Origin of the sequence: Amycolatopsis pittospori (assembly GCF_013870525.1) — a bacterium.
Taxonomy (GTDB): Bacteria; Actinomycetota; Actinomycetes; order Mycobacteriales; family Pseudonocardiaceae; genus Amycolatopsis; species Amycolatopsis pittospori.
On the sequence record NZ_JACBXD010000024.1, the window covers coordinates 1 to 54968 of the forward strand.

Below are 54968 nucleotides of genomic sequence, written 5' to 3' on the forward strand. Positions count from 1 at the left end.
CGGGCCAGACCCTGCCAAGCCTCCATCCATACACATCATCATCACTGTGGCTTTCACAACACGTACCGCTCACGACCTGTTCTGCCGGCGTCGCCAGGTGCGATACGACCACTCCAGGAACCGCTCCACCCCGCGGACCACGTGTGCGCTGCGGATCGAGGGGAAGACGTCGAAGGCGTGCTGCGCGCCGGAGATCTCCGCGTAGGCGACTTCGCGCTTCGACTTCTCCCGGAGTCGCTGCACGAACTCGCGGGCTTCGCCGACCGGCACCAGCGAATCGTGGACGCCGTGGATGACGAAGAACGGCGGCGCGTCCTCGGTGATCCGGTCCAGGGGCGAGGCGGCGATGTAGTCGTCGAGGAAGTGGTCCGGGTCCTTGTCGGGTGCGAAGACATGCTTCGCGATCAGCGTCTTCAGGCGTGTCTTGCTGGAGCGCCTGCCGCTGGTCGCGGCGAAGTCGTACACGCCGTAGTGCGGGGCGCACGCCTGGATGCTCGTGTCGGCTTCGGTGAAGCCTGGCTGCAGTGTCGGGTCGTTCGCCGTGAGCGCCAGGAGCGCAGCGAGATGCCCGCCCGCCGAGCCGCCGGTCACGGCGACGAACGACGGGTCGCCGCCGTAGCTCTCGGCGTTGTCCCGGATCCAGGCCAGGGCCCGTTTCGCCGCGACGATATGCGCGGGCCAGCGGGCGGCGGGGGAGAGCGGGTAGTTGATCGCGACACAGACCCAGCCGCGTTTGGCCATATGCAGCATCAGCGGCAGGCCCTGCTGGTCCTTGTTGCCGATCACCCAGGCGCCGCCGTGCACCTGCAGCAGGATCGGCGCGCCGGTCACCGGTTCGCGCGGGGAGTAGACGTCCAGCAGGAACCGCTTCCCGCCGGGCGCGTAGGCGATGTTGCGTTCGCGGCGGACCTCCGGGTCGCGCATGCGGAACGGCATGGCCAGCTGGCCCCACGGCGTCGCGAGGTCGGTCGGGCTCGGCGGATGGTCGAGTTCGTCGGTGTAGGCCTTGCCGATGCCCTCGGTCAGGGCGGTCTCGATCTCGCCGCGGGCCCGCTGGGACTGCGCGACCAGTGTGCCGAGACCGGCCGCGGACGCCGCGGCCAGCGCCAGTCCCGCCTTGCTCGACCCACTCCGGTGCCGCGCGACGTGCGCCGCCGCGTCGGCCGCGGTCAGCGCGAGCAGATGCGGCGCGAGTTCCCCGGTGAGCCAGCCCGCGAAGAACGCCGGAACCGCCGTCCGGGCGCCTCTCGGCGGCTTGAGCGCGTTCGCGGTGAGCGCGAGCTGGAGTGCCTGGCGAAGGACGAAACTCGGCTGCATGAGCACCGATCCTACCGCCGGGGACCGGCTAGAACCGGTTGCAGAGTTCGCCTACTGTGACTCTTATGCAGAGATTGAGCGGTCTGGACGCGAGTTTCCTCTACTTGGAGACACCGACCCAGGTCCTGCATGTGTGCGGGCTGCTCACCTTGGACGGTTCGACCATGCCCGGCGGCTACGATTTCGAGCGCTTCAAGGAGAAACTGGCCGAACGGGTGCGGCTGATCCCGGCATTCCGGCGCAAGCTGCACAATCCACTCTGGAATCTGACCCATCCGGTATGGGTCGAGGACGAGGATTTCGACCTCGAAGCCCATGTTCACCGGATCGGCGTACCCGCGCCCGGTGACCGGCGGGAACTGGCCGAGCTCTGCGCCCACATCGCGGGACAGCGGCTGGACCGCGCGCAGCCGCTCTGGCAGTTGCACGTCATCGAAGGCCTGGCGGACGGCGAGATCGCGGTCCTGCTGAAGATGCATCACGCCAGTGTGGACGGCGTCAGCGGCGCCAGCCTGATCACCTATCTCGCCGGTCTCGAACCGGACGCCCCGCCGCCGGAGATCGCCAAGGACGAACGTCGCAACGCGGGAATCCCGGGTGCGCGGGCGTTGCTCGGCGCGGGGCTGACGTCGTTCGTGAAGCGTCCGGCCGAGCTGGTCAAACTGCTGCCCGACCTGCTGGAACTCGTCCCGAAGTGGCTCGGGAAGGCGTTGCGGGGCAAGGGGATGCCGGTTCCGTTCACCGCGCCGCGTACCTCGTTCAACGGGACGATCACCGCACATCGCAGCGTCGCGTACGCCTCTCTGGACCTCGACGAGGTCAAGCAGGTGAAGAACGCCTTCGGGGTGACGGTGAACGACGTCGTCCTCGCCGTCGTTTCCGGTGCCCTGCGGCAGTTCCTGCGGGACCGGGGTGAACTGCCGCAGGATCCGCTGGTGGCGACCGTGCCGGTGTCGGTGCACGAACGGACCGAACGTGACCACGGCAGCAACAAGGTCTCGGCGTTCTTCGCGTCGCTGCCCACCCATCTGGACGATCCCGCCGCGCGTGTGTTCATGCTCGCGGAGTCGAACCGGTTGTCCAAGGATCATCATCACGACATCGACGCCGACATGCTCCAGGACTGGGCGCAGTTCTCGGCGGCGACCATGTTCGGCCTCGCGGTGCGCGCGTATTCGGCGTTGCGCCTGGCCGAACGGCATCCGGTGGTGCACAACCTGGTGGTGTCCAATGTGCCCGGTCCGCCGATGCCGTTGTACCTGCTGGGCTGCCGGATCACCGGGCTCTATCCGCTCGGGCCGGTGTTCCACGGCGCGGGTCTCAACGTGACCGTGCTGTCCAACGCGGGCCGTGTCGACGTCGGCCTGCTCGGCGCGCGCGAACTCACCGGTGACCTGTGGCCGCTGGCCGACCTGTTCCCGGACGCGCTCGCGGAACTGCTCAAAGCCGCGCGTGCACCGAAGTGACCGCCGCGAGCAGTGCGGGGACGAATTCGCTCGCCCGGAGTACGCAGGCCGCGTGCCCGGCCGGGATCTCGTAGGTCGCCGCGCCGGGGATCCGCGCGGCCAGTGAGCGCTGGTGTGCGGGCGCGATGAACCGGTCCCGCGCCGTCACCACCACCGAAACCGGCAGCCGGAGCCGGTAGAGCCAGGCCGTCGAGTCGAACCGGCCGATGGCGTCGACGGCGACGGCGATCGCCCAAGGGCTGGTCGCGCGGAACTCGGCCAGCGCCCATTGGTGATCCCGAAGCCGGCGTCCGGAGGCGCGAGCGGGCCGGTCGGCGAAGCGCGCTTCTTCGCGTAGCCGCCGCATGGCGTGGCCGAAGACGTCGAGCGCGACCCGCTGGCGGAGCCCGCGCCGGAAGTTGCCGGCCGTCGAGCACAGCACCAGTCCGGCGACCCGCTCGGGATACTCGTGCGCCACGAGTTGCCCGACCATGCCGCCCATCGAATACCCGGCGAGTGTGAACCGGCCGATGCCGAGCGCGTCGGCCACCGCGATCACGTCGTCGCGGCAGTCTTCGAGGCCGAACTCCTGCGATCGGATGCCTTGCCCGTGCCAGCGCTGGTCGAACACCACGACGCGGTAGCGCTCGGCGAGCCGCTCCAGCACCGGGTACCAGGTCAGCAAACCCGTACAGGCCACCGAATGCAGCAGGAGGATCGCGGGCGCGTCGCGTGGTCCGGTGTCGACCACGACGGTCTGCCCGCGGCCGGGCAGGGACAAGGGCTCGGGGCGCGGCAGGCCCGCGGTCGGGGGCACGGTGACCAGCCGCCGCGTGGCGTGCCAGCCCGCGCCGCTCAGCGGGGTCCTGGCCATGCGCTGCCGCCGTTTCTCGTGGGGGTTGCCGTCCGGGCGCCTTCCGGTTAAGACTAGAACAGGTTTCAGTATTGTGCCCGTCCGGCCCGGTGAGGAGCCAGTGTGGACTTCCAGTTCGACGAGACGCAGACCGAGGTCACCGCGCTGACCGCGCGCGTGCTCGGCAAGGAGCGCGAGCCTGCCGAGACGTGGCGCGCGCTCGCCGACGCCGGTCTGCTCGCCCTGGCGCTGCCCGCCGAACTCGGCGGTGACGGTCTCGGTGTCGCCGAAGTCGCCTTGGTCCTGACCGAACTCGGTCGCGTGGCCTCGCCGACGCCCGCGCTGGCGTCGCTGGCCTTCGGTGTCCTGCCGGTCGGGGCGCTGGGAGGCCCGGATCAGCGCGCGGCCCTGCTGCCCCCGGTCGCGGCGGGGGAGTCGGTGCTCACGGCCGCGTTGCACGAACCCTCCGCGCCGTTCACCACCCGGCCGGTGACGGCGGCGGAATCGGCGGGTGACTGGCGGCTGAGCGGGGTCAAGGTCGGCGTCCCGTTCGCGGCGGAGGCCACCCGGATCCTCACACCGGCGTCCCTGCCCGGCGGCAGCGGCGTGTTCCTGATCGACCCCCACGCGGACGGCGTCACGCTGACGCCGACGAGAACTTCTTCCGGCACACCGGATTACACGATGACGCTGGATTCCGTGACGGTCACCGACGCCGATCTGCTCAACGGCCACGGTCCGGGTGAGTCGATCGCGACGCTGCATCGGTTCGCGCTCGCGGGCACGGTGGCGTTCGGTGACGGGCTGCTCGCCGGTGCCCTCGCGCTGACTACCAAGCACATCGGCGACCGCGAGCAGTTCGGCCGTCCGCTGGCCGCGTTCCAGGCGGTGGCGCAGCAGATCGCGGACGTCTACGTGGCGTCGCGAACCGTCCAGCTCGCCGCGCGTTCGGCGGTCTGGCGGCTCGCGGCGGGGCTCGACGCCGAGGCGGAACTCGACATCGCGGCGTACTGGCTGGCGGAGGAGGCGCCTGAGGCGCTGGCCGTCTGCCATCACCTGCACGGAGGGGTCGGGGTGGACGAAACCTATCCGCTGCACCGGTTCTCCTCGGCGGTCAAGGATCTCGGACGGACGCTCGGCGGTGCCTCGCATCGGCTGGCCGAGCTGGGCGAACTGGTGGCGGGGTGAAACGATGCTGATCGAATTGACCGCGGCGCAGGAACAGTTGCGCGCGGAACTGCGAGAGTACTTCGCCGGCCTGGTGAGCGCCGACGAACGGCGCGCGATGCTGCGTGAGCGGCACGGCCCGGTGTACCGCGAGATCGTGCGGCGGATGGGCCGCGACGGCCGGCTCGGTGTCGGCTGGCCGGAGGAATACGGCGGCCGTGGTTTCGGCGAGATCGAGCAGCATCTCTTCGTCGACGAGGCCGCCCGCGCCGATGTCCAGCTGCCGTCGGTGACGTTGCAGACCGTCGGGCCCACCTTGCAGGCTTTCGGCACCGAGGCCCAGAAGTCCTTCTTCCTGCCCAAGATCCTGGCCGGAGAGGTGCATTTCGCCATCGGGTACACCGAACCCGACGCCGGGACCGACCTCGCGTCGCTGCGGACGACGGCCGTGCGCGAGGGCGACGAATACGTCGTCAACGGCCAGAAGATCTTCACCACCGGCGGGCACGACGCCGACTACATCTGGCTCGCCGTGCGGACGGCGCCGGACGCGCCGAAGCACAAGGGCATCTCGATCCTCATCATGGACACCCGCGATCCCGGCTATTCGTGGACACCGATCATCACCTGCGACGGCGCACACCACGTCAACGCCACCTACTACTCGGACGTCCGGGTTCCGGCGGACATGCTGGTGGGCAAGGAGAACGAGGGCTGGCGGCTGATCACCACCCAGCTCAACCACGAACGCGTCATGCTCGGCCCGGCCGGGCGGATCGGCGGACTCCACGACCGCGTCCGCGACTGGGCGGCGTCCCGGAAGACACCGGCCGGAACGCCACTGCTGCAGTTACCCGACGTGCGCGACGTGCTCGCGGAAGCGATCGCGACCGCGAGGGTCAACGAATTGCTGAACTGGCAGGTAGCCGCCTCCTCGGCGACCGGACCGGTGGCGGTGGCCGACGCGTCGGCCACCAAGATCATCGGCTCCGAACGTATCCAGCGGCTGGCCAGGAGACTGGAGGAGATCGTGGCTCGACACGGCGATCAGGCCGACGCCGAAACCGCGGAACTGGCGCTGTGGCTGGACGTGGTGGCCAAACGCAATCTGGTGCTGACCTTCGGCGGCGGCGTCAACGAGATCCAGCGTGAGCTGATCGCCACCGCCGGACTCGGTCTGCCGAGGGTGCCGCGATGAGCATCCAAGAAGCGGCCGAACGTATCGCCGCACAAGGCGAATCCGCGCCGAGGGCCGCCCGTGACGCGGTCAACCAGGCGATGGTGAACAACTGGGTCGAGGCCATCGGCGACCGCAATCCCGTCTACGTCGACGAGGAGTTCGCCGCCGAGAGCGTCCACAAGGGACTGGTCGCGCCGCCCGCGATGGCGCAGGTGTGGACGATGGGTGGTCTGCACTGGACACGCGCGTCGGACGATCCGCTCGGCGCGATGATGGAGGTGCTCGACGAAGCCGGGTTCACCTCGGTCGTCGCGACCAACTCCGAGCAGAACTATTTCCGTTACCTCAGGCACGGCGAACGGGTCGAGGCGACCGCGAAGCTCGAAAGTGTCGTCGGGCCGAAACGCACCGCGCTGGGCGAAGGCTGGTTCGTGACGACGAAGACCACTTGGTACGTCGGCGAGGAAGCCGTCGCCGACATGGTGTTCCGGGTGCTGAAGTTCCGTCCGCCGGGCGCCGAACCCGCCCAGGCGGCCGCTCCCGTGCTGCGGCCGGTGATCAGCAAGGACACCGAGTTCTTCTGGGCCGGTCTGCGCGAAGGGGAACTGAGGATCCAGCGGTGGGGTGAAACCCTGCGGCATCCGCCCGGCCCGATGCCGCCGGACGGCGACCTCGACGCGAAGCCGGACCACGTCGTCGCGTCCGGGCGCGGAACGGTCTACAGCTACGTGGTGCACCACCATCCGAAGGTTCCGGGCAAGGAGCTGCCGTTCGTGGTCGCGCTCGTCGAACTGGAGGAAGGCGTCCGGGTGATGGGCGAACTGCTCGACGCCGATCCCGATTCCGTCCATATCGGACTTCCGGTGAAAGCCGCTTTCGTGAAGGTCGACGAGGAACTGACCTTGCCCGCTTGGAGGGTCGCGCGATGAAGGACTGTTCGGCGGGCACCGAATTGCCGCCGCTGACGATCGAAGCCACCCCGACGTTCGTGGTCGGCACCGCGCTGGCGACTCGGGATTTCCAGGACGTCCACCACGACCGCGACGCCGCCGTGCGGCGCGGATCGAATGACATCTTCCTCAACATCCTCACCGACACCGGCCTGGTGCAGCGGTTCGTGACCGACTGGGCGGGGCCGGAGGCGTTCGTGCGGTCGATCAAGATCCGGCTCGGCGTGCCCTGCTACGCCTACGACACCTTGACCTTCACCGGGCGGGTCCTGGCACGCGACGGCGACGACGTGACGATCTCGGTGTCCGGTGTGGACAGTCTCGGCGAGCATGTGACCGGGACCGTGGAACTCACGCTGGGAGGCGAATGATGACGTTGTCCGGGCGGGCCGCGATCGCCGGTATCGGCGCGACGGAGTTCTCGAAGGATTCCGGACGCAGCGAACTGCGGTTGGCGGCGGAGGCCGTTTCGGCCGCGCTGGCCGACGCGGGGCTTTCGCCGTCCGATGTGGACGGCCTGGTCTCGTTCACCATGGACGGCAACAGCGAGATCTCGGTGGCGCGGGAGCTCGGCATCCCCGAGCTCAAGTTCTTCAGCCGGATCCACTACGGCGGCGGGGCGGCCGCCGCGACCGTGCAGCAGGCCGCGATGGCCGTGGCCACCGGCGTCGCGGACGTCGTCGTGGCGTACCGGGCCTTCAACGAGCGGTCCGGGATGCGGTTCGGTCAGGTGTCCTCGGCCGCGGCGGGGCAGGTGAACTCCTCCGGCGTCGACAACGCGTTCCACTACCCGATGGGGATCGCGACGCCGGCCGCGACCGTGGCCATGCTCGCCCGGCGCTACATGCACGAGTACGGGGCGACCAGCGAGGACTTCGGCCGGGTGGCCGTCGTCGACCGCGCTCGCGCCGCGACCAACCCGAAGGCCTGGTTCTACGGCAAGCCGATCACCCTCGAAGACCATCAGGCGTCCCGCTGGGTCGCCGAACCGCTGCACCTGCTCGACTGCTGCCAGGAGAGCGACGGCGGGGTCGCCCTCGTGGTCGTCAGCACCGAGCGGGCGCGCGATCTGCGGCACCGGCCCGCCGTGATCGCGGCGGCCGCGCAGGGGAGTGGTCCGGACCAGTACGTGATGACCAGCTATTACCGTGACGATCTGCCCGCGCTGCCCGAGATGGGCGTCGTCGGACGGCAGTTGTGGGCGCAGTCCGGCCTGGGACCCGGCGACATGGACCTCGCGGTGCTGTACGACCACTTCACCCCTTATGTCCTGATGCAGCTGGAAGAACTCGGCTTCTGCGGGAAGGGCGAGGCCAAGGACTTCATCGGCGGCGGCACCCTGGAACTCGACGGGAAACTCCCGCTCAACCCGCACGGCGGGCAGCTGGGGGAGGCCTACATCCACGGGATGAACGGCATCGCCGAGGGCGTCCGGCAGCTGCGAGGGAGCGCCGTCAACCAGGTCGAGGGTGCTTCACGGGTACTGGTGACCGCCGGTACCGGCGTACCTACGAGCGGGCTGGTCCTGACCGCGGGCTGAGATCACCCCGATGCCCGCTGGTGTACTAGTGCAGTTCCTGCGACGGTGAGAGGAAACCGGCCAGGAGGTGACATGTCTGGACCACTCGTCATCACGTGGACCCTGACCGCGCTGTTCGCGGTACTGGTCCTGCCGTGCGTGCTGCGACTCGTCCGGTTGGACTACGGACGCCTGGGCTCGGCGGTCCGCAACGGCGACCTGGCCGAGCTCCTTCTCGTCGTCGCGATGGTCGCGATGCTGTCCCCGGTCGGCGGCCCCATCCCCGCCGCAGGCTGGCAGGCGGTACTGGCGCTGACCGCGGGCTGGTTCGCGGTCTCATGGTGGCGTGGGCGGCGGTCCGGGCACAGTGCGTGCGGGCACCACGCGGTGGCGTGCGCGGCGATGCTGTTCATGGTGACGTTCATGCCGCACAGCGAGGTCTCGCACGGGCCGTGGCTGGTGATGTCCGGCCCCGAAGCGGCGCCCGCGCTGTGGCTTTCGCTGGCTTTCGGCGTCGCGGCGGCGTATTTCGCGGTGGACGCCGTGCGGGCCGGAGTGTCCGCGGCGCGCGGGGGTTCCAGCGGGGCCGGACAGGTGTCACGGTGGGTGTGCCGGGTCGTCATGGGGCTGGGGATGGGCTACATGCTGCTGGGCGCCGCTGTCTGACGTCTCGTGCCGCGATTCGCCGCCTGCTCGCGCCGGTGGTGTTGCGAAAGCCACTTTCGCAACACTGAACGTTGCGAAAGTGGCTTTCGCAACACCACCCGGGCTCTCGGCCGGACACCTTCGCCTACCGCCGAGGGAACCCGAATCACCAGTCACGAGCCCTGTACGCGCCGGACTACACCTTCTTCGGCCGGTTCAGCGGTGGGCAGCCCTTCGGCCGGGTTGTCCGCGGCCCATTTCGCGGCGTTGGCGATGTCCTTGTCGAGCGCGGCGATCAGTGCCTCCGACGACGGGTACTTCTCCTGCTCACGCAGGTGGTGGCCCAGCCAGACGGTCAGCGTCTCGCCGTAGAGGTCGCCGCCGAAGTCCAGCAGATGTGCCTCGACGAGCCGGTAGCCGTCCGCGCCGTAGTACGTCGGACGCCTGCCGACCGAGACCGCGGCCGCGATCCGGGTGCCGTCGGCACGTTCGGCCCAGCCCGCCCACACTCCGTCGCCGACCTGGCCGTCCTGGTCGCGCAGCGCGATGTTCGCGGTCGGGAAACCCAGTTCCCGCCCCCGCTGATCGCCCTTCTCCACCTGGCCACGGACCACGAAGAACTCCGCCGTCATGCCGCTCCCGTCCCTGACGTCACGAAAGCCATGAATACCACGAGCCGCATTCCAGGTCGACCGCCGTCCACGGCACGAGAGTGCCCGAAGTGTCCACTGTGTACTCGGTCACGTCGTGACGAGGCGGTATCCGAGGTCGAGCTCGGTCCGGCCCAGCAGGCCGACGTGATGCCGGTGCCAGTGCCCGTCGGCGAGGTCGGCGCGCAGCCTGCCGACCGCCGCCGCGACGACGTTCTGATCCAGCAGCGCCACGCCGGACATCCCGGCGCGCACGCGGTCCGACAGGTAGGCCTCCGGCCTGCGCCAGTACGCGCCGAGGAAGCCGTCGACGCAGTCCGAGGGCACCGGCAGCGGCTCCACCTTCGGCGTCTCGCCCGCCGCTGTCAGCTCTTCGACGACCCTGTCGAGACAGGCCAGCCGGCTCTCGTGTTCGGCGATCTCCGGCAGGTAGTCCCGCACCAGCCAGAACCGGGCGAACACCGCCTGATCCCAGGTCACGATCACCTGGCGACGGGACACGCGGCGCAGTTCGGCCAGTCCGGCGGTCACGTCCGTCCAGTGGTGCACGGTGAGCACCGCGAGGCCGGCGTCGAAGGCGCCGTCGGGGAAAGGCAGTTCTTCGGCACACGCTTGGACCGAGGGGGCCGCGTCGGCTGGACGCTGCCCGATCATCCGCGACGACGGCTCGACGGCGACGACGCGGCGGTCTCCGGGTTCGTAGGAACCGGCACCGGCGCCGACGTTGACCACCGAGCCGGCGTCGCCGAGGGCGGAGGTCACGGCGGCCGCGATCCGGGGATCCGGACGCCTCGATCGCGCGTAGTCCCGGCCGAGAACGGCATACGGGTCGGTGATCAGGGAGCGCACCCGAGCCAGTTTAGCCAGAGCCCTTACCTGCGGCGATAAGGATTCAGTCTGTCGTGGTCATTAAAGTGTCCGAAAGAACAGGAGCGTCGTCCCGCTCGGGTGCCGTGGTCGTGATCAGCAGCCCGGCGGGCTCCCGCCAGACCCGGGTCCGCAGCGGCTCGCCGGGGAAGACGACGCCGGCGAACTTCGCCGAGAACGACGCGACGCGGGAAGTGTCGCCGTCGAGGAGTTCGTCGGTGACGGCCTTCGCGACGACGCCGTAGGTGCACAGGCCGTGCAGGATCGGCTTGTCGAAGCCGGCCGCCGCGGCGAACGCGGGATCGGCGTGGAGCGGGTTCCGGTCGCCGCAGAGCCGGTAGAGCAGCGCCTGCTGCGGCAGTGTCGGGGTGTCGATGACCACGTCCGGTTCCCGGGACGGGGGCTCGACCTTGTCGGACGGTCCGCGTTCGCCGCCGAAACCCCCCTCGCCACGGGCGAAGATGCTCGACCGCAACGTCCACAGTGGAGTCCCGTCGGAGTCGGTGGCGACCGTCTCGTTCACGATCACCGCGGCCTTCCCCTTGTCGAAGACGTCGACGATCCGGGTCCGCGCCACCGCCTTGCCCGACGCCGGGATCGGCCGGTGCGCGATCACCTCCTGCTTGCCGTGCAGCACCTTCCCGAGGTCGACCTCGACGCCGGGGAACGACACGGCGGGCGGCTCGAACACGCGCAGGTTGGCCGCCACCGTCGCGAACGTCGGCAGGACCTGGAGCCCGTCCTCGTAGGTGTACCGCAGTTCACGCGGGCTCATCGGATCCGAGCCCGCGCCCAGCGCCAGGTGGTACAGCTGCACGTCCGACGCCGTCCAGGCGAAGCTCACCTCGCCGAGGTCGGCGCCGATCGCGACCGAAGGATCGATGGGCACGAAGAACTCCTACTCGTAGGTGACGACGACCTCGTCGGTCAGCGGCAGGGACTGGCACGCCAGCACGATGCCTTCGGCGATGTCGTCGCCGTCGAGGACCTCGTTGTTGAGCATCTTCACCTCGCCGGAGGTGATCCGGCAAGCGCAGGCGCTGCACTGGCCCTCGCGGCATGAATACGGTGCGTCGAAACCCTTTTCCAGCAACAGGTCCAGCAGCTTCGTCCGGCGCGGCCAGTCCAGTTTCCTGGTCTCGCCGTCGAGGGTGACCTCGACTCCGGCCGGCGCCTCGGCCTCTTCGACGGCGACCGGTTCGGCCACCTCGAACGGATTCCCGCCGAGGGAAAGGAACCGCTCCAGGTGGATCCGCTTGCGCGGCAGGCCGAGGTCCTTGAGCACCGTACGCGCGGCGTCCATGAACGGCCCGGGCCCGCAGATGAACGCCTCGTGCGCCGTGTACGGCGTCACCAGTGCGCGCAGCCGAGCCTCGGTCGGCAGGCCCTGCAGGCTTTCCAGCCAGTGCACGACGACCAGCCTGTCCTGGTGGCGAGCGGCGAGGTCCGCCAGTTCCCGCGCGAAGATCACCGACTGTTCGTCGCGATTCGCGTAGAGCAGCACCACCTTGCCGGTTCCGTGCTCCAGCGCGGACTTCAGGATCGACATCACCGGCGTGATCCCGCTCCCGCCCGCGAGCAGCAGGAAGTCCTCGTTCAGCGAACCGGGGCTGAACACCCCGGCCGGCGGGAGGACCTGGACCTCCTGGCCCGCGCGGAGGTTGTCGCAGAGCCAGTTCGACCCATAGCCGTCGGCCGTGCGTTTCACCGTGACCTGGACGCGGTCCTCGTGCGGCGCGCTGGAAAGCGAATAGCAGCGGGCGACCGATCCGGTCCGGTCGCTCGGCACCCGCACGGTGAGGAACTGGCCTGGGGTGTAAGCGAACAGCGAGGCGTGCTCGGCCGGGATGTCGAACACGATCGAGGAGGCATCGGCCGTTTCGGTGATCACCTCGGCCACGGTCACGGTGACGGGGCCGCTCATTCGGGCACCTCCAGCAGACCGTCCTTCAACGCGGCGTCGATACTGTCGCTGAGGTTGCCGCAGGTGTCGAGCAACGCCGTCTGCGCCCCGGAGGCCGCCTGCGCGGCGAACACCGGGCAACTGCGGGCGGCGTCGGTCGTCCACTGGATGCTGGTGTGCTGCATGCTGTTCTTCTTGACCAGCACACAGGTCCCGCACGCCCGGCAGTTCAGCGGCCGCAGCCCGGCGGTCAGGAACTCGACGGTCTCGGGCTTCACACCCCGGCCTCTTCCGACTGCTGACGCGCGAGGTTCTCGGCCACCTCCGCCGACCAGACCTCGTTTGCGCGGCTGGTGTCCACCTCGAACTCGAACCGCCGCGTCATGTCCTCGGTGACGTCGGCGGCGTCCACATAGAACTGGTCGTACCAGCGGCGCAACTGGTACACCGGCCCGTCTTCCTCGCACAGCAAGGGGTTGTCGATCCGCGTCTTGTTGCGCCAGATCTCCACGTCCTGCAGGAACCCGACGCCGATGCCCTTGGCGAACTTCCCGGCGATCTTGTCCGCGTGCTCGTCCGAGACGCCCTCGAACTTCTTCACGCTCACGCCCCACTGCAGGACGAACGAGTTCTCGGTGACCGGGTAGTGGCAGTTGATCAGCACGTTCTCGATCTCGAAACCCTGGTAGGTGTTGAGCAACGTGTTGATCATGTACGACGGTCCGAAGTACGACGCCTCGGACCGCAGCAGGTTCTCCTCGCCGCCGTAGTTGGACGCCATTCCCTTGTCCGGACGGCCTTTCGTGTTCAGGTACTGGGTGGCGACATGGCCCTCGAACACGTTCTTGAAGTAGGTCGGGAAGGCGTAGTGGATGTAGAAGAAGTGCGCCATGTCGACCATGTTGTCGATGATCTCGCGGCAGTTGGAGCCCTCGATCAGCACCGAGTCCCAGGTCCAGTTGCTCCACTCGCCGTTGAACACACCCTCGATCCGGGGGATGACGACGTCCTCGGGTGGCGGGTTGCCTTCCGGGTCGTGCCAGACGAAGAGCTGCTTGTTCTCTTCCAGTACCGTCCACGACTTCGTCCGCGCTCGCAGCGGAACCCTTTTGGCGTAAGGGATCGAGACGCATTTGCCGGTGCCGTTCCAGCGCCAGTCGTGGAACGGGCAGGCGATCTCGTCGCCCTTGACCTCGCCCTGGGTGAGATCGCCGCCCATATGGCGGCAGTACCCGTCGAGCACCTTCAGCGCCCCGGACGAGTCGGCGAAGACCACCAGCTTCGTCCCGAACGCCGTGATGGCGTGCGGTTTCCCGTCCCGGAACGGCTCGGCCAGGCCGAGACAGTGCCAGCCGCGCGCGAACCGCGAAGGGGGCGCGCCCGCGTCGATCTGCCGTACGGATTCCGTCGTCATCGGCTGCCTCCCGTTTGACCGTGATCTTGCTGCGCGAGGTGCTCGGCCGCAAGGTAGCCGAACACCATCGCCGGGCCGATCGTCGCGCCGGGGCCGGCGTAGGTGCGGCCCATCACCGCCGCGCTCGTATTGCCCGCCGCGTACAGTCCTTCGATCACCGACCCGTCCTCGCGCAGGACGCGCGCGTGCCGGTCGATCCTCAAGCCGCCCTTGGTGCCCAGGTCGCCGGGCACGATCTTCACCGCGTAGTACGGCGCGACGTCCAGCGGGCCCAGGCTCGGGTTGGGCTTGTTCCGCGGATCGCCGTAGTAGTGGTCGTACGCGCTGCGTCCGCGGTGGAAGTCCTCGTCCTCACCGGCGCGGGCGAAGCCGTTGAATCGCCGGATGGTGCTCTCCAGCGCCTCGGCCGGGACCTCGATCCGCTCGGCGAGTTTCGCGATCGTGCTCGCTTTGACCGCGATGCCCGCTTTGAACCAGCGGCCGGGCAGTGGCTGGCGCGGGCCGAGGCCGGTGAACATGTACCGGTTGCGGTAGCGCTGGTCGAACACCAGCCAGGTCGGGATGTTCTCGCCCGGACCGCTGTGCACGTCGCCCTCGCCGTACATCGCGTGCACGGCCTCGACGTACGGAGCCGACTCGTTAGCGAACCGCTCGCCCCGCATGTTGACCATCAGGCAGCCCGGCCGCGATCGCTCGGCGAGTGCGAACCACGGGCCGCCGGTGAGCGGGATCGACGGACCCCACCAGGCGTCGTCCATCAGGTCGGTGGCCGCGCCGAGTTTGAGCCCGGCGCCGATCGCGTCGCCGGTGTTGGCCTCGGCGCCGACGGTCCACTCGGTCCCGATGGGCGCCCGCTGGTACTTGGCCCGCATCTCCTCGTTGTGCTCGAATCCGCCGGCGCCGAGGACGACTCCGAGCCGTGAGCGGATCAGGATCTCCTCACCCTGATGGAGGACCACGACGCCGGTCACGCGATCGTTCTCGACCTTGAGGTCCAGCAGCGGCGAGTTCAGCCAGACGGTGACGTTCTCCCGCCGGAGACCCTCACGCAGACCGGCCGCAAGCGCTTGCCCCATGGAAAGGAGCCGCTGACGGCGGATCCGGCCGACCAGCCAGCGGCCGCCGAGACCGAGGACGCGGAGGATCCCGCGCGGATGCCGGGCGAGCAGGCTCAGCCATCGGTAATCCGCCTGGGTGATCGGGACGCCGAGCGGGGGAGCGCTGTACGGCGGCTCCAGATTCGCCAGTTCCGGCCCGAGGACGTTGCCGTCGAGGGCGACCGGTTCGACCGAGCGCCCGCCGGGGCGACCGCCCGGCGCTTCGGGGTGGTAGTCCGAGTAGTCGCGGACCCATCGGAAGCGCAGCGGGGTCTTGTCGCAGACGAAGGACAGGACCTCGGGACCGCGGTCGAGGAAGGCCGACCGGAGTTCGGCCGGGACGACGTCCCCGACGATCGACTCGAGGTACTCGTGCGCCCGCTCGGGCGGCTCGTCGATCCCGGCCGCGCGCAGCGCGTGGTTGCCGGGAATCCAGACACCGCCGCCGGAACGCGCGGTGGAGCCGCCGAAGTGGGCGGCCTTCTCCACGACCAGGACCTCGAGTCCCCGATGGGCTGCGGACAGTGCGGCGGTCATCCCGGCGGCACCACTGCCCGCCACGATCACGTCGTACTCCATACGCCCCTCACCTGGAACACGTTGTAGGAAGCATTTAGCAGCATCCGCGCTGCTCCAGTCACCATAGACGAGAACGTGTTCTAGTTCTAGGGTGGGCTCATGGACTCCCTAGTCGCGGATGTGGTGATCGTGGGTTTCGGGGCGGCCGGCGCCTGTGCGGCGATCGAAGCCGCGGACGCGGGCGCCAAGGTGCTCGTCCTGGACCGGTTCTCCGGCGGTGGCGCGAGTGCCGTGAGCGGCGGGGTCGTCTACGCCGGTGGCGGGACCGCGCAGCAGCGGGACGCGGGCGTCGACGATTCGGTCGACGCGATGTACGACTACCTGCGGCTCGAGGTCGGCGACGTCGTCTCCGAGGACACCCTGCGCCGGTTCTGCGCGGGCAGTACGGAAATGGTCACCTGGCTGGAGGGCAACGGGGTGCCTTTCGAGGGCAGCCTGTGCCCGTACAAGACGTCCTATCCCAGCGACAAGCACTACCTCTACTACTCGGGGAGCGAGGCGGCGGGCGGTTTCCGTGACGCGGCCAAGCCCGCGCCGCGCGGACACCGCGTCAAAGGGCCCGGGACCTCGGGAAAGCTGCTGATGGAACGGCTGGCCGACGCCGTCCGGCGTCGCGGTGTCGAGGTGCTGCCGCAGACCGCGGCGCGGAATCTGATCGTGGACGACGACGGGGTCGTGACGGGTGTCGTCGTGTCCACCCTGCGAGACGCGCCCGCCCGGATCCGGGCGGCACATCGGAAGCTGGCCGCGTACGCCGCGAAACCCGGGATCTACGTGCCGTCGCTGCGGAAGTCGCTGCATCGGCGGGTGGAGCGGATCGAACGTCGCTATGGCCGTGAGCTGCGGATCTCCGCCCGTCGCGGGGTCGTCCTCGCGGCGGGCGGGTTCATCGCGAACCGCGAGATGGTGCGTGAGCACGCGCCCGCGTATCGCGGTGGTCTGGCACTCGGGACGTCGGCCGACGACGGTTCCGGGATCCGGATGGGCGTCGAGGCGGGCGGGGCCACCGGGGAACTCGGGCGGATCTCCGCGTGGCGGTTCATCACGCCGCCGTCGGCGTTCCTCGGCGGCCTTCTCGTGGACAAGTCGGGCGGCCGGATCATCGACGAATCCCGCTACGGCGCGGCCGTCGGCGAACGCATGATCACCGAGCACGAAGGACGCGGCTGGCTGCTGGTCGACGACGCCATCGTGGGCGACGTCCGGCGCGACGCCCGCGGGCAAAGCCAGTGGTTCCAAGGACTTCAAGTGCGCTACCTGCTGCGGCAACGGGTCGTCGCCGATTCGCTCGAAGACGTCGCGAGCAAAGCGGGCATCGATCCGGCCGGGCTGGCCGCCACCGTCGAGGCGTCCCGGTCGGGTGCGGATCCGGTGGGCAAACCCGCCGAGTTCGCGCGGCCGCTGGACCGGCCGCCGTACTCGCTGATCGACGTCTCGATCCGGCCGAATCTCGGCTATCCGTGCCCGATGCTGACGCTGGGCGGCCTGGTCGTCGACGAGGAGACCGGGGCGGTGCGGTCCGCCGCCGGCGCCCCGATTCCCGGTCTGTACGCCGCCGGCCGGACCGCGGTGGGAATCTGTTCTAGGTCCTATGTGAGCGGTCTGTCGCTGGCCGACTGCGTGTTTTCCGGGCGGCGAGCGGGATCACATAGCGCCCTCGACCGGGGATCGGTCGACAAAAACGAGAACGTGTTCTAGTCTTGAACTCGGTTCACGGTGTCTGGCGAGAGAGGGAACGCATATGAGCGAGCACGCCGCACAGGACGTGATCGCGGGGATCCGCGAGCTGCTGCCGGTCCTTCGGGAGCGGGCGCAGGAGGCGGAGGACGCCCGGCGCATTCCCGAGGAGTCCGTCAAATCCCTGCAGGAGACCGGGTTCTTCAAGCTCCTGCAGCCGAAGACGTTCGGCGGGCTCGAAGCCGACCCGGTGAGCTTCTACACCGCGGTCAAACTCATCGCGAGCGCCTGCGGGTCCACGGGCTGGGTCGCCTCCATCCTCGGCGTCCACCCGTGGCACCTCGGGCTGTTCGAGGCACAGGCGCAGCAGGACGTCTGGGGGGACGACGCCGACGTCCGCGTCTCCTCTTCGTACGCGCCGATGGGCAAGGCGGACGTCGTCGACGGCGGCTACCGGCTGAGCGGCCGCTGGAGTTTCTCCTCGGGCTGCGACCACGCGACCTGGGTGCTGCTGGGCGGTCCGGTGTTCAAGGACGGGAAGCCCGTCGACTTCTGCACCTACCTGGTGCCGATCGCCGACTACACGATCGAAGACGTCTGGGACACCGTCGGCCTGCGCGGCACCGGGTCCAACGACATCATCGTGAACGACGTCTTCGTCCCGAAACACCGCGCGCTCAGCTTCATCGCGACGTCGAAGTGCAAGACGCCGGGCCAGGAGATCAATCCCGGGCCGCTGTACAAACTCCCGTACGGTTCGGTGCATCCGAGCACGATCACCGCGCCCATCATCGGGATGGCACAGGGTGCCTACGACGCCCACGTGGAGTACCAGGGCAAGCGCGTCCGCGCGGCGTACGCGGGCGAGCAGTCCAAAGAGGACCCGTTCGCCAAGGTGCGCATCGCCGAGGCGGCGAGTGAGATCGACGCGGCCTGGCTGCAGCTGACGCACAACATCGACGAGCTGTACCAGTTGGCCTGCAAGGGAGAGAAGCTCCCGTTCCCCACGCGGCTGCGCGTCCGCCGCGATCAGGTCCGCGGCACCGAGCGCGCGATCTTCGCGATCGACAGGCTCTTCGAGAACTCCGGCGGCCGCGCCTTGCAGGCCGGGACGCCGATCCAGCGGTTCTGGCGTGACGCGCACGCCGGCCGGGTGCACGCGGCGAACGACGCCGAGCGCGCCTACGTCATGTTCGGAACCGGTGCCTTCGGGCTGCCCGTCGAGAATGCGATGGTCTGATGACGGAAGGCAAGTACGTCACCGTCCAAGATGGACTCAAGCTGCACTACCACGAGGCGGGAGGGGAACATCCGGAGACGGTGATCCTCCTGCACGGCGGTGGTCCCGGCGCTTCGGCCTGGAGCAACTTCGGCCGTAACCTGCCGGTGTTCGCGAAGAACTACCGCGTGCTCGCGATCGACCAGCCGGGATTCGGCCGGTCGGACAAGCCGACCGAGCATCCGCAGTACTTCCGCCACAGCGCGGACGCCGTCGTCGGGCTGATGGACGCACTCGGCATCGAGCGAGCCCACTTCGTCGGCAACTCGCTCGGCGGCGGGGCGGCCGTGCGGCTCGCGCTGAACCATCCGAAACGCGCCGGACGGCTCGTGCTGATGGGCCCGGGCGGGTTGAGCGTGAACCTGTTCGCGCCCGATCCCACCGAGGGCATCAAGAACCTCGGGCGGTTCAGCGCCCCGCCGGGGCCGAGCCGCGAAAAGCTCGAAGCCTTCCTGCGGGTCATGGTGCACGACCAGTCCCTGATCACCGACGAACTCGTCGACGAGCGGTTCGCCGCCGCGAGCGCGCCCGAGTCGCTGGCCGCGATGAAGGCGATGGGGAAGTCGTTCGCCCAGCCCGACACCTACGAGGAGGGCATGCTCTGGCGTGAGGCACACCGCCTGCGTCAGCGGGTGCTGCTCATCTGGGGCAGGGAGGACCGGGTCAACCCGCTCGACGGCGCACTGCTCGCGCTCAAGACGATCCCGCGCGCCCAGCTGCACGTGTTCGGCGGTTGCGGCCACTGGGCGCAACTGGAGAAGTTCGACGAGTTCAACCGGCTGGCACTCGACTTCCTGGGAGCCTCCTGATGGGTATCCGTTCTCTCGCCTACCTTCGCATCGAGGCCACCGACATGGCCGCGTGGCGCGAATACGGGCTGAAGGTCCTCGGCATGGTGGAGGGCTCCGGTACGAATCCGGACGCGCTCTATCTGCGGATGGACGACTTCCCGGCGCGACTGGTCATCTTCCCCGGCGAACACGACCGGCTCGCGGTGGCGGGCTGGGAGGTCGCGAACGCCGGCGAACTCGACGAGATCCGGGCATCGCTCGACGCGCACTCCGTGCCGTACAAGGAAGGCACGCCGGATCAGCTGGCCGACCGGCGTGTCGACGGTCTGGTGTCCTTCGAGGACCCGTCCGGCAACACGCTCGAAGTCTTCCACGGTGTCGCGTTGCAGCACCGGCGCGTCGTGAGCCCCTATGGCCACAAGTTCGTGACCGGCGAACAGGGGCTGGGGCACGTCGTACTGTCCACACACGACGATGAAGCCGCCTTGCGCTTCTACCGTGACGTACTCGGATTCCGTTTGCGTGACTCGATGAAGCTGCCGCCGCAGATGGTCGGCAGGCCCGCGGACGGCGCCCCGGCATGGCTGCGGTTCTTCGGCTGCAACCCGCGTCACCACAGTCTCGCGTTCCTCCCGATGCCGACGCCGAGCGGCATCGTGCACCTCATGGTCGAAGTGGAGAACACCGACGACGTCGGCCTCTGCCTCGACCGGGCCATCCGCCGGAAGGTGCCGATGTCGGCGACCCTCGGGCGGCACGTCAACGATCTGATGCTCTCGTTCTACATGAAGACCCCCGGCGGATTCGACGTCGAATACGGCTGCGAAGGCCGGCAAGTGGACGACGAGAGCTGGATCGCCCGAGAGAGTACGGCGGTTTCCTTGTGGGGACACGACTTTTCGGTCGGCGCGCGGCCGCACGGGCAGTCGTGACCCCGGTGACGGACGTCGAATCCGAGATCGATCCGGCGCGGTTCCGTTCGGTGCTCGGCCACTTCTGCACCGGTGTCGCGGTGGTGACCGGGCACGACGGCCGGGCTCCGGTGGGCTTCGCGTGCCAGTCGTTCGCGGCGCTCTCCCTGGACCCGCCGCTGGTCTTGTTCTGTCCTGCCAAGACTTCCCGGACCTGGGCGGTGCTAGCCGAGTCCGGCCGGTTCGCCGTCAACGTGCTCGCCGAGGACCAGCAGGACGTCAGCGCGGTGTTCGGATCCCGCGGGCAGGACAAGTTCGCCTCCGTCGACTGGTCGCCCGCCCCGTCCGGATCCCCTTTGCTGGCAGGGGCTTTGACGTGGATCGACTGCACCCTCGAAGCCGTGCACGAAGCGGGCGACCACTTCGTCGTCGTCGGCCGGGTCACCGCGCTCGGGGAGCCGTCCGACGGCAGGCCGCTGTTGTTCCACCGGGGGCGCTATACCGTCACCGAGCCGGTGACGGACGAGCTCGCGGCGCTCATGCCGTGGCCGCGGCCCGACGATTGGCTATAGCCGTAAAAACGTAAAACTGGATAAACGAAAAAATGTAAACCTGTCCTTTCCCGTGGCTTCCGCTTAGCGTTTTCACCGGAAGCTCACCAAGGAATGGGGACAGCAACGTGAATTCTCGCAGACTGACCGGAATCGGCTTGGCCGCAGCCGTCGTCACGGTCTTGGCCGGCGTGACGCCCGCGCAGGCGGCCGAAGCGGCGATCGTCGGCGCCGGTGCGGAAGGCGCCATCGCCGACAGCTACATCGTCGTGCTGAAGGACGGCTCCGCCGCCGACAAGCCTTCGCTGGCGAGCAAGTTCGGCGGAACCATCGGACGGCAGTACACGCAGGGGATCAGCGGGTTCTCGGTGGCATTGGGAGAGCGGCAGGCCAAACGGCTCGCGGCCGATCCCGCCGTCGCCTTCGTGGAGCAGGACAAGGTGCTGCGCGCCGACGCCACGCAGACGAATCCGCCGTCGTGGGGACTCGACCGGATCGATCAGCGCAACCTGCCCCTGAACAACGCCTACACCTACTCGACCACCGCGCCGAATGTGAACGTGTACGTTCTCGACACCGGAATTCGCGCCACGCACACCGATTTCGGCGGCCGGGTCAAACAGGGTTACGATTTCATCGACAATGACACGAACGCGGACGACGGTTACGGCCACGGCACGCACGTCGCCGCCACCATCGCCGGCGCGAAATACGGTGTCGCCAAGGGCGCTTCGCTGTACCCGGTGCGGGTCCTCGGTTCCGACGGCAGCGGCACGACAGCGGGTGTGATCTCGGGTGTCAACTGGATCACGCAGAACGCCAAGAAGCCGGCCGTGGCCAACGCCAGCCTCGGTGGCGGCGCGTCGACCGCGCTGGACACCGCGGTGCGGAACTCCATCAAGGCCGGGGTCACCTGGACGGTCGCGGCGGGCAACTCGAACGTCAACGCTTCCAACACCTCGCCCGCCCGGGTCACCGAAGCGATCACGGTCGCCGCGGCGGACCGCACCGACCGCCGGGCTTCCTTCTCCAACTACGGTTCCGTGATCGACCTGTTCGCGCCGGGCGTCTCGATCACCTCGGCCTGGAAGGACAACGACACCGCGACCTACACCGGCAACGGCACCTCGTTCGCCGCTCCGCACGTGGCCGGTGCCGCGGCGCTGTACCTCGCGACGCACGCCGGAGCCACCGCGGCGCAGGTCGCCCAGGCGCTGATCAGTGCTTCGACTCCGGGGCTGGTCACCAACCCCGGTAGCGGTAGCCCGAACCGCACGCTCTACGTCGGGTAGGTTCCCTCGGTGATGGCTCGGTCCCGGCGTTGTGCCGGGACCGAGCTTTTCCGTCCCCGCGGCCGAGGCGGGCCGAGCAGGGAACGCAAGGCCAAGGGCGGCAAGGACAACAGCTGTTCGAGTTCGGCGAGCGCCCGGAGGGATTCCGGGCGTTCCGGTCTCCGTCTGCCGGACTGCCAATGGCTCAGCGTCGGGACACTGATGGAGACGCCGCGGAGTTGGAGGCGGTGGCGGATCCGGTCCAGCGGAAGCCCGCTGGCCGTGATCGCCGCACGCAGGGCGAGCGGGAACGGTTCTGGATGCAGGGTGGCGCCGGGGAGGATCTTCGGGGGCGACATGCACCGAAAGTAAGGAGCCGTATTTGGAGTGTCAACGGCGTCCGGTCGTCGTCCCAGCCGGTGAACCCTCCGAAAGTCGGATCGGCTCACCCGCTTCGTGCAGACTGCGCAACGCGAGCGAGTACGACTCGATCAGTCCCGTCTCGTGATACGGGACGCCGATTTCCGCGCAGTACCCTTGGACGATGGGCCGAGCGCGGCGAAGATGCGGCGACGGCATACTCGGGAACAGATGGTGCTCGATCTGGTAGTTGAGCCCGCCGAGCGCGACGTCGACGACCCGGCCGCCGCGGACGTTGCGAGACGTGAGCACCTGCTTGCGGAGGAAGTCGAGTTCGGTGTCGCCGGACAGGATCGGCATCCCCTTGTGGTTGGGCGCGAAGATCGATCCCATGTAGACACCCCACAGTGCTTTGTGGACTATGAAGAAGACGAGCGCCTTGCCAGGGGAGAGAACGACGAGCAGCGCGCTGAAGTAGAGCGCGAAATGCGTCAGCAGCAAGGCCGCTTCGAGCCCGCGCCGCCGGATGCCCGGCTTCGAAACCGCGCGGATGCCGGAGACGTGCAGGTTCAAGCCTTCGAGCGTGAGCAACGGGAAGAACAGGAAAGCCTGGTAGCGGCCGATGAATCGGGGGATCCCCTTGGCGGCCCGCGCCTGATCCTTCGACCACACCAGGATGTCCGGGTCGACGTCGGGATCGAGGTCCTCGTGGTTCGGGTTCGCGTGATGGCGGGTGTGCTTGTCCATCCACCAGCCGTAACTCATCCCGACGCCGAGGTTGCCCGCGATGCGGCCGGCGATCTCACTCGGACGGCGGGTCCGGAACACCTGCCGGTGCGCCAGATCATGCGACAGCAACGCGATCTGGCCGAACATCACCGCCTGGAACACGGCGATCGCCAGTGCCCACCAGGAATCACCGACGGCGAACAGGGCCACCCAGCCCGCGACGAAGAGCGTGGCGACCAGGGCGATACGGAAGACGTAGTAGCCGGGGCGGCGGTCGAGGAGGCCCGCTTCGCTGACGCGGCGGGACAGGCGGGCGAAATCGCTGCCTGTGCGGAGGTTTGCGGTCACCCTTGTGAGTCTGGTTCGGTGCGGCGGCCGGGTGAATGCGGTGCGCAGGTGGGTCGGGGCGGGGGTTGGCCCTACCTCGGGTCGTGTGAGGGGGCTCGGCGGGCGCGGACGCGGTACCTGCGTTCGCGTGTTCGCAGAGCTTGACCTTGACTGCGCTTGAGGTTCTACCGTCTCGGCATGTCCCACACGATGCGCGGGCTCCGCGCGGAAGTACTCAGGGGAGACACGCCATGACGACTCGACCGATGTCCGACGTCGAGCTGGCCGGCCAGCCCGCCGCGTATTGGACCGGTGTCGCCTACGAAGCGCTCATCGCGTACACGCGGGCGCGGCAGGCCGAAAAGGGCTACACCCAGCCCCAGTTCTGGCTGCTGCGCAATCTGTCGGCGAACGACCTCTCACCGGACGGCCGGGGAATGACCTTGGCCGAATTGCGTGACGCGATGGGCTCCTACATCCGCCCCGAGGACGATCTGACGGTGGAGGCCGAAGCGCTCCTGGAGCGTGGTTGGCTGGCCTGGGACACCGAGAACCGGCTATGCCTCACCGAGGAAGGGGAACAGGCCCGCGTCGATCTCGCGCGCAACGCTCCTGCCATCCGCGCCGCCCTCCATGAGGGTATCGACGATCAGGACTACGTCACAACGGTGAAGGTGCTCCAGCGACTGATCCGCAATGCGGGTGGGACGGTTTCCTAGCGCCGCCTTCGCCACTGCTGTCCGCATCGCTTGGCCCCGGTTCGTGACGGACATCGTTATGCCGCAGGTTTCTCTCTCGCTCGTGGAACAGAGTTTGCCGTGGCAACCGGGTATGCCCGCGTTTTCGCGATCCGCGCTCACCCCGGCGATAAATTCCCAAGGGAACCGACTTGCCCGGATATTTACCGGATGAACTCGGTGGCATCGCCCACGAACTCAACGACAGGCCACGGCAGACGGAGGGATGACTCAAGCCGGTCGAAGCGTTCAGCAAAGTGTTGCCAGAAAAGACGTGCACTCACGGCTGAAACCGCCAGACGCGCACGGTGGCGGTCGAACGCATGTTCGAGTATGATCATGGGCATGACCACGACTCTTGTTTTCAATCCGAAAGCTGCTCGCCTTCTCGATTCCGCCTACGACGAAGAAGTCTCGCTTCGTCGGGCGCAGGGTCGTCAGGTGCGGTGCATAGCGCAGTTCGCCGCGGCGGGTGGTTCACGAAGATCGGTGACCGAGGAGGTCGCCTTGTGCTTCTCGGTCTCTCGCAATCAAGCCTTCCTGCTGATCGAAACATCCTGCTCGCTCGTGGCGCGCTTGCCGAACACATTGGCGGCGCTGGAGAAGGGGGACATCGATCTGTACAAGGCGTCGAAGGTCAGTCAGCTGACCCGCGAGGTCTCGGACGAGATCGCCGCGCAGGTGGACGCGTTCATGGCCGACCGGCTCGCCGGGCGTGACTCCGGGGCGATCCGCAAATCGGTGAACGGTGCGGTGCAGAAGTTCGACCGGGCGGGCTATCGGGAACGAGCGGAAAGGAAGCGCGCGCGACGGCATGTCTCGCTGGACCACGAAGACGAGACCATGTCGACTCTCTCCGGTCTTCTGCCGTCGGAGGTGGCGAGTTCGATTTACGCGTCGATGAGTCGCGCCGCGCGAGTGCGCCGGGCGCGGGACAAGTCCCGGACCCTGGATCAGCATCGCGCGGACGTGTTCGCCGAACGGCTCCTGGCCGAGGACGGGCACGGAGAGCCTCGCGCGCACATCCATGTGTACGTCGACTTCTTGACTCTGGCCGGTGCTCGCGAGGATCCCGCGATCCTGGCCGGTTACGGGCCCATCCCCGACTGGCTCGTGCGAGAGATCGCCTCCGAACCCGGCTCGACCTGGTCACGGCTGATCACCGACCCCGCCACCGGGCAACTCCTGGAGGCCGGTGCCGACAAGTACCGGTCACCGGCCTCGCTGGCCCGGTTGATCAAGGCGCGGGATCGGGAGTGCACGCATCCCGGCTGCCACCGTCCGGCGGAGTTCTCCGAGATCGACCACATCATCCCCCGGGCACGGAACGGCGGGACCGATCACCACAACTGTCACGGGGCGTGCAAGATCCACAATCTCCTCAAGGAGGAACCCGGCTGGTCCGCGATGCCCACCGGCGACGGCGGCATGACCATCACCACCCCGTCCGGGCGCACCTATGACTCGACACCGGAACCACTCCACGACCCACGCCCCGAACCGGAGGGCGGCACCCCACCCTTCTGAGCGAGACGAACGTCCTCACAACCGGAGGATGAGCGCTACCGGGCCGTGCGTAGGTGAGGTCGTGAGCGGCGTCGTGGTTCCGCCGATGCCGTGCTTCAGGACCTCGTGGACGCCCGGGCAGCCGCCGCCTCCCGGGCAGCGTCGAAGGGAGCCCTGTCGAACACGATCCGCAACTCCACGATCTTCCCCTCCCGCACGGTCAGCAGCTCCGCCCCCGGAGCGCTCGCCACCGGGACGGTCGCCGTGTCGTACATCAGCAACGCGGTCGTCTCGTCCCCGAACGCCGAAAGCAGGGTCGACCCCGTCAGGATCTGCGTGAACGGCCCCATGAACCCGCGAAACGCTTCCGCGCCGGTAAGCGGCCCGGCGGGTGTGTGGCAGACGATGTCGTCGGCGACGTAGGTCATCGCCTTCTCGAAGTCCTTGCCGGTCCAGGCCCGGTGGTAGGAGAGTGCGATGTCCAAGGCTGGGCTGGTCATGACGTTCCTTTCGTCGACGGTCACCAGGGTGGACACCGCCGCCGCCCGAAGTGGAACGGTGCGCACCGAAAAATCTCGTGCCAAGATCGGTCCGTGAGCGAGCAGGAGCTGATCGAGTCGTACCGGCACGAGCTGCACCTGCACTGTTACCGGATCCTCGGCTCCCTCACCGATGCCGAGGACGCCGTCCAGGAGACGCTGCTCGCCGCCTGGCGTGGCCTCGACGGGTTCGAGGGCCGCTCGTCGCTGCGCACCTGGCTGTACCGCATCGCCACCAACCGCTGCCTCAACTTCCTGCGCGACGCGCGCCGACGCCGTCCTCCCGAGCCGGTGCCTCCGTTCGACCCGCCGGAGCCCAGCCGCCGCGGTGAGCTGACCTGGTTGCAGCCGTACCCGGACGAGCTCATCGAGGACCGCGAGCCCGGACCCGAAGCGCGCTACAGCACCCGGGAGGCTGTCGAGCTCGCCTTCGTCACCGGCCTCCAGCTCCTCCCGCCGAGACAGGCCGCCGTCCTCGTGCTGCGGGACGTCCTCTGCTTCCCGGCCGGCGAGGTCGCGAGCATGCTCGGCACCACCGAGACCGCGGTGAAGGGCATGCTCCAGCGCGCCCGCGCCTCACTCGACAAGCATCAGGCCCGCGCCGGACACCGGCCGTCACCGCGGGAACGAGAACTGACCAGGCGTTTCGCCGACGCGTTCACCGCGGGCGACCTCGACGGCGTCATCCGCCTGCTCACCGACGACGCCTGGCTGGCCATGCCGCCGGCGCCGCACGAGTACCACGGGCTCGACGCGATCGCCGGCTTCCTGCGGGTGACCATGGCCGTCCCGGTCCCGGAGGGTTTCACCATGACGCCGACGCGGGCGAACAACCAGCCCGCCTTCGTATGCCGCCACGGTGACGGTCCGGCCGGGCTGATGGTCCTGACCCTCGACGGAGATCGCGTCCGCGCCATCACCCGGTTCTTGGATCGGTGAGAGCCGGACGCACCCGTCCGAGATGGTCGCCCGGCGAACCGAAAAGGTGCGCCGCGCCGTGCGCCCGCTTGAAGTAGCAGTGCGCCGGATGCTCCCAGGTGATCGCGATCCCGCCGTGCAGCTGGATCATCTCGCCGGCCACCGTCGCGAGTGCCTCCGAGCAGTGCACCTTCGCCACCGCCGCCAGCCTGCTCGACTCCGGAGCCGCGTAGGCCGCCGAACGCGCGGTCTCCACCAGGACGTGGAGGTCCGCCATCCGATGCTTCAACGCCTGGAACCCGCCGATCGGCCTGCCGAACTGGTGCCGCTGCTTGCTGTACTCCACGGTCAGCTCGAACGCCCGCGCCGCGGCCCCGGCCTGTTCGGCGGCGAGGACGGCGCACGCGACGTCGCGCAAAGCGGAGAAATCGACCGGGCCGATCAACTGGGCGGGAGTGCCGTCGAAGCTGACGCGAGCCAGCCGCCGGGTCTCGTCCATCGTGGTGGTCCGCGCCCGAGGGGCGTCGGTGACCTCGTACAGCGAGTCTCCCGCGAGCACCAGCAGGATCTCGGCCTCGTCGCCGTGGAGGACATAGTGCGCCTCGCCATCCACCGTGGACCCGGAAGCGGTGCACGCAGGGGAGGACCAGCGGCCATCGGCATCCGTCCAGGCCACGGCCCCGACGACACCTTCGGCGAGGCGGGGCAGCAGACGCTCGCAAGCTTCGTCATCGCCCGTGGCGAGCAACGCGTGCACGGCGAGCACGGCCGAACCGAGGAACGGGACGTCGGCGAGGACCCGGCCCAGTTCTTCGGCGACCACCTGGAGTTCGGTCGTTCCGGCGCCGAGGCCGCCGAAGCGTTCGGGGACGGCCAAAGCCGCCACGCCGATCTGCTCGCACAATGCGGGCCACGGATCGGCTTCCCGGTCCAGGAGTTTCCGGACGCTGTCCCGCAGGGCGTCCTGCTCGGCGGTGAACGTCATGCCAGCACCCGCTCCCGGTGGAACCTCGGCGTACCCCACGCGCCGACGAGGGCGCGGACCCTGGTCAGCCGCAAACCGAGCGCGTGTTCGGCGGTGTAGCCGATCGCGCCGTGTACCTGCAGCCCGGTCCGGGCGGCGAGGTGCGCGGCGTCGCCGCACGCCACCTTCGCCGCGGAGACGTCCCGGCGGTCCAGGGTGACGGCCGCGCCGAACAGCAGCGGTTCGGCGAGCGCGAGCCCGGTCGCGACGTCGGCGAGCAGATGCTTGACCGCCTGATACCCGCCGATCTCGCGTCCGTACTGCTTGCGTTGCGCGGCATACGCGACCGACGTGTCGAGCAGCCATCGTCCCGCGCCGAGCAACTGCGCGGCCGTGGCCAGGCAACCCAGCTCGAAAGCGCGGTCCGCGTCGAGCGCGGTACCGAGATCGTCGCCTGTCACGGGTGAGAACAACCGTCGCGATCCGTCTACAGAGGACAGAAGGTCGCCAGGAGTGAAGGCGCGGAGCCTGCCGTTCTCGACAGCGAGGCGTGCGTCGGCGACGTCGGAATCCAGGGCATAGGGCACCTGCGGTGCGAACGCGACCGACGCCAGCGTCTCACCGGAGGCGACCGAGGTCAGCAGCTCGTCGTCCAGCAAGGACGGCAGTACGGCCACGGTGTCGGTCCACGGGCCGGGAACGCAGTGGAAGCCCAGCCGCTCGAAGCCGACGGCCAGGTCGACCGGGGTGGCGCCGATCCCGTCGTACCGCTCGGGAACCGCGAGCGCGGTCACCCCGAGTTCCGCGAGCCGACGCCAGACCTTGAGACCGGGACCGTGATCCCCGGCCGCCCAGGACCGGTTGGCCGTTTCGGTGTCCACTCCGGACAGGAGATCGTGCAGGCTGCGCGAGAACTGCTCCTGCTCACCGGAAAGCGCGAACCTCATCGAGACCCCTTCGGCAGGCCGAGCAACCGTTCCGCGACGATGGACCGCTGGATCTGGTCGGTCCCGCCGTAGATCGGACCCGCCAGCGAGAACAACCAGCCATCGCTCCATCGGCCGCGGAGTTCGGCGTCCGGGCCGAGGACGTCGAGCGCCGTCTCGTGCAGCGCGACGTCGAGATGCGACCAGAAGAGCTTGTTGACACTCGACTCCGGTCCGAGCTCGGCTCCCTCCGCCAACCGGGTGACCGTGCCGAGCGTGTACAGCTGATACGCCCGCGCGCCGATCCACGCGTCGGCGACCCGGTCCGCGGTATGCGCGGGACGACCGGCCTCGGACCACAACGAGACCAGCCTGTCGGCCGCGGCGAGGAATCGGCCGGGACTGCGCAAGGACAGGCCGCGTTCGTTGTTCGCCGTGGTCATCGCGACCCGCCAGCCCTCACCCGGCGCGCCGATCACGTCCTCGTCCGGTACGAACACGTCGTCGAAGAAGATCTCCGCGAACCCGGGTTCGCCGTCCAGCTGGGGGATCGGCCGGACGGTGACCCCGTCGGCGCGCAGATCCACCATCAGGTAGGTGAGCCCCTTGTGGCGCACCGAATCCGGATCGCTGCGGAACAGGCCGAAGGCACGGTCGGCGAACGTCGCCCGCGAACTCCAGGTCTTCTGCCCGCTGACCCGCCAGCCGCCGTCGCAGCGGGCCGCGGTACTCCGGAGCGCGGCGATGTCGCTGCCGGCCTCGGGTTCCGACCACGCCTGCGCCCAGACTTCTTCGGAACGCGCCATCCTGGGCAGGATCCGCCGCCGCTGTTCTTCCGTGCCGTGGGAGAACAAGGTGGGCGCGAGCATGAAGACGCCGTTCTGGTTGACCCGCGGTGGCGCGCCGGACGCGTAGTACTCCTCCTCGAACAGGACCCATTCCAGGAGGCTCGCGTCGCGACCGCCGTACTCGCGCGGCCACGAGACCACCGACCACCGGGCGTCGGTCAGTTTCGCCTCCCACTCCCGGTGCTGGGCGAAACCTTCGGCGGTGTCGAACGACTTCAACGGCTCGGCCGGAACATGCGCGGCGAGCCAGTCGCGGGCTTCGTCCCGGAAGCCGAGCGCACGCTCGTCGAGATCGAGGTCCATCACGAACTCCTGTTCGCGTCCCGCATCGAGCGGGCGTCCTGCCCGCCCAGGGAATCGCCACCGGACATCTCCGCGTTGTGCGCGTGCGCGAAGTGATGGAGCCCGAACACCGAGTCCATTCCGGACCGCAGGCCCATCAGGTCCTCGGCCTGGTTGACGGCCTTCTTCGCCAGCGCCAGGCCCATTCGCGGCATCACCGCGATCTTCTCCGCCAGCGCCATGGTCTCGGTTTCGAGGTCGGCGCGCGGGACGACGCGGTTCAGCATGCCCCATTCCTTGGCCTGCTGGGCGGTGAAACGCTCACCGGTGAACAGCACTTCCTTGGCCGCGCGCGGGCCGAGCACCCACGGATGCGCGAAGTACTCGACACCGGGGATTCCCATACGCACCACGGGATCGGCGAAGAACGCGTCGTCGGAGGCGACGATCAGGTCGCATACCCAGGCCAGCATCAGCGCGCCCGCGATGCACGCGCCCTGCACGCTCGCGATGGTCGGCTTCGGGATCTCCCGCCACCGGCGGCACATGCCGAGGTAGACCTCCGACTCGCGGGCGAACCGCTGATCGCCGCCCTCGGCGCCGACGTGGTCCCACCACAGCACGGCCTTGCGCTCGAACGAGACGTCCACGTCGCGTTCCGGCGTCCCGATGTCGTGCCCGGCGGAGAAATGCTTACCCGCTCCGGCCAGCACGATCACCTTGACCTCGGGATCGTCCACGGCGCGGCCGAACGCGGCGTCGAGCGCGTAGGTCATCGCCGAGTTCTGCGCGTTCCGGTACTCCGGCCGGTTCATCGTGACGACGGCCACCGGCCCGCGGCGCTCGTACTCGACGGTCATCCGTTCTCCTCCCGCAACACGCGTTTCAGCACTTTCCCCGACAGGTTCCGTGGAAGTTCCGCCACGAAGTCGACAAAGCGAGGAAGCTTGTAGTTGGCCAGTTCGCCCTCGCAGTGCGCGAGAACGTCCTCTGTGGACAGTTCGACACCGGGACGCAGGACGACGAAGGCCTTGCCGACCTCGCCGAGCCGGCGATCCGGCACGCCGACGACGGCCGACTCCGCGACCCCGTCCAGCCTGCTGAGCACCTGCTCGATCTCGGCCGGGTAGACGTTGAACCCGCCGCAGACGTACATGTCCTTGATCCGGTCGACGATCTTGAGATAACCCTGCTCGTCGAGCACGCCGACATCGCCGGTGTGCAGCCAGCCGTCCGCGTCGACGGCCTTCGCGGTCGCCTCCGGGTCGTCGAGGTAGCCGAGCATCACGTTCGGCCCCTGTAGCAGGACTTCGTCGTGCTCGCCCAGTTTCACCTCGAAGCCCGCTGTCGCGCGGCCGCTGTAGTTCGCGACCAGCTTCGCGTCGTCACCGGGGCGGGACATCGTCACGACCACGGCTTCGGTGAGCCCGTACGCGGTGAGCACGGTGTCGAAGCTGAGTTCGCTCTGCATCCGTTCGACGAGCGCGACCGGCACCGTGGCGGCTCCGGTGACGGCGAGCCGCAGGCTGGACAGGTCGTGGTCCGCGCGTTCGGGCGCGTCCAGCAGCACCTGGTGGATGGTCGGCGCGCCGGGCAGCACCGTGACACGCTCGGTTTCGATGAGCCGCAAGGTCTCCCGGACGTCGAAGGTGCGCTGCGGAATGATCGTCGCACCGCGCAGGACGGCGGCCAGGATCCCCGCCTTGTACCCGAAACTGTGGAAGAACGGGTTGATGACCAGATAGCGGTCGTGCTCGGTCAGGCCACCGCAGTCCGCCCAGGCCTCGGCGACGCTCAGCGCCTGCCGGTGGCTGCTCATCGCGCCCTTGCTGCGGCCGGTGGTCCCCGACGTGAACAGGATGTCGCTGACGTCACCCGGCGCGGCGGGGCTGGTGAGGCCGCCGTCCAATCCGGCGAGCACGTCCCATTCCGTGACGCCCTCGACCGGCGTCTCGACGCCTTCGACGGGGATCCGCAGGACGGTGCCGGGGCGAGCGTCGCCGAGGTCGGCCAGCCTGTCGGTGCCGAGGAAGGTGCCGGTGATCGCGAGCGCGGAAACCCGTGCGCGGTCGAGGATGTCGAGGGTCTCGCGGGCGGTGAAGCGGGTGTTGACCGGGATCAGCGTGGCCCCGGCGTGGAGCGCGCCGAGTCCGGCGACGACCCAGTGCCAGGTGTTGGGGGAGCAGATCGCGACCCGCCGGTGACCCTCGAAGAAGCGAGCGGCCTGCCGCACCCGGTGCGCGAGTTCGGCATAGGTGAACCGGACGTCGCCGTCGACGAGTGCTTCTCGTCCGGCGAACCGTTCCGCGGCCTTGTCGAGCGCCGCCGGGATGGTCCCTTCGTCCATTGAAGTCTCCCTAGCAAGTGCTTGGTAGGGTAGCCTACGCAGCAGGCTCTGGTTTGGCTAGAGGAGGCGTGCGTGACCGAGGACAGCGCTGATGGGCTCTCAGCGGGAAAGAGTGCCTCGAACCTGGACTTTCGCGACCGAGTGCGCACCTGGCTGGCCGAACACCTGCCGCCGGAATTGCGCGGTCTGGGCGGTCCCGGCCGGGAGCACGAAGCGTTCGGCGAACGCGTGGAGTGGGAACGACGGCTCGCGACGGCGGGCTGGACCTGCGTCGGCTGGCCCACCGAGCATGGCGGGCAGGGCGCGACACTCGAGCAGCAGGTCATCTTTCACGAGGAGTACGCCCGCGCCGGAGCGCCGGCGCGGGTGAGTCATCTGGCGCAGGAACTCCTCGGCCCGACGCTGATCGCGTTCGGTACCCCGGAACAGCGGCGAAGGTTCCTGCCGCCGATCGTGGCCGTCGAAGAACTGTGGTGCCAGGGCTATTCCGAGCCCGGCGCCGGTTCCGACCTCGCCGCGGTGTCGACCACGGCGACCCTCGAAGGCGACGAGTGGGTGCTGCGGGGCCAGAAGGTGTGGACGTCGCTCGCGCACGTGGCCGACTGGTGTTTCGTCCTCGCCCGCACCGAGCCGGGCTCGAAACGCCACAAAGGACTGTCCTATCTGCTCGTTCCGATGCGGCAGGACGGCGTCGAGGTCCGCCCGATCCAGCAGCTCACCGGGACCTCGGAGTTCAACGAGGTCTTCTTCGAAGGCGCCCGCACCGCGAAGGACCTGGTCGTCGGCGAACCCGGCGACGGCTGGCGGGTCGCCCTGGGCACGCTCGCCTTCGAACGCGGTGTCGCGACGCTCGGCCAGCAGGTCGGCTTCCGGCGGGAACTCGAAGAACTCACCAGGATCGCGCCGGACGACCCGGTCGTCGGCGAGCGGATCGACCGGGCCTGGGCCGGTCTGGAGGTCATGCGGGCACACGCGATCCGCACCCTCGGCGATTCCTCGCCGGGCGTGGCGGAAGTGTCCAAACTGGTCTGGGCGAACTGGCACCGTGACCTCGGGGAGCTCGCGATGCTCGTCCGCGGCGCCCGCGGGATGCTCGCGGAAGACGGTCTCGACGCCTGGCAGCGGCTCTTCCTCTTCACCCGCGCGGACACGATCTACGGCGGCTCCAACGAAATCCAGCGCAACGTCATCGCCGAGCGGGTGCTCGGACTTCCCCGGGAGGTGCGACCGTGATTCCGGTTCCGAAATACCCCGAGGGGGCGAATCTCCTGCGGGACAAGGTGGTCGTGGTGACGGCGGCGGCCGGCACCGGGATCGGGTCCGCGGTGGCGAAACGCGCCAAGGAGGAGGGCGCCCGGGTCGTGATCAGCGACTGGCACGAACGGCGACTGGGGGAGAAGGCCGCCGAACTCGGTGACGTCCACGCGATCCCTTGTGACGTCACGCGAGAAGACCAGGTCCAAGCCCTCATCGACGGAGCCGCCGCGCGCTATGGCCGCGTCGACGTGCTCATCAACAACGCCGGTCTCGGCGGGACGAAGTCCATAGTGGACATGGCTGACGAAGAGTGGTCGCGGGTCATCGACGTCACCCTCAACGGCACCTTCCGTGCGACGAGGGCGGCGGTGAACCGGTTCATCGAGCAGGGTGACGGCGGCGTGATCGTCAACAACGCGTCGGTGATCGGCTGGCGCGCCCAAGCAGGGCAGGCGCACTACGCCGCGGCGAAGGCGGGCGTCATGGCGCTCACCCGGTGCGCGGCCGTCGACGTCGCCGAACACGGCATCCGGGTCAACGCCGTCGCGCCGAGCCTGGCGATGCATCCCTTCCTCGCCAAGGTGACCAGCGAGGAACTGCTCACCGAGCTCACCTCGCGCGAGGTCTCGGGGAGGGCGGCGGAACCCTGGGAAGTGGCGAATGTGATGGTGTTCCTCGCCAGTGAGTACTCCTCGTACCTCACCGGCGAGGTCGTGTCCGTGAGTTCCCAGCATGCGTGAGGTTCCGATGAAGTCCAGTCCAGGGTCCCGCCGCGCCGAACTGCTCGCCCTGGCGGCGAAGCTGTTCGCCGAGCGCGGTTACGTCTCGACCACCGTGCGGGACATCGCGGACGCGGCCGGAATCCTTTCGGGCAGCCTCTATCACCATTTCGACTCGAAGGAGTCGATGGCCGACGAGATCCTCACCGGATTCCTCGACGAACTGTTCGGCGCCTACGCGGAAATCGTCGCGGAAGGCAGGGGCCCGCGGGAAACACTCGAAGCCGTCGTCGTGGCATCGTTCGAATCCATTCACCGGCGGCCCGCCGAAGTGGCGATCTATCAGTCGGAAGCGAAGCATCTGATGCAGTTGCCGCGGTTCGACTACCTCAACGACCGCAACACCGAATTCCGCAAACTGTGGAACGCGATCCTCACCGACGGCATCGCGGCCGGCGTGTTCCGCGAGGACCTAGACGTCGAACTCACCTACCGGTTCATCCGCGACACCGTCTGGGTCGCGGTGCGCTGGTACAACCCCGACGGCACGCTGAGCGCGGACGACGTCGCGCAGCAGTACCTCGGGATCCTTCTGGACGGTATCGCGACGAAAACAAGGAGGCGCCGTGGCAGCGTCGATGAGCCCTCGGCGGGAAAACGTGCCTCGGGCTGAAGCCTACGTCCTGGATGCGGTCCGGACCCCGGTCGGCAGACGCGGGGGAGCGCTGAGCAGCGTCCACTCCGCCGACCTGGGCGCGCACGTCATCCAAGCCGTCGTCGAACGGGCAGGCGTCGAGTCCGACCTGGTCGACGACGTCATCCTCGGCTGCACCGACACCCTCGGACCGCAGTCGGGGAACATCGCGCGGACAGCCTGGCTCGCGGCCGGATACGGCCACCACGTGCCGGGGGTGACCGTCGACCGGCAGTGCGGTTCGAGCCAGCAGGCCGTGCATTTCGCCGCGCAGGCGGTGCTGTCGGGAACGATGGACCTGGTGCTCGCCGGCGGCGTGCAGAACATGAGCGCCATCCCGATCAGCGCGGCGATGCTCGCCGGTCGCGAGTACGGCTTCGAAGACCCGTTTTCCGGGTCGAAGGGCTGGCAGGAGCGGTATGGCAGCGTCGAGGTCTCGCAGTTCCGCAGCGCCGACATGATCGCCGAGCACTGGGATCTGACCCGTGAGGCGATGGAGGAATACGCCTTCCGCAGCCATCAGCGCGCGATCGCGGCCATCGACGAAGGCCGGTTCGCGGCCGAGACCGCGCCGTTCGCCGGTGTCGGCCTGGACGAGGGGCCCAGGCGGGACACCAGTCTCGAACGGATGGCCGGATTGAAACCGCTGAGCGAAGGATCGCGGATCACGGCGGCCGTGGCCAGCCAGATCTCCGACGGCGCGAGCGCGGCGCTCATCGCGTCCGAGAGGTTCGTCGAGGAACACGGCCTGACGCCGCGGGCGCGGATCCATCACCTGTCGGTGCGCGCGGCCGATCCGGTGTGGATGCTGACCGGGCCGATCCCGGCGACCGCGCACGCGCTGCGGAAGACCGGGCTGAGCATCGAGGACATCGACCTGTTCGAGGTCAACGAGGCGTTCGCGAGCGTCGTGCTGGCGTGGATCGAGGAGACGGGCGCCGACCCGGAGCGGGTCAACGTCAACGGCGGCGGCATCGCGCTCGGTCACCCCATCGGCGCGACCGGCACGAAACTGTTCGCGACCCTGCTGCACGAACTCGAGCGGCGGGGCGGGCGCTACGGGCTGCAGACCATGTGCGAAGGCGGCGGGACGGCGAACGTGACGATCATCGAACGCCTTTAGCGCTTGAGATGGGCGCACCGGCGCCCAGCTCAGGTGAGAACCCGAATCCCACTGACGACCCCCGTGTCCCAGAACGGCCGCCGCCAAGGTGTGTTGCGAAAGCCACTTTCGCAACGTTCAACGTTGCGAAAGTGGCTTTCGCAACACACCCCGCGAGACCAGGCGCCCAACCGACGACGCTGACGCAGAAGGGGCCCTTCCGGGTGAGTCAAGCCCGGAAGGGCCCCATCTGTAGGTGGGGAGCTAGGAGGAGCGGGTGTCCGACGGAGCCCGAATCACCATCGGAACCGGTTCCTCCCGGCGTCCCCAGGGGGTGGCGGTGGGTGCGGAGGCCCAGCAACCCACCGCCACCTGAGGGGACCGCGGCCGCCGCGCGCGGCCCCGGTCCTTGTCGCGAACCCGGGTCACCCGGCGGGAACGCGAGCCCAGGGCATCTCCTCCTGTGCGGGTACGGCCGCGGTCGGGGTGTCGGACAGGAAGTCCCGCTCGAACGGGGCCAGGATGTCTTCCCCGATCGGCGTCGACTCGCCGACGGAAGCGGCGAAAGACGGTTCCGCGGGCGCAGGGGCGGGGAAGACCGGCTCGGGCACCGGCAGCCGCCGGTCGAGTTCGGCCGTCCAGTGGATCATCGCCTTCGGCCGGTCCCAGCCCGCCGCGCCGATGAGCCTGCCGTCGCGGACGAAACCGGTGACGCCGTCGGAAAGTTCGATCGTGTCCTTGCCGAGCGACGGCATGCCGACGGTCTGCAAACGGGCGTCGTACAGCGACGACCAGGCGCGGGGGAGCGGCGTGTACGGCCGCGCGTTGCCCCGGCCCAGCATCAGGCTTTCCGCCGCCGCGCGCCCGGATTCGACACCGTTCATCCAATGCTCGACCCGCCGCGGGGTCTCGTCGATCCGCAGGTTCGGCCATTTCGCGATGTCACCGGCGACCACGACGTCTTCGGCCCCGACGGCGAAGAGAGTCGACTCGCACAGGACACCGTCGTCGATCGTGAGCTCCGAGCCGCGCAGCCAATCCACGGCGGGCACACTGCCGATCGAGAGCACCACGCAGCTGGCTACCAGGAACTGGTTGTTGGTCAGGTGCAGCCCGACCGTCTCCTTGGTGCTGATCCAGTTCCGCACCTCGGTGTTCATCGCCAGCTTGGCGCGGTGGTGCTGGTGTTCCTTGGTCAGCGCGGACGCGATCCGCTCCCCGAAGCGGTGCAACGGCGCCTTCGCGTGGCCGATGAGGGTGACGTCGCGGCCCATGTACCGCATCGACGCGGCGAACTCGTTCCCGATCAGGCCGCTGCCGATCACCACGACGGATTTGTTGCTGTTCCCCAAAGCCCGCCGGACGGCGAGTGAATCCTCCACGGTGCGCAGCACACGGACCCGGGGGTCGTGGCGCGGCGAGCCGGGGAGATGGCGGGGGTAGACGCCGGTCGCGACGATGAGGCCGTCGTACCAAAGGGATTCCCCACCCGGCAGGTGGACCGTGCGCTCCTTGGTGTCGAGCCAGGTCGCGCGGGTGCCGAGCCGCCAGTGGACGTCCAGGTCGGTGTAGGGCTCCAGGCTGGCCGCCACCGGTTTGACGCCGCCGGTGATGAGTTCCTTCGACACCATGGGCCGGTGGTACGGCTTCCGCGGCTCATCGCCGACCAGCACGATCTCGCCGTCGAAACCGAGTTCCCGCAGGCGTTCCGCGGAGCGGAGCCCGGCGACGCCGGCTCCGACGATGACGATCCGATCTCCGTCACTCATCGTCGTGCGCTCCTTCTCCCTTGACTCTGATGGCTTGTTTCGGGCAGAGCCGGGCGGCGGAAATGGCCTGGTCCAGACCGTCCCGGTCGACCATCCGGCGGATACGGAGCTTGCCGTCCGGTCCGATCTTGAAGGTGGCGGGCGCCTCCATCTCGCAGAAACCGAAGATTTCGCATCGCTCGTTGTCGACGCTCACGCGAGTGCCGCGCCGTACGCTTCCGAAGATCATTGTCTTTTCTCCAAGTCCGTTAGCTCCCCGTCAGACCAGTTCCTCGACCAGACCCAGGCGTTCCAGGAACCGGGTGGGCAGGAACCGGAGCACGGTCAGCAGGACGACGGGGACCAGCAACGTGATCCCGCCGAACCACAGAAGTCCGAGGTGCCCGTTGGCCATGGCACCGAAGAAGGAGTGCAGTGCCGTGATCGCCACGGCGGGGTAGGCGAGCCGGTGGATCCACAGGAACCGCCGATAGGAACTGAACCGGTGGATTCCGCCGGTCAGCGCGACGGCGACCATGACCTCGAGGCCGATGACGCCGAGTTCGTGCCGCGCCAGCGTGCCCGGCAGCAGCGGGATCGAGATCTGCGCCAGGGTGAATCCGTCGGGCAGGAACAGGAACGACATCGCGTGCACGACGCCGAACGACAGCGTCAGGATGCCGAGCACCATATGCGAGTTCCGGAGCGCCTTCCGCCCGGTCAGCGACTTGATCCACCCGGTCGCCGTGAACACGCCCCAACAGAGCGTGAGACACATGAAACCGTACGCGATCCGGGCGGACGTCTGAGCCATGCCCTTGATGCCGGGGTCCGTGTCCGTCTTCTGGGTCAGGACGATCACCACCTCGGACCACTGGTCATACATTGATCTCTCCTGGGGCACTGGGAACCAGATCCGGTTCGGCTCCGGCCGCGCGTTTGCGGGTCCGGGTGTTCTTGCTGCGAAGGGTCCGGAGGCCGTAGAAGAGCCCGCCGCCGATCACCACCGCCAGTACCAGCCCGAGGGCGAATTCGCCGAAGCCGACGTCCATCGCGGCGTTGGCGCTGTTCGACTGCGGCACCGGCGCTTCCGGCATCAGCGACTGGTCGATGACGCCGGTGCTCTCCAGCAGGGTCATATGCCGCAGCACCGCCTGGTTGGCCGTGGTGGCGTAATCGCGGACGACGTCGTTGCGGGTACCGGCCCTGACCTGCGCGATGATGGGGAAGAGCACGCCATGCGCGTAGCGGAGCCGGTTCGCGAAGATCCGGTCGAACTCGCTGTCGTCGCGGGCACCCTGCATCTCTCCGAGCCAGGCGGACTGCTGGTCCGAAGGTTCGTTCGGCAGCGCGATGCCGAATCGGTCGGCGATCGCGTGGGTCGCGGTGTCGAGCCTGCCGTGGTCGATCATCAGCGCGCGGCCGACTTCGCGGGTCCGCTTGCTCTTGCCGCGTTCCTGCGCCCACATCCCGGCCGGCATTTCCCACAGCCCGGCCAGTTTGACGTTGACGATGAGGTTCTTGTCGGCCGCGGAGAGGTCTTGCGCGTGCGCGTCGTCGACCGGGCCGAGCACGGTCACCGTCGCCATCGTCAGCAGGACGAGCAGCAGCCGGGAAAACCGGGAGAGGACCGGGCCGGTGACTTCACCGGAGAGGTCAGATGCCGAGGTCATCGGCCTGCCAGGTGTCTGCGGTGAGCAGGACTTTCGTGCCGTCGGGCTTGACCGGGAACCACGCGTCGTCGACGCCTTGCCCGGACGTGTTGCCGGGCATCGCGTCCTTCGCGTTGCGGTAGAGCGGCCAGACCGCGAGGGTCAGCTGCTCGGTGCCGTCGTCCCTGGCCACGGTCCCGATCAGGGCCCGGTCGATGCCGGTCACCACGAGGTCTCCGTCGGCCTTGGCGGGAATCCAGGTCCGTGAGCAGGTTTCCGTGCAGTTCGACTTGGGCGGATTGACCGTGTCCTTGTCGTACCGGTAGAGCGTGAATCCATTGGTGTCGGTGACGATCGGTCCGAGGTCGAACAGGATCGCCGCCGTCACACCGGGTGCGGCTTCGGCCGCGGGGTCGGGCATACCGGGGATCTGCGCCGCGCCGGCGGCGGGGGCCGCTCCCGGAGAGCCGTTCGGTCCCGCGGTACCGGTGGTGCAGGCCGCGGTCAGCGCGAGCGCGGCCAAGGTGACGGTCAGAGGTATGACCGAGCGTGACACGGGGTTCACGGAAATCCTCCTGTCGGGGGCAGAGGAGAACGCCGTCGCCGCGGGGCGACGGTGTGCAGGCGCGTTTAACTCCATTGTGGACAGTCATGATCCACAATGGATTCGGCGGTGCGGGGGACAGCGCCGGGTCGGGGGTCTTCGCTAGGGGATACGGTCACGAGTCGGAGACGGTTCAAAAAATTTTCACCTGCGCCAGAACCGGGACAGAACAGTTTTGGTACTGGACTTATCGCCCCTGATCGCACAAAGATGTGCCGCGTGGGACGCCACTCTCGGATACTGCAGCCAATAGTCGATCATGAACCCGCTACGAACGGGCATGACGACCTCATCAGGGCGTTGTACCAGGAGTTCGGGTCGAGCCTGATGGCGTTCGTGCTGAAGTTGACCGGCCACGATCGCCAGTGGGCCGAGGACGTGGTCCAGGAGACGCTCATCAAGGCGTGGCGCAACGCCGGCAAGCTCGACAGGCAGCCCGAGATGCTGCGGGCCTGGCTCTTCACCGTCGCCAGGCGCATCGTCATCGACGGCTGGCGAAGCCGGAGTGCCCGCCCTCAGGAAGTGGAGGAACTCGAGTCGGATTCGATCGGAGTGCCCGACGAGTCGGAGAAGACGCTCGCGGCCATGATCGTTTATGAGGCTCTGCGGAATCTTTCCCCGGAGCAACGTGAAGCCGTCCAGCAGACCTACCTGCGTGACCGCACCGTGAACGAGGTCGCGGCGACGCTGGGGGTTCCGCCGGGTACGGTGAAATCGCGGATCCACCACGCTGTGCGCGCGCTGCGCAGGGCGCTGCAGGAGCGGGGGTGAGCGAGATGTCCGGAGCGCCGCACACGGACGTCGCCGCCTACGTACTGGGCGTCCTCGGCGAAGAGGATCACGCCAGGTTCGAGGCGCATCTTCTGGAGTGCCCCGAGTGTCAGGTCGAGCTGGTGGAGATGTACCACCTGCCCGACATCCTGGACATGGTCAAGAAGAGCTGGCCGGACCCGCCCGTGAAGGGGCCGGGACCGCGTGTGCTGCGGATGCTGCTCGCCGACGCGGCCAAGACGGGCCGGCGTCGCAAGGTCATCCGGCTCGCGACGGCCGCCGCCGTCCTCGTGCTCGTCGTCGGCGGACCGCTCACCGTTCTTTCGCTCACCGACCGTGACCCGGTCGTCACGCAGGCCGCGCCGACCACGATCGTCACGTCGGTGCCGTCCACGTCCGTGCCCAAGGAGACCGGTCCGGACGGCGGCGCCGCCCCGTTCGGCTGGTCCGAGGCGGGTAACGCGGTCGCCGCCGAGGTCACGGTCCAGGAGAAGGAGTGGGGCAGCGCGGTCGAACTCGAACTGCGCGGCCTCACCGGTCCGATGACCTGCCAGCTCTTCGCCTACTCCCGCAGCGGAGAGGCCTACGTCGTCAACGGCTGGGGCGTACCCGCCAAGGGTTACGGCGTACCAGGCTCGCCGGACCCGCTCGTCGTCACCGGTACGACGGCACTCAAGAAGGCCGAGATCGAGCGTTTCGAGGTCCACAAACAGGACGGCACCGTCCTGGCGACCGTGCGCCGATAGTTTATAACGGAAAGATAACGGCCGGATCGCGTTTTGAACCGACTCCCGGCTGGAACCGTATCTCTCAGTAGCCGGATCTGGATCGGCGGGCGAACAGAAGGTTCGCCGCGAATTCGGTAATCCCGTATTCGACAATGCGTAGCTCATGCCTGGGTAGCACTGTTTCTTTCGTGTGCCCGGAAACGAATGAGGTGAGCAAGTCAATGGCACGAAATCAAGGGCGCCACCGTATCGCCCGCAGGACCAAGATCGCGACCGCGTTGTTCGGCCTGTCGATCGCGGTCGGTGGAATCGTGGTGTCCACCACGACCGGCGACCCCGACAGAGCCTCCGCGGACGAGGTGGACAAGTCGCAGTTCGTGGACATCACCAAGGTTCAGCCGAACGTCGACAAGCCGGAGCCGGGTGAGAACGCGTCCACGGGCTCGTTCACCGTCGACTGTGGCAAGAACGAGAACGGGCACTTCAATCCCGACAACTTCATCGCGCAGCCGGGCGTCCGCAATGGCGCCCAGCATCTGCACGACTACGTCGGAAACCTTTCCACGAACGCGGATTCGAACAACGACAGCCTGCTGGGCGCCGGGACCACCTGCAACAACGGTGACGAATCGACGTACTTCTGGCCCGTCGTAAGGATCGACACCGAAGAGGAAGGTGAAGAGCAGCAGGGCGAACAGAACCAGGGCAACGAGAACCAGAACCAGCAGCAGAACGACCAGCAGAACCAGAACGGCCGGCAGCAGGGAGAGCAGCAGAACCAGCAGCAGGGCGAGCAGAACCAGCAGCAGGGCGGCCGGGACCAGCAGCGTCAGGCCGACCGCAACTCCGGTGGAGGCGGGCAGCCTCAGGGCGACCGTGATCAGAACCGTGACGGCGACCGGAACCGGCAGCAGGACCAGGGTGACGGCCGGCAGGGCCAGAACCAGAACGACCAGAACCAGAACCAGAACGACCAGAACCAGAATCAGAACCAGAACGACCAGAACCAGAATCAGAACCAGAACAACGACGATCAGAACCAGAACGACGACCAGGGTGCCGACCAGGAACAGGCCGAACTGGAGGAACCGAACGCGGAGAACGAACTCGCCGGCAACGACGGCGAGATCCAGCGGCCCGCGACCGTCGACATCACGTTCAAGGGCAACGCCCAGGAGAAGGTGAAGGAGATGCCGAAGTTCCTCCGGATCCTTTACGGTGACGCGAAGGTCACCGCGAACGGTCCCGCCAACGCGCGGGAGAGCTGGACCTGCACCGGCTTCGAAGACCGGGTGATCAAGCAGTACCCGATCTGCCCCGAGGGCAGTGATGTCAAACGGGTGCACACCTTCGCGAGCTGCCTCGACGGCAACAACATCGACAGCGAGAACCACCGGGACCACATCAAGTACCCGAACAAGAACGGCGAGTGCGCGGACGGCCTGACCGCCGTTCCCGAGCTCACCATCTCGCTGACCTACAAGATTCCCCGGGACATCCAGGTCAACGGACAGTACAAAGTGGACTCGTTCCCCGAGGAGGATCACAACCCCTTCTCCGATCACGACGATTTCGCGAACGTGATGTCGAACCAGATCATGAACCGCCTCGTCGATTGCATCAACGAGGGGCGCAAGTGCCGCGAATGAATCGCTGAGCATTTTCGGTCGGTGAGGAGACTTTCCCTCGGCGGGACGTCCCTGTGTCCATAGTGTACTTGTGGAGACGGCGATGTCGTTGTGCGCCAAGGGAAAGTCTCCTTCTGTTTTGCTGGGAGTGATCCGAGTCACTCGAATTCGATCCGGCGAACAGGTGACAAAATGGGCCGATCGGGTTTATCGTTTAACTCAGAACAACGAACGAAGTTCACAACTCCACCGCGGATTCCCCGAAACTTTTCGGGTCGTAGTCGTCCTCGGCTCTCTCCGACGGCCGGGGCAGTTCAACGGAAGTGAGAACCGGCGAACAGGAAGGAAGATACTCCGGCCCGGCGGGTCCCCCCTACACCTCACCCACCCGCCGGGCCGGCCCTCATCCGCAAGACCGATCGACACAACTGAAGATCACTCCGCAAGCATTCACCCGCCCTGCCGGCGGCCTCCCGAGGGAGGCTCGCCGGCAGGGTTTTTCGGTAGGTTGGCGCCATGGGCGAGCAAAAGGACCGCATGCTGCGCGGTGAGCTGTACCGGGACAACGACCCCGAGCTGGTCGCGGACCGCAAGCGCGCGCAGGGTCTCGTCGACAGGTTCAACGTCACGGGCGCCGAGGAGACCGGTGAGCGGGACGCGATCCTGCGCGAACTGCTGGGAAAACTCGGTGAGGGTTCGTGGATCATGCCGCGGTTCCAATGCGACTACGGCTACCTGATCGAGATCGGCGCCAACAGCTTCCTCAACTACGACGCCATCCTGCTCGACTGCGCCCCGATCAAGATCGGATCGGACTGCTCGATCGGCCCGCGCTGCCAGTTGCTGACCGCGCTGCATCCCATGGAGGACCACGAACTGCGGCGGCAGCGGTGGGAATCGGCCGCGCCGATCACGATCGGGAACAACGTGTGGTTCGGCGGCGGCGTCATCGTCTGCGCCGGGGTCACCGTCGGGGACGACACCGTGGTGGGCGCGGGCAGCGTCGTCACGAGGGACCTGCCGTCGAAGGTGTTCGCCGCGGGTAACCCGGCCCGCGTCATCCGGGAGCTCTGAGGCTCATCCGTCCACCGGCGTGATCCTGGTGCGCCGGATGTGCTCGAAGACCATGGAGGTCCGCACGTCGGCCACCTCCGGGCGTTCGGTCAGCTTGTCGATCACGAAGGCGTAGAGGCTCTCGTTGTCGGGGACGGCCACGTGCAGGATGAAATCCTCGGTGCCGGTGGTCACGTAGAGGCCGACGATGTCGGGCAGCGCGTTGACGAAGTTCCGGAAGTTTTCGATGTTCCTCCGCGACGGCGGGCGGACCCGGATCGCGATGAGCGCCTGGACCCCGCGACCGATCGACGGCAGATCGACGTCCAGCAACGCGCCGCGGATCACGCCGCGCTCGCGCAGGCCGCGGGTGCGGTCGAGCGCGGTGGTCGGCGAGACGCCCACCGCGGCGGCCACTTCGCGGTTCGTCTTCCGTGCGTCCGTCTGCAATTGCGCCAGGATCGCCTGATCAAGTTCGTCCAGATGCGCCATATCGAGCCCCTTGCCGAATTAAGTACGAATACAATGGACTCTACGTGTACACGTACTTAGCTTGGAGCTGTTCGTCCGTTGATGTGAGCAGGAGATCAGCTGAATGTCCGAGTACGATACGGCCGTCGGGTTCGCCCCCGAGGAGATCGACTTCACCGCGTCCACCCGATCGGCCAGGCTGAAGTGGGTCATCGTGGTCAACAGTGAGCTGCCGCCCGGGCGCGCGGTGAACGCGGCCGTCTGCACGGCCGTCGCCACCACGGCGGCCGTGACCGGACTCCTGGGAGAGGAGGCCGTCGACGCCGACGGCGAGCACCACACCGGCCTGCCGTGGACCGGATGTTCGATCCTGTCGGCCGACGCCGCGCGGCTGCGGGTCATCCGGGCCAAGGCCGCGGCCTCGCCGGGATGTCACGTCGCCGACATGCCGGAGGTCGCCCAGCGGATCCGGGTCTACGCCGATTTCCTCGCGACGATGAAGGAGATCCCGGCCGAGGACATGGACTACCTCGCGATCGGCCTCGTCGGACCACGCAACCGGATCGACAAGCTGGTCGGGAAGCTGCCACTGATGTCGTGAGTGCCGCGCGTGTGTCGTCCGTCCAAGCACGCGTGACGTCCGCCGGATCACACGTGCCGTCCCCTCAGTCACGCGAACCGGCAGATCGGCCCAGGTGGTCGTGAGTGGTAAGGCGGTTATCAAGGGTTAAGGCAAGGTGGCGTGGTTGGTGCCGCTCGTCGCGTTGGGCCGCGTGGTGGGTGTTGCGAAAGCCACGTTCGCAACCTTCAACGTTGCGAACGTGGCTTTCGCAACACCCGGGGTGGGCGGTGCAGGAGGTCCTGAGTGGTGAGTCGCGGAGAACGAAACTTGCCACTCACGACCGCTGCCGGCCCGTTCGCCGGGGTGACTGTGGGCGCGGAGGCGTGACTCGCGTGGTCGGTGACGGCACCCGGGTGTGCGATGTCTGGGCACGCGAGTGCGGTGTCGCGTCACGCGGGACGGCGCTTCGCCCGGGTCACGACACGTTTGCCTTACCCCTCACTGGAACGACCCGGATCACTCACGACTCGAGGAGGCCTCGCAGCGCTTCCGTGAACTGCGCCGGATTCCGCTGCGGCGCCAGGTGCGCGCCGGGTACCTCGGTGAACGGCAGTCCCAGTTCCAGCGCGAGGACCTTCGCGGGGTGGTAGTGGTAGTGCCCGCGGCTGCCGACGCCCGCGACCGGGTGGATCTCGGTCCGGGCCTTCCGCAGCGCCCGCAGGTCGGGGAGATAGTCGAGGATCTCGGACAGTTCGCGGCCGAACAGCCGTTTCCAGTCCTCCTCGTTCGGCAGCCGGATCGCGCGCAGTTCGGGGAGCGCGGCGCCGGCGATGCCGTCGGTGAACCGTTTGAACGCGCCCATCAGGTCGCCCGCCTGCGCGAGCCGGACCTGGGCGTTGGCCTCGTCGAGCCAGCCGAGCGCGTCGGGGAGCAGCTGGACGGCGGGGGGTTCGTGGGCGACCAGTACGGTCGCCGCGTCCGGGTAGCGGGCGACGAGGTCGAGGCCGATGAGTGCGCCGGCGCTGGTCCCGAACACGCTCGCGGGCTCGCCGCCGACATGCTGCAGGACGGCGTACGCGTCGTCGGCCTGCTTCGGCACACTGACCGGTCCGGTGCTGGTGTCCGTGCTGCGGAAGTGACCACGCCGGTCGTAGGTGACGACGGTGTGGTCCTCGGCGAGCAGCTTCGTCATCGCCCGGAAGGTGTCCGCCGAGCCCAGGCCACCGGCGATCAGGAGCAGAAGCGGCCCTTCGCCGGTGCTGCGGACGTACAGTTCACCGTCCTCGACCGGACAACGACTCTCCGAGATCATGGCCGAAGTCAAGCACAGCGCGCTCGCCCTTCACTCGCGACCCAGCCGCTGCAGGATGCCGGTGGCGTCGGCCACCATCGTCTCGATCAGCTCGGCGACCGCGGGCAGGTCGTCCAGCAGGCCGACGACCTGCCCGGACGCCAGCACCCCGGCGCCGGTGTCGCCCTCGACCAGGCCGGCACGCAGCAGCATGGGCGTGTTCGCGGCCATCAAGACCTGTGACCACGTCCGGTCGCCGCCGCGTTTCATCCGCAGGCCTTCGGTGGCCAGTGAGCGCCACGAGAGCCCGGTGAGCTTGCGGAACTTCGCCGCGTTGCGGGCGGCCCGGGCCAGCCCGCTCACCGGACCGGCGGACTCCAGCCCGTCCACCAGCTCCGTCCGGAGGACGCGATGCGGCATGCCGTCCACCTTCCGGGTGACGACGGTGCCGTTGAGGTCGCGGGCGAGGTACGCCTGCTTGATCTCGTCGGGGACGGTGCTTTCCCTCGTCAGGAGGAATCGCGTGCCCATCGCGACCCCGGCGGCCCCGTAGGCGAGCGCGGCGGCCAGTCCGCGGCCGTCGAAGAAGCCGCCCGCCGCGACCACCGGGATGTCGACGGCGTCCAGGACCGAGGGCAGCAACAGCGTCGTCGCGACGCCTCCGGTGTGTCCGCCGCCTTCGCCGCCCTGCACGATGACCGCGTCGGCGCCCCAGCCCGCGACCTTCTCCGCGTGCCGGGCGGCGCCGACCGACGGGACGACGAGCACCCCGTTGTCCTTCAGTCGCGCGATCATGTCCTTCTTCGGCGCCAGCGCGAAGGAAGCGACCCGGACCTCTTCGGTGATGAGCAGTTCGACCCGGCGCGAGGCGTCGTCGGCGTCCGCGCGGAGGTTGACGCCGAACGGTTCCGACGTGCGGCTCTTGACCTCCTTGATCGCGGCGGCCAGCTCGTCGTAGGTCATCGTGGCGGAGGCGAGGATGCCGAGCCCGCCCGCTTCGGCCGTCGCCGACACCAGTCGCGGTCCGGCGACCCAGCCCATCCCGGTCTGCACGACCGGATGCCGGATCCCGGCGAGTTCGGTCAGCGCGGTCTTCACGACGGGACTTCCTTGTCCCGCAACGACTTCGGATCGAGACCGGTCCGGATCAGCAGCAGTTCGGACTCGGTCGGCAGCCGGGACTCCGCGACGTCGCCGGTGATCAGCGGGAACGACGTCGCATCGAGTACCTCGTCCACGGAAACCCCCGGATGCACGGAAATCAGCCGTGGAGCGTGGTCCTCGCCGCCGAAGTCCAGGACGCCGAGGTTGGTGACGACGCGATGGACGTCGTGGTGCCGCAACCCCGCTTCGCGCGCCCTGGCGTACCCGACGCCGGACACGACGTCGACCTGCTCGACGAAGACCCGCTTGCCGTGCCGGGGAACCCAGTAGCTCGTGCGGTGGTTGGCCGTGTTGCCGGGGCCGCCGCGCAACCCGAGTAGTTGTTTCTTCGGCCGGGAATGCTCGCCGATCGCCGAAATGTTCTGGTTGCCCTCACGGTCGATCTGGTTGGCGCCCATCACGACGTGCCGTTTTCCGCGTGGCACCACGGTGTCGAGCACCTTGCGGAACGGCTGCCAGCCTTCGACGACGGCGTCGGGGGTCATCAGGTAGGCCTCGCCGTCGGACAGCAGGATGTCCGGTTCGAAGGTCAGCCGGGCGAGCCGGGCGCCCAGCGACGGGATGAAACCCATGGGGCTCACCACGATCTCACCGTCGCCGCGGAACAGTTCGGCGCAGGCCACGACGGCGATTTCGGCACGTGTGACGTCACTCATGCGGACTCCCCGAATTCGGCGACGGCCTTCTGGTACCGCGCTTCGTCCCCCGACAGGAACCTGTCGACGAACTTCGGCCAGGCGTCGAGATCCTTGGCGGCTTCGGCGTAATGGCGCTGGAAGCGTTCGTCGCGCCCGTAATCCGGGACGGCGGTGGTGAAGTGCGCGCCGTTCGGCGTCTCCGCGACCCCGGTGACGAGCATCCGGCTCAGCAGCAGGCTCTGCACCGGGCCACCGGCGGAGAGTTCGTCCGTCTCCACGATCTTTTCCGTGGACACGTAACACTTGTCGGCGGCCAGCGCGAAAAGTTCGTCGAAGTACGGATCCGGTCCGAGGTACTGCGCGTTGCCGCGGGCGTCGGCGCGGTTGAGGTGGACGAACGCGGCGTCGAGTTTGAGCGCGGGCACGGCCAGGAGTTCCTCGCCGTCGTCGTACGGAGACCGGACGGTACGCAGCGACGGGTTCAGGTCCAGCACGCCGGAACCGAGACCCGCCCGCGTCGGCAGGAACGGAAGTCGTTGCGCGGCAGCGGAAAGCCCGGTGCCGAAGACTCCTTCGTCGTACTCGGTCACCGTGATCGACCCGGATTCCCTCGCCCGCGAGAACCACGGGTCATAGGGGATCGAGTCCAGCGTGACGAAGCCGAAGATCAGATGTTCGATCTTGCCCGCCGAAGCCAGCAGCCCGACGTCCGGGCCGCCGTAGGAGACCACGGTGAGGTCCTTGACCGGCGAGCGCAGGATCGCGCGTACCAGCGCCATGGGTTTGCGCCGGGAACCCCAGCCGCCGATCCCGATCGTCATGCCGTCGGTGAGTTCGGCGACGATCTCGTCCGGCGTCATCCGCTTGTCGGTCATCACTTCCCCTTGCCGTCCAAGAAGTCCTGACGCGCGCCGTCGGACACGCCCGCCAGATTGAGTTCGAAGGTGAATCCCTGCTCGAAGCGATAGCTGCGGTGCACGGGCTGGACGTCGATGCCGTTGATGGCCTGCTTCGCCGCGCGGATCACGCGGGTGTCCTTCGCCGCGATCTGCCGCGCCACGCCGAGCGCGGTCTCGTCGAGTTCGTCTCTCGCCACCACGGCGTAGACCGAACCGTGGTGATGCAACTGGGCCGCGGTGATCGTCGAAGCCGTGTAGTACAGCGCCCGCATCAGATGCTGGGGGACCAGCCGCGAGAGATGGGTCGCCGCGCCGAGCGCGCCGCGATCGACCTCGGGGAGCCCGAAGGTGGCGTCCTCGCTCGCGACCACGATGTCCGCGTTGCCGACCAGCCCGACCCCGCCGCCGAGGCAGAAGCCCTGAACCGCCGCGATCACCGGGACCGCGCAGTCGTAGACGGCGGAAAACGCCGCCGCGCAGCCCTCGTTCGCGCCGATCAGCGCGCCGTGACCCGGATCGCGCTGGATCTCCTTGATGTCGACACCGGCGTTGAACCCGCGGCCTTCCGCCCGCAGCACCACGACATGCGTGGCGGGATCGCGTCCGGCGTCGGTGACGGCGGACGCGAGGGCGAACCATCCCTTCACGCTCAGCGCGTTCACCGGGGGTGCGTCGACCGTGACCACGGCGATGCCGGGCTCCGGTGAGTGGGTGGAAACGCTCATCGTGCACCCTTTCGCTACCAAACCTAGCACTTGCTTGGTACGTTAGCAGGACGTCCGGCCCTGGTACAGCGACGTGAAGGAGGCCCGGCATGGCACTCGAACTCCGGCTCGACGGCGCCGTGGTGCTGGTGACCGGCGGGGTCCGCGGCGTCGGCGCCGGTGTCACCAGGACTTTCCTGCGCGCCGGGGCCGAGGTGATCACCTGCGCGCGCACCGAACCCGAGCGACCGGTCGGCGACGGGGACAAGGTGTCGACCTTCATCTCCTGCGACGTCCGCGACCCCAAGGAGGTCGACGCGCTCTTCGAGGAGATCCTGCGGCGGCACGGGCGGATCGACGTCGTGGTCAACAACGCGGGTGGCGCGCCGTTCGCCGAGGCGGCGACTGCGTCACCGCGATTCCACGAGAAGGTGATCGCGCTGAACCTGCTGGCGCCGTTGAACGTCGCCCGCGCGGCGAACGCGATCATGCAGCGCCAGGAGCGCGGCGGCGTCGTCGTGAACATCAGCAGCGTCAGCGGCACGAGACCGTCGCCGGGGACGGCGTCCTATGGCGCGGCGAAAGCGGGCCTGGACAACCTGACCTCCACGCTGGCCGTGGAGTGGGCGCCGAAGGTGCGGGTCAACGCGCTCGACGTCGGCATGGTCCGGACGGAGCACTCGCATCTGCACTACGGCGACGAAGCGGGAGTCGCGGCCGTGGGTGCGACAGTCCCGTTAGGACGGTTGGCCGACCCCGAGGAAATCGGTTCGTGCGCGGTGTTCCTGGCGTCGCCGCTGGCCTCGTACGTCAGCGGCGCCTGCCTGACCGTCCACGGCGGGGGAGAGGTGCCCGCCTTCCTCGCCGCTTCCAATTCTGCGGCAACAGAACGAAAGGAGCCGGTGTGAGCGGGATCGCCGACGGCCGGATCGTGGTGGTGACCGGTGCCGGTCGCGGGATCGGGCGGGCGCACGCGCTCGCGTTCGCCGCGGAGGGCGCGAGGGTGGTGGTGAACGACCTCGGCGCCGGCCTCGACGGCAGCGGCGGATCGGCCGGGCCCGCGCAGGACGTCGTCGACGAGATCGAGGCGCTCGGCGGCGAAGCGGTCGCGAACACCGACGACATCGCGTCGTGGGACGGCGCCGCCGGGCTGGTGCGGACCGCCGTCGAAACCTTCGGTGGGCTGGACGTACTGGTCAACAACGCGGGATTCCTGCGCGACCGGATGCTGGTCAACCTCGCCGAGGACGAATGGGACGCCGTCATCCGCGTCCACCTGAAGGGGCATTTCGCGCCGACGCGGCACGCCGCCGAATACTGGCGCACGGAAGCGAAGGCCGGCCGGACGCGGACGGCACGGGTGATCAACACCAGTTCCGGAGCGGGACTGCTCGGCAGCGTCGGGCAGGGGAACTACGCGGCCGCGAAGGCCGGCATCCTGGGCCTCACGCTGGTCTCGGCCACCGAGTTCGCGCGCTACGGCGTCACCGTGAACGCCATCGCCCCGGCCGCCCGGACCCGGATGACCGAAGAGGCGTTCGCCGACGACATGGCCGCGCCGGACGACGGTTTCGACGCCATGGCACCGGAAAACGTGTCGCCGCTGGTGGTGTGGCTCGGCAGCGAGGAGTCGTCCGGCGTGACCGGGCGGGTCTTCGAGGTCGACGGCGGACGCGTCTCGATCGCGCAGGGCTGGCAACACGGCACGGTGCGGGACAAGGGATCCCGGTGGGAGCCGGCCGAGCTCGGCCCCGTCGTCGCCGAGCTGCTGGCCGACGCTCCTGCCCCCGAACCTGTCTACGGTGCGTCGTGAGAGGCGATTCGGGTTAGCCGGTGACCGTGACACCGCACTCGTGTGCTCGGAGCCGGATCTCGCGTGCTCGGAGCCGTACATCCGAGTGCGGCATCCAGGCACGCGAGTCACGTCTCCGTGCACGCGAGATCCGGGCCCGAGTACACGAGCGATGTTGCGAAGGGCTATTTCGCAACCTTCAACGTCGCGAAAGTGCCCTTCGCAACATCCGGCTTCCTCTGGAAGCTCTCGTTCGGGCCGCTCAGGCGTCCCGGGCCAGGTCCCGGACCTCGGGCAGCGCCTGGAAACCGCCCGACTCGTAGGTGGTGACGGCGGCGACGTTGGAACTCGGCGTGTACACGAGGGCGCTCGACGAGCCGAGTTCCTGGAGCGCGGCCGCCGCGGCGACGGTGATCGCCCGGCCGTGGCCGTGGCCGCGATGGTCCCGGTGCACGCCCATCGGTTCGAGCAATCCGGGTTTGCCCGGGCCCGCCGACCACACCGTCACCATCGCGACGGCGTTGTCGCTGTCGTCGTACGCGACCAGGCATCGAGCATCGGCGTACGGCACGCTCGACGCCATCGCGTGCCAGCGCTCCTCCGAGAACTTCGACCCGTCGAACGCCGCTCGCTGGACGGCGGCCCGGACGGCCGCCTGCTCCGGACCGGCCACCTCGATCCGCAGGTCCGGGGCCTTGACCGGCTCGGAGAGAGCGCGGCTCAGCGGCGTCCACGGTTCGTCGATGTGCCAGCCGTGCCCGGGCAGCAGGTCCCGGATCAGCGTGTCCTTCGGCGTCTCGACGGACACCCTCCCCAGCGGCAGCACCCCACGCTCGGGGGCGATCACGTCCTCGACCACCTGCCGCGCCAGTTCCTCGTCCCGCCGGGCGTCCGGAGCGGTCGTCATCCGCAGCAGGTCGGCCCCGTCCAGCAGTCCGACCGCGAGAATCCGGCCGTCCCGGCGCCAGATCCGGACCGCCGCGGCCGTCGCTTCCGCGCCGAACTGCCAGAACCAGCCCAGATCACCGGGATGCAGCTGCCATGCCGAGCCCTCGCGCTGCCAGTCCCGCAGCGCGTCCACTGCCTCGCCCAGCCCGTCGGCTTCCGGCTTCTCCACGGTGATCGCCATGTCCGTGATCACACACCACCGCCCGAGGCGTTCGCATCCGGTTTTCGGTGCGGCCAAGATGGAGGAGTGACGTCACTACAGCGCCGACTCTGGGAAGCGGTCGAACCGCTGCACGCCGTCGTCTACTTCGCCCCGGAAACCGCCGCCGCGGCCAAGGCCGCCGGACTTCCGAGCTGGTGGATGGGCTACTTCGCCGGCCGGGTCGCGCCACTCGGGCCGCTACCGGAACCGCCGGTGACCGCGATGCTCTTCGGTTTCGCGCCGCGGATGGTCGCGCGATCCCTGCCCGGCGCCTGGGCCTACGCGGAGCCCGCGGTCGTCCTGCGGAGCCGGATGGACGCCGTCGAGACGGCCCTCGAACGGATCCTGCCCGCCGACGCGCGCCTCGGAGAACTGGCTGTCCTCCTTGAACAAGCCATCACCGGATGTGATTACGCGGCCAGGCCGCTGGCCGCGGCTTGGTCCGCGGTCGCCCGTCCCGCCACTCCGGTCGGGAGGATCTGGCTCGCGGCGACGGTACTGCGGGAGCATCGCGGGGACGGTCACGTGCTTTCCGCGGTCGCCGCCGGATTGCGCGGGCTCGACACGACACTGACCCATATCGGCAGCGGGGCGGTGACGCGCGAGGTCATCCAGATCAACCGCGGCTGGACCGACGACGACTGGGACGAGAGCGTCGGAAGGCTCCGCGATCGCGGCATCCTCGGCGGAGATCGGCAGCTCACCGACACGGGAATCGTGCTGCGCCAACGGATCGAGGACGAGACCGATCGCCTCGCCACTGGTCCGCTCGAAGCCCTCGGCGAAGACGGCGCCGCCGAAGTCATCCGGCTGGCCGTCCCGCTGAGCCGTCTCCTCTTCGACGCCGGGGCCATCCCGCTGCCGAACCCGATGGGGGCGCCGCGGCCCTGATCGCTCGAAACTGTCGGACCCCGGTGGGACGCTGTCCGGTATGGCGACGTGGCAGGAATTCAGTGAACAGGCACCCGCGCTGGCCGGGAAGATCAAAGAGCGATTCACCGCGGAGAAGTCGCATGTGCTGGCGACGGTCCGGCGGGACGGTTCGCCGAGGGTCAGTGGCAGTGAGGTCGATTTCCGTGAACAGGACTTGTTGATCGGTTCGCTGATCGGCGCGGTGAAGGCCAAGGACCTTCAGCGTGACGGCAGGTTCGCGATCCACGCCGCGTCGGCGATCGACGACGGCGGCGCGGACGCGAAGGTGGCGGGCGTCGCCGTCGAGATCACCGACCAGGCGGAGGTCGACAGGCTGCAGGGCGACGACGGCCCCGCCCACGTCTTCCGCCTCGACCTCACCGAGGCGGTGCTGACCTGGGTCGAGGGCAACACCATCTTCTTCGACTTCTGGAAGGAGGGCCAGGGGAGCAAACGACTCGCGAGGCCGGACAACGGTCCGGTGGTCGAGGTCGCGCAGGAGGCGGAGACCGGCTAGAGCCGCTCGATGACGGTGCCGGTGGACAGTGCCCCGCCGGCGCACATCGTCACGAGCGCCGTACTCCCGTCGCGGCGTTCCAGTTCGTGCAGCGCCGTGGTCAGCAGCCGCGCGCCGGTGCTGCCGACGGGATGCCCGAGCGCGATCGCGCCACCGTTCACGTTGACCTTGTCCTCGTCGGGCCGATGTACCCGTTGCCACGACAGCACAACTGAAGCGAAGGCCTCGTTGACCTCGAACAGGTCGAGATCGCCGATCGTCATACCCGCCTTGGCCAGTACCCGTTCGGTCGCCTGCACGGGACCGTCGAGGTGGTAGTAGGGCTCCGCGCCGACGAGTGCCTGCGAGACGATCCGCGCTCGC

General features: G+C 68.5%; 59 protein-coding genes (1 of these 59 running past the window's edge). 29 read left to right on the forward strand and 30 right to left on the reverse strand.

The features are described 5' to 3' along the window. Positions 1–69: 69 nt before the first annotated feature. Entirely contained in the window at positions 70–1317 is a 1248-nt protein-coding gene (locus H5J31_RS15730) for an alpha/beta hydrolase (RefSeq protein WP_181773317.1), read from the reverse strand. Positions 1318–1382: 65 nt separating this feature from the next. On the opposite strand from H5J31_RS15730, the gene H5J31_RS15735 reads away from it, so the two are divergent. Next, positions 1383–2783 (forward strand): WS/DGAT/MGAT family O-acyltransferase, encoded by a 1401-nt coding sequence (locus H5J31_RS15735; RefSeq protein WP_181773318.1) that lies wholly within the window; start codon positions 1383–1385, stop codon positions 2781–2783. Here the strand turns inward: H5J31_RS15735 and H5J31_RS15740 are convergent. Next, positions 2758–3636, reverse strand: coding sequence for an alpha/beta fold hydrolase (locus H5J31_RS15740; protein WP_181773319.1), 879 nt, complete (start codon positions 3634–3636; stop codon positions 2758–2760). The two genes, H5J31_RS15735 and H5J31_RS15740, sit on opposite strands and share 26 nt — an antisense overlap. 102 nt (positions 3637–3738) lie before the next feature. Between H5J31_RS15740 and H5J31_RS15745 the strand changes: the two genes are divergently transcribed. From H5J31_RS15745 to H5J31_RS15770, 6 genes are all read left to right on the forward strand, one after another. Beyond that, complete coding sequence (locus H5J31_RS15745; RefSeq protein WP_181773320.1) at positions 3739–4803, forward strand: acyl-CoA dehydrogenase family protein; 1065 nt, start codon at positions 3739–3741, stop codon at positions 4801–4803. 4 nt (positions 4804–4807) lie between these two features. Continuing rightward, positions 4808–5980 carry an acyl-CoA dehydrogenase family protein gene (locus H5J31_RS15750; RefSeq protein ID WP_181773321.1) on the forward strand — a complete coding sequence of 391 codons (1173 nt, stop codon included), beginning with the start codon at positions 4808–4810 and terminating at the stop codon, positions 5978–5980. Then, entirely contained in the window at positions 5977–6891 is a 915-nt protein-coding gene (locus tag H5J31_RS15755; RefSeq protein ID WP_181773322.1) for a bifunctional MaoC family dehydratase N-terminal/OB-fold nucleic acid binding domain-containing protein, read from the forward strand. The genes H5J31_RS15750 and H5J31_RS15755 overlap by 4 nt, the downstream gene beginning before the upstream one ends. Further along, entirely contained in the window at positions 6888–7283 is a 396-nt protein-coding gene (locus H5J31_RS15760; protein ID WP_181773323.1) for a MaoC family dehydratase, read from the forward strand. The genes H5J31_RS15755 and H5J31_RS15760 overlap by 4 nt, the downstream gene beginning before the upstream one ends. Next, a complete protein-coding gene (locus H5J31_RS15765) occupies positions 7283–8452 on the forward strand; it encodes a lipid-transfer protein (RefSeq protein WP_181773324.1) in 1170 nt (389 codons plus the stop codon). Before H5J31_RS15760 ends, H5J31_RS15765 begins: the two co-directional genes overlap by 1 nt. 72 nt (positions 8453–8524) lie before the next feature. After that, on the forward strand, positions 8525–9097 hold the full coding sequence (locus H5J31_RS15770) for a DUF5134 domain-containing protein (protein ID WP_181773325.1): 573 nt from the start codon (positions 8525–8527) through the stop codon (positions 9095–9097). Positions 9098–9249: 152 nt separating this feature from the next. Here H5J31_RS15770 and H5J31_RS15775 read toward each other — a convergent pair whose 3' ends face one another. From H5J31_RS15775 to kstD, 7 genes are all read right to left on the reverse strand, one after another. Next, complete coding sequence (locus H5J31_RS15775; RefSeq protein ID WP_181773326.1) at positions 9250–9708, reverse strand: riboflavin kinase; 459 nt, start codon at positions 9706–9708, stop codon at positions 9250–9252. A gap of 108 nt (positions 9709–9816) precedes the next feature. After that, positions 9817–10566, reverse strand: a complete 750-nt coding sequence (locus tag H5J31_RS15780) for a class I SAM-dependent methyltransferase (RefSeq protein ID WP_181773409.1) — start codon at positions 10564–10566, stop codon at positions 9817–9819. A 52-nt stretch (positions 10567–10618) separates the two neighbouring features. After that, a complete protein-coding gene (locus H5J31_RS15785; RefSeq protein WP_181773327.1) occupies positions 10619–11482 on the reverse strand; it encodes a MaoC/PaaZ C-terminal domain-containing protein in 864 nt (287 codons plus the stop codon). A 9-nt stretch (positions 11483–11491) separates the two neighbouring features. Further along, the gene (locus tag H5J31_RS15790) at positions 11492–12517 is read right to left on the reverse strand and encodes a ferredoxin--NADP reductase (protein WP_181773328.1); all 1026 of its coding nucleotides are present in this window, start codon (positions 12515–12517) and stop codon (positions 11492–11494) included. Further along, positions 12514–12774: a hypothetical protein gene (locus H5J31_RS15795; RefSeq protein ID WP_181773329.1), complete on the reverse strand. Its 261-nt coding sequence runs from the start codon at positions 12772–12774 to the stop codon at positions 12514–12516. Before H5J31_RS15795 ends, H5J31_RS15790 begins: the two co-directional genes overlap by 4 nt. After that, positions 12771–13910 carry a Rieske 2Fe-2S domain-containing protein gene (locus H5J31_RS15800; protein ID WP_181773330.1) on the reverse strand — a complete coding sequence of 380 codons (1140 nt, stop codon included), beginning with the start codon at positions 13908–13910 and terminating at the stop codon, positions 12771–12773. The genes H5J31_RS15795 and H5J31_RS15800 overlap by 4 nt, the downstream gene beginning before the upstream one ends. Further along, entirely contained in the window at positions 13907–15586 is a 1680-nt protein-coding gene (gene kstD, locus H5J31_RS15805) for a 3-oxosteroid 1-dehydrogenase (protein WP_181773331.1), read from the reverse strand. The genes H5J31_RS15800 and kstD overlap by 4 nt, the downstream gene beginning before the upstream one ends. Before the next feature lie 99 nt (positions 15587–15685). Between kstD and H5J31_RS15810 the strand changes: the two genes are divergently transcribed. The 6 genes from H5J31_RS15810 to H5J31_RS15835 all read left to right on the forward strand — a co-directional run bounded on the left by H5J31_RS15810 (position 15686) and on the right by H5J31_RS15835 (position 22087). Then, the gene (locus tag H5J31_RS15810) at positions 15686–17284 is read left to right on the forward strand and encodes an FAD-binding protein (protein WP_181773332.1); all 1599 of its coding nucleotides are present in this window, start codon (positions 15686–15688) and stop codon (positions 17282–17284) included. Positions 17285–17327: 43 nt separating this feature from the next. After that, positions 17328–18503, forward strand: a complete 1176-nt coding sequence (hsaA, locus tag H5J31_RS15815) for a 3-hydroxy-9,10-secoandrosta-1,3,5(10)-triene-9,17-dione monooxygenase oxygenase subunit (protein ID WP_181773333.1) — start codon at positions 17328–17330, stop codon at positions 18501–18503. Further along, positions 18503–19351 carry a 4,5:9,10-diseco-3-hydroxy-5,9,17-trioxoandrosta-1(10),2-diene-4-oate hydrolase gene (gene hsaD, locus H5J31_RS15820; RefSeq protein WP_181773334.1) on the forward strand — a complete coding sequence of 283 codons (849 nt, stop codon included), beginning with the start codon at positions 18503–18505 and terminating at the stop codon, positions 19349–19351. The genes hsaA and hsaD overlap by 1 nt, the downstream gene beginning before the upstream one ends. Then, a complete protein-coding gene (hsaC, locus tag H5J31_RS15825) occupies positions 19351–20265 on the forward strand; it encodes an iron-dependent extradiol dioxygenase HsaC (protein ID WP_181773335.1) in 915 nt (304 codons plus the stop codon). Before hsaD ends, hsaC begins: the two co-directional genes overlap by 1 nt. Beyond that, positions 20262–20816: a 3-hydroxy-9,10-secoandrosta-1,3,5(10)-triene-9,17-dione monooxygenase reductase subunit gene (hsaB, locus tag H5J31_RS15830; protein ID WP_181773336.1), complete on the forward strand. Its 555-nt coding sequence runs from the start codon at positions 20262–20264 to the stop codon at positions 20814–20816. Before hsaC ends, hsaB begins: the two co-directional genes overlap by 4 nt. A 107-nt stretch (positions 20817–20923) precedes the next feature. Continuing rightward, positions 20924–22087, forward strand: coding sequence for a S8 family peptidase (locus H5J31_RS15835; RefSeq protein ID WP_407925047.1), 1164 nt, complete (start codon positions 20924–20926; stop codon positions 22085–22087). On the opposite strand, the gene H5J31_RS15840 is transcribed toward H5J31_RS15835, so the two are convergent. Together H5J31_RS15840 and H5J31_RS15845 are read right to left on the reverse strand one after the other, a co-directional pair. Beyond that, positions 22075–22425 carry a transcriptional regulator gene (locus H5J31_RS15840; protein WP_181773337.1) on the reverse strand — a complete coding sequence of 117 codons (351 nt, stop codon included), beginning with the start codon at positions 22423–22425 and terminating at the stop codon, positions 22075–22077. The genes H5J31_RS15835 and H5J31_RS15840 overlap by 13 nt on opposite strands. A 31-nt stretch (positions 22426–22456) precedes the next feature. After that, positions 22457–23503, reverse strand: a complete 1047-nt coding sequence (locus tag H5J31_RS15845; RefSeq protein WP_181773338.1) for a fatty acid desaturase family protein — start codon at positions 23501–23503, stop codon at positions 22457–22459. Positions 23504–23733: 230 nt separating this feature from the next. Here H5J31_RS15845 and H5J31_RS15850 point away from each other — a divergent pair, with 230 nt between their 5' ends. Both H5J31_RS15850 and H5J31_RS15855 read left to right on the forward strand, forming a co-directional pair. Continuing rightward, positions 23734–24201 (forward strand): MarR family winged helix-turn-helix transcriptional regulator, encoded by a 468-nt coding sequence (locus tag H5J31_RS15850; RefSeq protein ID WP_181773339.1) that lies wholly within the window; start codon positions 23734–23736, stop codon positions 24199–24201. Between the two features lie 363 nt (positions 24202–24564). Then, positions 24565–25746, forward strand: a complete 1182-nt coding sequence (locus tag H5J31_RS15855) for an HNH endonuclease signature motif containing protein (protein ID WP_181773340.1) — start codon at positions 24565–24567, stop codon at positions 25744–25746. Positions 25747–25841: 95 nt separating this feature from the next. Here the strand turns inward: H5J31_RS15855 and H5J31_RS15860 are convergent, their stop codons facing one another. Further along, positions 25842–26225 (reverse strand): nuclear transport factor 2 family protein, encoded by a 384-nt coding sequence (locus tag H5J31_RS15860; RefSeq protein ID WP_181773341.1) that lies wholly within the window; start codon positions 26223–26225, stop codon positions 25842–25844. Positions 26226–26318: 93 nt separating this feature from the next. On the opposite strand from H5J31_RS15860, the gene H5J31_RS15865 reads away from it, so the two are divergent. Further along, positions 26319–27203 (forward strand): RNA polymerase subunit sigma-70, encoded by an 885-nt coding sequence (locus H5J31_RS15865; protein WP_328701499.1) that lies wholly within the window; start codon positions 26319–26321, stop codon positions 27201–27203. Here the strand turns inward: H5J31_RS15865 and H5J31_RS15870 are convergent. The 5 genes from H5J31_RS15870 to H5J31_RS15890 are packed head-to-tail and all read right to left on the reverse strand — an operon-like array spanning position 27181 to position 32549. Then, the gene (locus H5J31_RS15870; protein WP_181773342.1) at positions 27181–28167 is read right to left on the reverse strand and encodes an acyl-CoA dehydrogenase family protein; all 987 of its coding nucleotides are present in this window, start codon (positions 28165–28167) and stop codon (positions 27181–27183) included. The genes H5J31_RS15865 and H5J31_RS15870 overlap by 23 nt on opposite strands. Beyond that, positions 28164–29093 carry an acyl-CoA dehydrogenase family protein gene (locus H5J31_RS15875; protein ID WP_181773343.1) on the reverse strand — a complete coding sequence of 310 codons (930 nt, stop codon included), beginning with the start codon at positions 29091–29093 and terminating at the stop codon, positions 28164–28166. Before H5J31_RS15875 ends, H5J31_RS15870 begins: the two co-directional genes overlap by 4 nt. Continuing rightward, positions 29090–30223: an acyl-CoA dehydrogenase family protein gene (locus H5J31_RS15880; protein WP_181773344.1), complete on the reverse strand. Its 1134-nt coding sequence runs from the start codon at positions 30221–30223 to the stop codon at positions 29090–29092. Before H5J31_RS15880 ends, H5J31_RS15875 begins: the two co-directional genes overlap by 4 nt. Then, positions 30223–31062 (reverse strand): enoyl-CoA hydratase, encoded by an 840-nt coding sequence (locus tag H5J31_RS15885; RefSeq protein WP_181773345.1) that lies wholly within the window; start codon positions 31060–31062, stop codon positions 30223–30225. Before H5J31_RS15885 ends, H5J31_RS15880 begins: the two co-directional genes overlap by 1 nt. Next, complete coding sequence (locus H5J31_RS15890) at positions 31059–32549, reverse strand: FadD3 family acyl-CoA ligase (RefSeq protein WP_181773346.1); 1491 nt, start codon at positions 32547–32549, stop codon at positions 31059–31061. Before H5J31_RS15890 ends, H5J31_RS15885 begins: the two co-directional genes overlap by 4 nt. A gap of 72 nt (positions 32550–32621) precedes the next feature. Here H5J31_RS15890 and H5J31_RS15895 point away from each other — a divergent pair, with 72 nt between their 5' ends. Genes H5J31_RS15895 through H5J31_RS15910 form a run of 4 tightly spaced genes read left to right on the forward strand, consistent with a single transcriptional unit; the run spans position 32622 to position 36342 of the window. Continuing rightward, a complete protein-coding gene (locus H5J31_RS15895) occupies positions 32622–33782 on the forward strand; it encodes an acyl-CoA dehydrogenase family protein (RefSeq protein WP_407925048.1) in 1161 nt (386 codons plus the stop codon). Further along, entirely contained in the window at positions 33779–34546 is a 768-nt protein-coding gene (locus H5J31_RS15900) for an SDR family oxidoreductase (RefSeq protein WP_181773347.1), read from the forward strand. The genes H5J31_RS15895 and H5J31_RS15900 overlap by 4 nt, the downstream gene beginning before the upstream one ends. 7 nt (positions 34547–34553) lie before the next feature. Then, positions 34554–35198 (forward strand): TetR/AcrR family transcriptional regulator, encoded by a 645-nt coding sequence (locus H5J31_RS15905; protein WP_181773348.1) that lies wholly within the window; start codon positions 34554–34556, stop codon positions 35196–35198. Further along, positions 35185–36342, forward strand: coding sequence for an acetyl-CoA C-acetyltransferase (locus H5J31_RS15910; protein WP_328701500.1), 1158 nt, complete (start codon positions 35185–35187; stop codon positions 36340–36342). The genes H5J31_RS15905 and H5J31_RS15910 overlap by 14 nt, the downstream gene beginning before the upstream one ends. Positions 36343–36746: 404 nt before the next feature. On the opposite strand, the gene H5J31_RS15915 is transcribed toward H5J31_RS15910, so the two are convergent. The 5 genes from H5J31_RS15915 to H5J31_RS15935 all read right to left on the reverse strand — a co-directional run bounded on the left by H5J31_RS15915 (position 36747) and on the right by H5J31_RS15935 (position 40286). Further along, positions 36747–38090 (reverse strand): NAD(P)/FAD-dependent oxidoreductase, encoded by a 1344-nt coding sequence (locus H5J31_RS15915; RefSeq protein WP_181773349.1) that lies wholly within the window; start codon positions 38088–38090, stop codon positions 36747–36749. Beyond that, positions 38083–38286, reverse strand: a complete 204-nt coding sequence (locus H5J31_RS15920; RefSeq protein WP_407925049.1) for a ferredoxin — start codon at positions 38284–38286, stop codon at positions 38083–38085. The genes H5J31_RS15915 and H5J31_RS15920 overlap by 8 nt, the downstream gene beginning before the upstream one ends. A 63-nt stretch (positions 38287–38349) precedes the next feature. Further along, the gene (locus H5J31_RS15925) at positions 38350–38955 is read right to left on the reverse strand and encodes a ferric reductase-like transmembrane domain-containing protein (RefSeq protein WP_181773351.1); all 606 of its coding nucleotides are present in this window, start codon (positions 38953–38955) and stop codon (positions 38350–38352) included. Beyond that, positions 38948–39742 carry a DUF4142 domain-containing protein gene (locus H5J31_RS15930; protein WP_181773352.1) on the reverse strand — a complete coding sequence of 265 codons (795 nt, stop codon included), beginning with the start codon at positions 39740–39742 and terminating at the stop codon, positions 38948–38950. Before H5J31_RS15930 ends, H5J31_RS15925 begins: the two co-directional genes overlap by 8 nt. After that, complete coding sequence (locus H5J31_RS15935) at positions 39726–40286, reverse strand: hypothetical protein (RefSeq protein WP_181773353.1); 561 nt, start codon at positions 40284–40286, stop codon at positions 39726–39728. The genes H5J31_RS15930 and H5J31_RS15935 overlap by 17 nt, the downstream gene beginning before the upstream one ends. Before the next feature lie 258 nt (positions 40287–40544). On the opposite strand from H5J31_RS15935, the gene H5J31_RS15940 reads away from it, so the two are divergent. The 4 genes from H5J31_RS15940 to H5J31_RS15955 all read left to right on the forward strand — a co-directional run bounded on the left by H5J31_RS15940 (position 40545) and on the right by H5J31_RS15955 (position 44526). Continuing rightward, complete coding sequence (locus H5J31_RS15940) at positions 40545–41096, forward strand: sigma-70 family RNA polymerase sigma factor (protein ID WP_181773354.1); 552 nt, start codon at positions 40545–40547, stop codon at positions 41094–41096. Between the two features lie 5 nt (positions 41097–41101). Then, on the forward strand, positions 41102–41842 hold the full coding sequence (locus tag H5J31_RS15945; protein WP_207898125.1) for an anti-sigma factor family protein: 741 nt from the start codon (positions 41102–41104) through the stop codon (positions 41840–41842). Between the two features lie 203 nt (positions 41843–42045). Continuing rightward, the gene (locus H5J31_RS15950) at positions 42046–43473 is read left to right on the forward strand and encodes a DUF1996 domain-containing protein (protein ID WP_181773356.1); all 1428 of its coding nucleotides are present in this window, start codon (positions 42046–42048) and stop codon (positions 43471–43473) included. Positions 43474–43968: 495 nt separating this feature from the next. Further along, entirely contained in the window at positions 43969–44526 is a 558-nt protein-coding gene (locus tag H5J31_RS15955) for a sugar O-acetyltransferase (RefSeq protein ID WP_181773357.1), read from the forward strand. Between the two features lie 3 nt (positions 44527–44529). Here H5J31_RS15955 and H5J31_RS15960 read toward each other — a convergent pair whose 3' ends face one another. Next, positions 44530–44997 carry an Lrp/AsnC family transcriptional regulator gene (locus H5J31_RS15960; RefSeq protein WP_181773358.1) on the reverse strand — a complete coding sequence of 156 codons (468 nt, stop codon included), beginning with the start codon at positions 44995–44997 and terminating at the stop codon, positions 44530–44532. Positions 44998–45100: 103 nt separating this feature from the next. Here H5J31_RS15960 and H5J31_RS15965 point away from each other — a divergent pair, with 103 nt between their 5' ends. Continuing rightward, on the forward strand, positions 45101–45577 hold the full coding sequence (locus H5J31_RS15965; RefSeq protein ID WP_181773359.1) for a DUF2000 domain-containing protein: 477 nt from the start codon (positions 45101–45103) through the stop codon (positions 45575–45577). 481 nt (positions 45578–46058) lie between these two features. Here H5J31_RS15965 and H5J31_RS15970 read toward each other — a convergent pair whose 3' ends face one another. Genes H5J31_RS15970 through H5J31_RS15990 form a run of 5 tightly spaced genes read right to left on the reverse strand, consistent with a single transcriptional unit; the run spans position 46059 to position 50255 of the window. Beyond that, positions 46059–46850: an alpha/beta fold hydrolase gene (locus H5J31_RS15970; RefSeq protein WP_181773360.1), complete on the reverse strand. Its 792-nt coding sequence runs from the start codon at positions 46848–46850 to the stop codon at positions 46059–46061. A 30-nt stretch (positions 46851–46880) separates the two neighbouring features. Further along, a complete protein-coding gene (locus tag H5J31_RS15975; protein WP_181773361.1) occupies positions 46881–47927 on the reverse strand; it encodes an NAD(P)H-dependent flavin oxidoreductase in 1047 nt (348 codons plus the stop codon). Then, positions 47924–48649, reverse strand: coding sequence for a CoA-transferase subunit beta (locus H5J31_RS15980; protein WP_181773362.1), 726 nt, complete (start codon positions 48647–48649; stop codon positions 47924–47926). The genes H5J31_RS15975 and H5J31_RS15980 overlap by 4 nt, the downstream gene beginning before the upstream one ends. Beyond that, complete coding sequence (locus H5J31_RS15985; protein WP_181773363.1) at positions 48646–49506, reverse strand: CoA transferase subunit A; 861 nt, start codon at positions 49504–49506, stop codon at positions 48646–48648. Before H5J31_RS15985 ends, H5J31_RS15980 begins: the two co-directional genes overlap by 4 nt. After that, entirely contained in the window at positions 49506–50255 is a 750-nt protein-coding gene (locus H5J31_RS15990; RefSeq protein ID WP_181773364.1) for an enoyl-CoA hydratase family protein, read from the reverse strand. The genes H5J31_RS15985 and H5J31_RS15990 overlap by 1 nt, the downstream gene beginning before the upstream one ends. Before the next feature lie 89 nt (positions 50256–50344). On the opposite strand from H5J31_RS15990, the gene H5J31_RS15995 reads away from it, so the two are divergent. After that, positions 50345–51142 carry an SDR family oxidoreductase gene (locus H5J31_RS15995; protein ID WP_181773365.1) on the forward strand — a complete coding sequence of 266 codons (798 nt, stop codon included), beginning with the start codon at positions 50345–50347 and terminating at the stop codon, positions 51140–51142. Beyond that, positions 51139–52047 (forward strand): SDR family oxidoreductase, encoded by a 909-nt coding sequence (locus tag H5J31_RS16000; protein ID WP_181773366.1) that lies wholly within the window; start codon positions 51139–51141, stop codon positions 52045–52047. The genes H5J31_RS15995 and H5J31_RS16000 overlap by 4 nt, the downstream gene beginning before the upstream one ends. 241 nt (positions 52048–52288) lie before the next feature. Here the strand turns inward: H5J31_RS16000 and H5J31_RS16005 are convergent, their stop codons facing one another. Then, a complete protein-coding gene (locus H5J31_RS16005) occupies positions 52289–53155 on the reverse strand; it encodes a GNAT family N-acetyltransferase (protein ID WP_181773367.1) in 867 nt (288 codons plus the stop codon). A 66-nt stretch (positions 53156–53221) separates the two neighbouring features. Between H5J31_RS16005 and H5J31_RS16010 the strand changes: the two genes are divergently transcribed. Both H5J31_RS16010 and H5J31_RS16015 read left to right on the forward strand, forming a co-directional pair. After that, entirely contained in the window at positions 53222–54067 is an 846-nt protein-coding gene (locus tag H5J31_RS16010) for an SCO6745 family protein (RefSeq protein ID WP_181773368.1), read from the forward strand. 40 nt (positions 54068–54107) lie between these two features. Beyond that, positions 54108–54605, forward strand: coding sequence for a pyridoxamine 5'-phosphate oxidase family protein (locus tag H5J31_RS16015; protein WP_181773369.1), 498 nt, complete (start codon positions 54108–54110; stop codon positions 54603–54605). On the opposite strand, the gene H5J31_RS16020 is transcribed toward H5J31_RS16015, so the two are convergent. After that, on the reverse strand, positions 54602–54968 hold the 3' end of the coding sequence (locus H5J31_RS16020) for a steroid 3-ketoacyl-CoA thiolase (RefSeq protein WP_181773370.1). The gene runs 797 nt beyond the window's last position; the window shows 367 of its 1164 coding nt (coding positions 798–1164); its start codon lies off the right edge, out of view; the stop codon is at positions 54602–54604. The genes H5J31_RS16015 and H5J31_RS16020 overlap by 4 nt on opposite strands.

Coding starts and splice junctions, on each gene's coding strand:
- H5J31_RS15955 (WP_181773357.1), top strand. CDS start 43,969: ATGGGCGAGCAAAAGGACCGCATGCTGCGCGGTGAGCTGTACCGGGAC.
- H5J31_RS15960 (WP_181773358.1), bottom strand. CDS start 44,997: ATGGCGCATCTGGACGAACTTGATCAGGCGATCCTGGCGCAATTGCAG.
- hsaD (WP_181773334.1), top strand. CDS start 18,503: ATGACGGAAGGCAAGTACGTCACCGTCCAAGATGGACTCAAGCTGCAC.
- H5J31_RS15850 (WP_181773339.1), top strand. CDS start 23,734: ATGACGACTCGACCGATGTCCGACGTCGAGCTGGCCGGCCAGCCCGCC.
- H5J31_RS15755 (WP_181773322.1), top strand. CDS start 5,977: ATGAGCATCCAAGAAGCGGCCGAACGTATCGCCGCACAAGGCGAATCC.
- H5J31_RS15925 (WP_181773351.1), bottom strand. CDS start 38,955: ATGTATGACCAGTGGTCCGAGGTGGTGATCGTCCTGACCCAGAAGACG.
- H5J31_RS15750 (WP_181773321.1), top strand. CDS start 4,808: ATGCTGATCGAATTGACCGCGGCGCAGGAACAGTTGCGCGCGGAACTG.
- H5J31_RS15855 (WP_181773340.1), top strand. CDS start 24,565: ATGACCACGACTCTTGTTTTCAATCCGAAAGCTGCTCGCCTTCTCGAT.
- H5J31_RS15860 (WP_181773341.1), bottom strand. CDS start 26,225: ATGACCAGCCCAGCCTTGGACATCGCACTCTCCTACCACCGGGCCTGG.
- H5J31_RS15905 (WP_181773348.1), top strand. CDS start 34,554: ATGAAGTCCAGTCCAGGGTCCCGCCGCGCCGAACTGCTCGCCCTGGCG.
- H5J31_RS15885 (WP_181773345.1), bottom strand. CDS start 31,062: ATGACCGTCGAGTACGAGCGCCGCGGGCCGGTGGCCGTCGTCACGATG.
- H5J31_RS15870 (WP_181773342.1), bottom strand. CDS start 28,167: ATGACGTTCACCGCCGAGCAGGACGCCCTGCGGGACAGCGTCCGGAAA.
- H5J31_RS15810 (WP_181773332.1), top strand. CDS start 15,686: ATGGACTCCCTAGTCGCGGATGTGGTGATCGTGGGTTTCGGGGCGGCC.
- H5J31_RS15915 (WP_181773349.1), bottom strand. CDS start 38,090: ATGAGTGACGGAGATCGGATCGTCATCGTCGGAGCCGGCGTCGCCGGG.
- hsaC (WP_181773335.1), top strand. CDS start 19,351: ATGGGTATCCGTTCTCTCGCCTACCTTCGCATCGAGGCCACCGACATG.
- H5J31_RS15950 (WP_181773356.1), top strand. CDS start 42,046: ATGGCACGAAATCAAGGGCGCCACCGTATCGCCCGCAGGACCAAGATC.
- H5J31_RS15970 (WP_181773360.1), bottom strand. CDS start 46,850: ATGATCTCGGAGAGTCGTTGTCCGGTCGAGGACGGTGAACTGTACGTC.
- H5J31_RS15930 (WP_181773352.1), bottom strand. CDS start 39,742: ATGACCTCGGCATCTGACCTCTCCGGTGAAGTCACCGGCCCGGTCCTC.
- H5J31_RS15985 (WP_181773363.1), bottom strand. CDS start 49,506: ATGACCGACAAGCGGATGACGCCGGACGAGATCGTCGCCGAACTCACC.
- H5J31_RS15775 (WP_181773326.1), bottom strand. CDS start 9,708: ATGACGGCGGAGTTCTTCGTGGTCCGTGGCCAGGTGGAGAAGGGCGAT.
- H5J31_RS15735 (WP_181773318.1), top strand. CDS start 1,383: ATGCAGAGATTGAGCGGTCTGGACGCGAGTTTCCTCTACTTGGAGACA.
- H5J31_RS15965 (WP_181773359.1), top strand. CDS start 45,101: ATGTCCGAGTACGATACGGCCGTCGGGTTCGCCCCCGAGGAGATCGAC.
- H5J31_RS15995 (WP_181773365.1), top strand. CDS start 50,345: ATGGCACTCGAACTCCGGCTCGACGGCGCCGTGGTGCTGGTGACCGGC.
- H5J31_RS15800 (WP_181773330.1), bottom strand. CDS start 13,910: ATGACGACGGAATCCGTACGGCAGATCGACGCGGGCGCGCCCCCTTCG.
- hsaA (WP_181773333.1), top strand. CDS start 17,328: ATGAGCGAGCACGCCGCACAGGACGTGATCGCGGGGATCCGCGAGCTG.
- H5J31_RS15740 (WP_181773319.1), bottom strand. CDS start 3,636: ATGGCCAGGACCCCGCTGAGCGGCGCGGGCTGGCACGCCACGCGGCGG.
- H5J31_RS15790 (WP_181773328.1), bottom strand. CDS start 12,517: ATGAGCGGCCCCGTCACCGTGACCGTGGCCGAGGTGATCACCGAAACG.
- H5J31_RS15890 (WP_181773346.1), bottom strand. CDS start 32,549: ATGGACGAAGGGACCATCCCGGCGGCGCTCGACAAGGCCGCGGAACGG.
- H5J31_RS15840 (WP_181773337.1), bottom strand. CDS start 22,425: ATGTCGCCCCCGAAGATCCTCCCCGGCGCCACCCTGCATCCAGAACCG.
- H5J31_RS15880 (WP_181773344.1), bottom strand. CDS start 30,223: ATGGACCTCGATCTCGACGAGCGTGCGCTCGGCTTCCGGGACGAAGCC.
- H5J31_RS15945 (WP_207898125.1), top strand. CDS start 41,102: ATGTCCGGAGCGCCGCACACGGACGTCGCCGCCTACGTACTGGGCGTC.
- H5J31_RS15990 (WP_181773364.1), bottom strand. CDS start 50,255: ATGAGCGTTTCCACCCACTCACCGGAGCCCGGCATCGCCGTGGTCACG.
- kstD (WP_181773331.1), bottom strand. CDS start 15,586: ATGGAGTACGACGTGATCGTGGCGGGCAGTGGTGCCGCCGGGATGACC.
- H5J31_RS15980 (WP_181773362.1), bottom strand. CDS start 48,649: ATGAGTGACGTCACACGTGCCGAAATCGCCGTCGTGGCCTGCGCCGAA.
- H5J31_RS16015 (WP_181773369.1), top strand. CDS start 54,108: ATGGCGACGTGGCAGGAATTCAGTGAACAGGCACCCGCGCTGGCCGGG.
- H5J31_RS15770 (WP_181773325.1), top strand. CDS start 8,525: ATGTCTGGACCACTCGTCATCACGTGGACCCTGACCGCGCTGTTCGCG.
- H5J31_RS15765 (WP_181773324.1), top strand. CDS start 7,283: ATGACGTTGTCCGGGCGGGCCGCGATCGCCGGTATCGGCGCGACGGAG.
- H5J31_RS16005 (WP_181773367.1), bottom strand. CDS start 53,155: ATGGCGATCACCGTGGAGAAGCCGGAAGCCGACGGGCTGGGCGAGGCA.
- H5J31_RS15760 (WP_181773323.1), top strand. CDS start 6,888: ATGAAGGACTGTTCGGCGGGCACCGAATTGCCGCCGCTGACGATCGAA.
- H5J31_RS15730 (WP_181773317.1), bottom strand. CDS start 1,317: ATGCAGCCGAGTTTCGTCCTTCGCCAGGCACTCCAGCTCGCGCTCACC.
- H5J31_RS15875 (WP_181773343.1), bottom strand. CDS start 29,093: ATGAGGTTCGCGCTTTCCGGTGAGCAGGAGCAGTTCTCGCGCAGCCTG.